General features: G+C 35.5%; 35 protein-coding genes and 4 pseudogenes. 28 read left to right on the top strand and 11 right to left on the bottom strand.

Annotated features, from left to right (window positions below):
- Nucleotides 1–1,295 (top strand): MBL fold metallo-hydrolase (locus AC3WVA_RS28555; protein ID WP_492322409.1); only part of this gene is annotated, 1,295 nt, incomplete at its 5' end.
- A 663-nt stretch (nt 1,296–1,958) separates the two neighbouring features.
- Nucleotides 1,959–2,384: a DUF4879 domain-containing protein gene (locus AC3WVA_RS28550; protein WP_048525317.1), complete on the top strand. Its 426-nt coding sequence runs from the start codon at nt 1,959–1,961 to the stop codon at nt 2,382–2,384.
- A 280-nt stretch (nt 2,385–2,664) separates the two neighbouring features.
- On the opposite strand, the gene AC3WVA_RS28545 is transcribed toward AC3WVA_RS28550, so the two are convergent.
- Nucleotides 2,665–3,696, bottom strand: coding sequence for a S66 family peptidase (locus tag AC3WVA_RS28545; protein WP_492322408.1), 1,032 nt, complete (start codon nt 3,694–3,696; stop codon nt 2,665–2,667).
- Nucleotides 3,697–4,334: 638 nt separating this feature from the next.
- Entirely contained in the window at nt 4,335–4,871 is a 537-nt protein-coding gene (locus AC3WVA_RS28540) for a hypothetical protein (RefSeq protein ID WP_098881461.1), read from the bottom strand.
- Nucleotides 4,872–5,321: 450 nt separating this feature from the next.
- Between AC3WVA_RS28540 and AC3WVA_RS28535 the strand changes: the two are divergent.
- Nucleotides 5,322–5,963 (top strand): annotated as a pseudogene (locus tag AC3WVA_RS28535) (hypothetical protein).
- A gap of 145 nt (nt 5,964–6,108) precedes the next feature.
- On the opposite strand, the gene AC3WVA_RS28530 reads toward AC3WVA_RS28535, so the two are convergent.
- Nucleotides 6,109–6,981 carry a LysR family transcriptional regulator gene (locus AC3WVA_RS28530; protein ID WP_098347154.1) on the bottom strand — a complete coding sequence of 291 codons (873 nt, stop codon included), beginning with the start codon at nt 6,979–6,981 and terminating at the stop codon, nt 6,109–6,111.
- A 181-nt stretch (nt 6,982–7,162) separates the two neighbouring features.
- On the opposite strand from AC3WVA_RS28530, the gene AC3WVA_RS28525 reads away from it, so the two are divergent.
- The 8 genes from AC3WVA_RS28525 (at nt 7,163) to AC3WVA_RS28490 (ending at nt 15,572) form a co-directional block, all read left to right on the top strand.
- A complete protein-coding gene (locus AC3WVA_RS28525; RefSeq protein WP_098347153.1) occupies nt 7,163–7,891 on the top strand; it encodes a (Fe-S)-binding protein in 729 nt (242 codons plus the stop codon).
- Nucleotides 7,888–9,300: a LutB/LldF family L-lactate oxidation iron-sulfur protein gene (locus tag AC3WVA_RS28520; protein ID WP_098347152.1), complete on the top strand. Its 1,413-nt coding sequence runs from the start codon at nt 7,888–7,890 to the stop codon at nt 9,298–9,300. Before AC3WVA_RS28525 ends, AC3WVA_RS28520 begins: the two co-directional genes overlap by 4 nt.
- Before the next feature lies 1 nt (nt 9,301).
- Nucleotides 9,302–9,994 carry a LutC/YkgG family protein gene (locus AC3WVA_RS28515; RefSeq protein ID WP_098881462.1) on the top strand — a complete coding sequence of 231 codons (693 nt, stop codon included), beginning with the start codon at nt 9,302–9,304 and terminating at the stop codon, nt 9,992–9,994.
- A 39-nt stretch (nt 9,995–10,033) separates the two neighbouring features.
- Nucleotides 10,034–11,386, top strand: coding sequence for an MFS transporter (locus AC3WVA_RS28510; RefSeq protein ID WP_098881463.1), 1,353 nt, complete (start codon nt 10,034–10,036; stop codon nt 11,384–11,386).
- Between the two features lie 460 nt (nt 11,387–11,846).
- Nucleotides 11,847–12,686 (top strand): YitT family protein, encoded by an 840-nt coding sequence (locus AC3WVA_RS28505; protein ID WP_000747488.1) that lies wholly within the window; start codon nt 11,847–11,849, stop codon nt 12,684–12,686.
- A gap of 158 nt (nt 12,687–12,844) precedes the next feature.
- The gene (locus AC3WVA_RS28500) at nt 12,845–13,522 is read left to right on the top strand and encodes a response regulator transcription factor (RefSeq protein ID WP_098521445.1); all 678 of its coding nucleotides are present in this window, start codon (nt 12,845–12,847) and stop codon (nt 13,520–13,522) included.
- 1 nt (nt 13,523) lies between these two features.
- Nucleotides 13,524–14,900 (top strand): sensor histidine kinase, encoded by a 1,377-nt coding sequence (locus AC3WVA_RS28495; RefSeq protein WP_098881464.1) that lies wholly within the window; start codon nt 13,524–13,526, stop codon nt 14,898–14,900.
- Nucleotides 14,901–15,101: 201 nt separating this feature from the next.
- A complete protein-coding gene (locus AC3WVA_RS28490; RefSeq protein WP_098347148.1) occupies nt 15,102–15,572 on the top strand; it encodes a DinB family protein in 471 nt (156 codons plus the stop codon).
- Between the two features lie 115 nt (nt 15,573–15,687).
- Here AC3WVA_RS28490 and AC3WVA_RS28485 read toward each other — a convergent pair whose 3' ends face one another.
- Nucleotides 15,688–16,947 (bottom strand): MFS transporter, encoded by a 1,260-nt coding sequence (locus AC3WVA_RS28485; protein WP_341013454.1) that lies wholly within the window; start codon nt 16,945–16,947, stop codon nt 15,688–15,690.
- 216 nt (nt 16,948–17,163) lie between these two features.
- Nucleotides 17,164–17,787: an ArsR/SmtB family transcription factor gene (locus AC3WVA_RS28480; protein WP_071759513.1), complete on the bottom strand. Its 624-nt coding sequence runs from the start codon at nt 17,785–17,787 to the stop codon at nt 17,164–17,166.
- Nucleotides 17,788–17,972: 185 nt separating this feature from the next.
- On the opposite strand from AC3WVA_RS28480, the gene AC3WVA_RS28475 reads away from it, so the two are divergent.
- A complete protein-coding gene (locus AC3WVA_RS28475) occupies nt 17,973–19,037 on the top strand; it encodes an ABC transporter permease (protein WP_048525328.1) in 1,065 nt (354 codons plus the stop codon).
- Nucleotides 19,037–19,708 carry an ABC transporter ATP-binding protein gene (locus AC3WVA_RS28470; protein ID WP_098881466.1) on the top strand — a complete coding sequence of 224 codons (672 nt, stop codon included), beginning with the start codon at nt 19,037–19,039 and terminating at the stop codon, nt 19,706–19,708. The genes AC3WVA_RS28475 and AC3WVA_RS28470 overlap by 1 nt, the downstream gene beginning before the upstream one ends.
- A gap of 64 nt (nt 19,709–19,772) precedes the next feature.
- On the opposite strand, the gene AC3WVA_RS28465 is transcribed toward AC3WVA_RS28470, so the two are convergent.
- Both AC3WVA_RS28465 and AC3WVA_RS28460 read right to left on the bottom strand, forming a co-directional pair.
- On the bottom strand, nt 19,773–20,891 hold the full coding sequence (locus tag AC3WVA_RS28465; RefSeq protein WP_098347145.1) for an LPXTG cell wall anchor domain-containing protein: 1,119 nt from the start codon (nt 20,889–20,891) through the stop codon (nt 19,773–19,775).
- 150 nt (nt 20,892–21,041) lie between these two features.
- Nucleotides 21,042–21,623: an ATP-binding protein gene (locus AC3WVA_RS28460; protein ID WP_195756772.1), complete on the bottom strand. Its 582-nt coding sequence runs from the start codon at nt 21,621–21,623 to the stop codon at nt 21,042–21,044.
- 356 nt (nt 21,624–21,979) lie between these two features.
- Here AC3WVA_RS28460 and AC3WVA_RS28455 point away from each other — a divergent pair, with 356 nt between their 5' ends.
- The 5 genes from AC3WVA_RS28455 (at nt 21,980) to cuyA (ending at nt 28,053) form a co-directional block, all read left to right on the top strand.
- A complete protein-coding gene (locus AC3WVA_RS28455; protein WP_098881468.1) occupies nt 21,980–22,453 on the top strand; it encodes a DUF4188 domain-containing protein in 474 nt (157 codons plus the stop codon).
- Nucleotides 22,454–22,647: 194 nt separating this feature from the next.
- Nucleotides 22,648–23,562: an SAM-dependent methyltransferase gene (locus AC3WVA_RS28450; protein WP_142342062.1), complete on the top strand. Its 915-nt coding sequence runs from the start codon at nt 22,648–22,650 to the stop codon at nt 23,560–23,562.
- Nucleotides 23,563–23,773: 211 nt separating this feature from the next.
- Nucleotides 23,774–25,315, top strand: coding sequence for a serine hydrolase domain-containing protein (locus AC3WVA_RS28445; protein ID WP_341013457.1), 1,542 nt, complete (start codon nt 23,774–23,776; stop codon nt 25,313–25,315).
- Nucleotides 25,316–25,511: 196 nt separating this feature from the next.
- Nucleotides 25,512–26,744: a DUF4073 domain-containing protein gene (locus tag AC3WVA_RS28440; protein WP_341013458.1), complete on the top strand. Its 1,233-nt coding sequence runs from the start codon at nt 25,512–25,514 to the stop codon at nt 26,742–26,744.
- Nucleotides 26,745–27,057: 313 nt separating this feature from the next.
- Complete coding sequence (cuyA, locus tag AC3WVA_RS28435; RefSeq protein ID WP_098347139.1) at nt 27,058–28,053, top strand: D-cysteate sulfo-lyase; 996 nt, start codon at nt 27,058–27,060, stop codon at nt 28,051–28,053.
- A 169-nt stretch (nt 28,054–28,222) separates the two neighbouring features.
- On the opposite strand, the gene AC3WVA_RS28430 is transcribed toward cuyA, so the two are convergent.
- Nucleotides 28,223–28,471: a hypothetical protein gene (locus AC3WVA_RS28430; protein WP_098347138.1), complete on the bottom strand. Its 249-nt coding sequence runs from the start codon at nt 28,469–28,471 to the stop codon at nt 28,223–28,225.
- A gap of 955 nt (nt 28,472–29,426) precedes the next feature.
- Between AC3WVA_RS28430 and AC3WVA_RS28425 the strand changes: the two genes are divergently transcribed.
- Both AC3WVA_RS28425 and AC3WVA_RS28420 read left to right on the top strand, forming a co-directional pair.
- Nucleotides 29,427–30,872 (top strand): L,D-transpeptidase family protein, encoded by a 1,446-nt coding sequence (locus tag AC3WVA_RS28425; protein ID WP_098881472.1) that lies wholly within the window; start codon nt 29,427–29,429, stop codon nt 30,870–30,872.
- Between the two features lie 267 nt (nt 30,873–31,139).
- Nucleotides 31,140–31,355 (top strand): hypothetical protein, encoded by a 216-nt coding sequence (locus AC3WVA_RS28420; RefSeq protein ID WP_048525353.1) that lies wholly within the window; start codon nt 31,140–31,142, stop codon nt 31,353–31,355.
- Nucleotides 31,356–31,498: 143 nt separating this feature from the next.
- Here AC3WVA_RS28420 and AC3WVA_RS28415 read toward each other — a convergent pair whose 3' ends face one another.
- Entirely contained in the window at nt 31,499–32,872 is a 1,374-nt protein-coding gene (locus AC3WVA_RS28415; protein ID WP_098881473.1) for a sensor histidine kinase, read from the bottom strand.
- Nucleotides 32,869–33,543 carry a response regulator transcription factor gene (locus tag AC3WVA_RS28410; protein WP_048525357.1) on the bottom strand — a complete coding sequence of 225 codons (675 nt, stop codon included), beginning with the start codon at nt 33,541–33,543 and terminating at the stop codon, nt 32,869–32,871. The genes AC3WVA_RS28415 and AC3WVA_RS28410 overlap by 4 nt, the downstream gene beginning before the upstream one ends.
- 271 nt (nt 33,544–33,814) lie before the next feature.
- Here AC3WVA_RS28410 and AC3WVA_RS28405 point away from each other — a divergent pair, with 271 nt between their 5' ends.
- Both AC3WVA_RS28405 and AC3WVA_RS28400 read left to right on the top strand, forming a co-directional pair.
- Nucleotides 33,815–34,285, top strand: a complete 471-nt coding sequence (locus AC3WVA_RS28405; RefSeq protein WP_492322407.1) for a hypothetical protein — start codon at nt 33,815–33,817, stop codon at nt 34,283–34,285.
- Between the two features lie 20 nt (nt 34,286–34,305).
- Nucleotides 34,306–34,629 (top strand): PepSY domain-containing protein, encoded by a 324-nt coding sequence (locus tag AC3WVA_RS28400; protein ID WP_048525361.1) that lies wholly within the window; start codon nt 34,306–34,308, stop codon nt 34,627–34,629.
- A 485-nt stretch (nt 34,630–35,114) separates the two neighbouring features.
- Here the strand turns inward: AC3WVA_RS28400 and AC3WVA_RS28395 are convergent.
- Nucleotides 35,115–35,267, bottom strand: a pseudogene (locus tag AC3WVA_RS28395) (IS4 family transposase); the annotation flags it as partial.
- A gap of 532 nt (nt 35,268–35,799) precedes the next feature.
- On the opposite strand from AC3WVA_RS28395, the pseudogene AC3WVA_RS28390 reads away from it, so the two are divergent.
- The 6 genes and pseudogenes from AC3WVA_RS28390 to AC3WVA_RS28365 form a co-directional block, all read left to right on the top strand.
- Nucleotides 35,800–36,070, top strand: a pseudogene (locus AC3WVA_RS28390) (serine hydrolase domain-containing protein); the annotation flags it as partial.
- Nucleotides 36,071–36,082: 12 nt separating this feature from the next.
- Nucleotides 36,083–36,376 (top strand): annotated as a pseudogene (locus AC3WVA_RS28385) (serine hydrolase domain-containing protein); the annotation flags it as partial.
- Nucleotides 36,377–36,466: 90 nt separating this feature from the next.
- Complete coding sequence (locus tag AC3WVA_RS28380; RefSeq protein ID WP_341013459.1) at nt 36,467–38,542, top strand: serine hydrolase domain-containing protein; 2,076 nt, start codon at nt 36,467–36,469, stop codon at nt 38,540–38,542.
- Between the two features lie 396 nt (nt 38,543–38,938).
- Nucleotides 38,939–40,225, top strand: coding sequence for an APC family permease (locus AC3WVA_RS28375; RefSeq protein WP_098880594.1), 1,287 nt, complete (start codon nt 38,939–38,941; stop codon nt 40,223–40,225).
- The gene (locus tag AC3WVA_RS28370) at nt 40,209–40,805 is read left to right on the top strand and encodes a bifunctional transcriptional activator/DNA repair enzyme AdaA (RefSeq protein ID WP_098880593.1); all 597 of its coding nucleotides are present in this window, start codon (nt 40,209–40,211) and stop codon (nt 40,803–40,805) included. The genes AC3WVA_RS28375 and AC3WVA_RS28370 overlap by 17 nt, the downstream gene beginning before the upstream one ends.
- A gap of 264 nt (nt 40,806–41,069) precedes the next feature.
- Entirely contained in the window at nt 41,070–41,543 is a 474-nt protein-coding gene (locus AC3WVA_RS28365) for a DUF1203 domain-containing protein (RefSeq protein WP_098880592.1), read from the top strand.
- The last annotated feature ends 697 nt before the right edge of the window (nt 41,544–42,240 follow it).

Below are 42,240 nucleotides of genomic sequence, written 5' to 3'. Positions count from 1 at the left end.
AAGTAATTGCTGCGGCTGAAACTCACATTCATGCAGATTTTCTTTCTGGGTCTAGAGAACTTTCTACTCTTTATCATACCAATTTATATGTATCTGATGAAGGTGATTGTGATTGGAAATATCAATATCTTAACGAAGGTCGATATAATTTGGTTAGAGAGGGGACAGAGTTTAAAGTAGGTCATATAAAATTTAATGTAATTCACACACCAGGGCATACACCTGAAAGCATTTCTTTTTTAGTAACTGATACAAGTCAAAATAACTATACGAATGATAAGCCAATAGGAATATTCACAGGTGATTTTATATTTGTAGGAGATATAGGAAGACCCGATTTACTAGAAACCGCTGTAGGTATGAAAGATACCGCAAAAATAGGAGCAAAACAATTATTTGATTCAATACAAAAAATAAAAACACTCCCTGATTATTTGCAAATATGGCCATCACATGGTGCAGGAAGCGCATGTGGAAAAGCATTAGGAGCAATTCCAACTTCTACTTTAGGTTATGAAAAGATGTTCAATTGGGCATTTCAGTGTAATGAAGAAAGTGATTTTGTATCGACTTTATTGACGGGGCAGCCAGAGCCTCCAAGGTATTTTTCTTTAATGAAGAATTTAAATAAGTATGGTCCTCCAATTCGTAAGAAAAGAGAAGTTACTACTATTAATACAATAGAAAAACTTCAAGAAGCTATGAGAAACGTTCAGCAAATAGTTGATATAAGGGATGTAGAGAGTTTTGCTTCTGGTCACATCGAGAAATCAATTAACATACCGTATAACAATTCCTTCACAACCTGGTGTGGATGGTTACTAGATTATAAAACAGAAACTTTAATCATTCTAGATGAGGAAAAGGTTAGAGTGGAGGAAGTTATTAGAGACTTTGAATCTATTGGGTTAGATAATAGTATTGCTTTTGCACCCTTACAAGTTATACAAAGACTTGATAGATTTGAAAGTTATAAAGAAAAAACATCAATTGAATTATATCCGCATATAAAAGATGGAAGTGTTAAGGTAATCGACGTGCGTAGTAAAAAAGAGTGGGAGGAAGGACATCTTTATGATGCAATACATATCCCTTTAGGAAATCTATTTAAGCAGCTAGATTGTATACCAAAAGATTACCCAATCATTTTACAATGTCGAACCGGATTGCGCTCTGCTATAGCAGCTAGTATTTTACAAAGAGCTGGTATAAAGGAAGTGGTGAATCTAAAGGGAGGATTTCTTGCATGGAAAAAAGAAGAGCTTCCTTATACAACTTGTAGTCTCAATGTGTAGGGAAATGATCCTTACTAATTTAAAATGGATCATGATACATTTTACAATCAAGGAGAAGAAATAGAATTGAAGTGAAATGAAATTCAAGCCACATTTTACAGTTGAAATAGAAGAATTTTAAAGAGCTGAAATATAAAAAACACCTTATAGCTATAAGGTGTTTTTTATACCTCTTACAATAATTTAAGATATATTTACTTGCGTTCATTAGGTAGTTAGAGTTAGAGGTTAATAGACTATCTTTAACGAAAAATGTTGAGTAGTTCCCCTTTATTATACATTAATATATATAAATAAAAAGGAATTTTTGCATCTGCAATCCTTTTCTTATTTAATACAACCTTGAATTTTATTTTTTCTCTCGTTGCTTTTTTTTCTTCATCTTGTAGTACGCCCCTAGTGATGATATTCATACTAAGGCATGGACAGATGAATCAAAATAAAAATCATATAGATTCATAGGTTAGAAGCGTATAGGAACAAACAATATGATCTGTTCCTATTTTTTATTAATAAATAATGGGATGTCATATAACTGCAGAAACATAAGATAGAATATTCTCATTAATATTTCTGCAGTTTTAAACTATATACATATAAAGGTAATAGGATTATATTGGCAATGAAAGAGAAAATAATAGATAGATGGAAGGGGATGTTATTATGTTTAAAAAAGCAGCACTTGGTATTTCATCGTTAGCAATAACTGCTTTTGTCGGATTAGGAATGGCAACAGAAGCTTCTGCTGGACCTGCAGCACCACTTACTTCACTAAATGTCGTACAAGTAGAATCTGAGCAGGGCGGAGTAGAAACTATTAATCCAAATAGTTTTAGCACAACACGTGACCATGGGGGAAAATACTTATATATTACTACGAAGGAAATGGGATATGGTCAAAATCCATTTGCGAAAATGAATGGTTTTAATGTGAAAAGTATTGGATCCACTATAATTGGCGGAAAACCAATTGTTGGCTGGTATTATAAGTGGGATGCTTCTGGGCATCAGCAAGGAACATTTGAATACCAGAAAACATCTATTAACGCTCCATTTAATACAATGCGAACTTCAATCTATATCAAATAAATATTGTGCACAGCTATAGAGTTATGACACGCAGCATGAAATTTATAAAATTGAATTCATTACAATAAAATAAGAGTCTTCCTTAATGGAAAGACTCTTATTTTATTGTAATGATTATGTGAAGGGGTGAAGACAGAAATTTTAAAGCGATATTTAACATAAAAAATAAACTGAATTTCCTTGAATACCTATGAAAAGAATAAATTTTCGTTCTGGGAGAACTTCAAAATGTTAGCTTGATAGCGATGTGAATGGAACCCTCACTGATTAAAGTTTCACTTTATTCCACGCCACTTTCCAAAATAGAGAAAGATCCATTTTCACAATCAATTTCTGCCAACGCGCCGTAAGGTAAAATAAACTTTGGCTCGGTATGACCAAAATTTAAATTATAAAGAATTGGCAAATCTTCTAAGTTATATTCTTTCATAACTTTTAGTATTTCATGTTTATATTCTTCATAATACATTTCGTCTTTTGGTTTACCGAAAATGATCCCTTTTGCTTTTTGGAGAATGCCTTGCGCTGCGTAATTTCGTAAACAATACTTTATATAACTTGGTTCTGGATGGTCTTCAGAAGTTTCAAAGAAAAGGATACTATTTTCCCAATGTTTTTTCTCTGGCCAAATCTCCGTTCCTTTTGCAAATTCCAGTACTTCTATACAACCACCAATTAAGCGTCCTTGTACAGTAGTAGAGCCTTGAAGTACCTCATATCCTTTATTTTGCTGCATCGTACGCCTTGTATCTTTATTTACCTCTATCCATTCTAAACGCTCACTCGTCCATTCAGGCGCTGGTTGAATTTCGCCAATAACTTCATTTGAAAAAAGAGTTCGCTTTACCATTTCAACTGTATATGGATCCATCTCTATATTTTCAGCAAAATCCGTTAAAATTGCTGGACCGTAAAAGGAGGAAATTCCTGCTTTATGACAAAACAAGTGTGAAACGGTAAAGTCAGAGTATCCCATAAAAATTTTCGGGTTTTCACGTATTACATTAAAATCTATATAGGGAAGTAAGCGAATGCTATCTTCTCCGCCAATATTCGCAATAATTGCTTTCACGCGCGTATCTTGAAATGCAGTCATTAAATCTTCCGCACGAGCTTGTGGATTGTTATAAATGAATTCGCTACCTTTTAAACTATTCGGCATTGGAACAACCGTAAGACCAAAAACTTCTTCTAATCTCTTTACTCCTTGTTCATATCGCCATCTTATTTCAGAATCACCTGCGCCTCCCCACGAAGGACTTACTGTTGCCACGATATCACCTGGCTGTAATCTGTTTGGTTTTATTAACATGTTAACTCCGCTCCTACATAATGTAATGGACTACAATTATACAAACTGTAGCATTGAAAATATGATGCATCACATTTATTTCTTCATCATCATTCCGTTTACCTGCTGCTATTCATGAATTCAGTCTTAGTGTTGAATTGCATTTGAGAATTACAGTATGCAACATTGCATGAGAAAGAGGGATGCTATTTTCTGCAATCTGTAACTGTAATGATTATAAGTTGGTCGTATTCAATCCGAAAAATAAATCATCATGAATGGAGAGGAGATAGCTTTTCCTGAACAAGAAAGCTATCGCCTTTAGGCACTTGGGATGAAAGTGAGATTGGATACGGAGTGTCACTAAAAATCGCAACGTTCGTGGTGCTAAAGTGTCTGAAGTATAGGTAGTTTATTCGATTTTTGTTGGGATTTTTAGGGGAGTATTCTTTAATTATTAGATAGAGAGGTAAAATAAAAAATACACCTAATTACTAGGTGTATTTTTTAGACTTGAAAACCACATATGTATTGAAAATTTCTCTTGGGTAGAGTGTATCACAATAGAACTCATGTATATACATAATATTCGTTACATCGAATGGTTTCCTTGTAAATATATGAAAATGGTAAACTAAATAGATTTCAATTTGGGCAACTTAAATACCTGTACCATGTTCAGAGTTAGCGGGAGCACCACCAGTGTCACCGATGTTTAATGCAGGAGCCCAAGTATCCGCATGTGAATCTAATTTTGAGCTTAAATCAGCATGTGTCTCTTGTTTAGGAGCAGGGAAATGTTCGTGCCCCTCAAGTTTCGGAGTCGGCGTATCACCAACATTTAAAGCAGGAGCGCCAGTATTACCATGCGCTTCTAACGTAGGAGCAAAGAAGTCAGCGTGACTCTCTTGTTTAGGAGCAGGGAAATGTGCATGCCCTTCTTGTTTAGGAGCGCCGCCGGTATCGCCAATATTGAAAGCAGGAGCCCAAGTATCCCCTTTATTATATGATGAAATAGGAGGTCTTCCATGATCATAAGCAGGAGCGCCACCGTAGTCACCATGATTTTCTAATTTCGGAGCAGGAACATCGCCATGCTCCGCTTTCACAACGCCGCCATCCCCAATATTTAAACCAAAAAGACCAAAGCTAAACACTGATAACCCTACAACAGCTGTACTAATTTTTCTTTTCAATCTATCTCTCTCCTTTTGCTATGGTTTTCCATTTTGTCTAAACGTGGTAGATAAAATGAAATGAATCGTAAAAAATTACCAATTATATTACGATATACGAATAATTCTGTGTAATATTTTGTAAAACCTCCTTGAAATTTGAAATTTATGAAAATAAAATTCGACATGGTTTATTATTCAACTAGTTGAATAAATTGTGATTGAGTTTTTATAAAGCTATTCGTTAACCTTAGGACCGAAAGTAGTTCTTAATTTCTTTACACCGTGGTCATAAGGTTATTTTAGCTTTGAATTAAATTAAAGCCCTCTTGCTGTATATTTAAAAATTACAGTATGTAACATTGCATAAGAAAGATGGTTGCTATTTTACATAACCTGTAACTATAATAGTTACAGGTTGGTCGTATCCAATCAAAAAAATAAAATCATCATGAATGGAGATGTTTCATAATGGGTATGAAAAAAATAATTTTAGCAGGTGCTTTAGGTATCGCAGCATTATCAGGAACGAATTTACCAGGATTAGAAGTAACAAAAGCGAGTGCAGCTTCTATTGAATCAAATTTCTCGACGTTAGAAGGGCGAGTAGTAGAAGTAGATAACGGTGTAATTGTCGTAAAATCTAAGCAATATGAGGAGCCTGTTAGTGTATACATGGATACTTTCTCAAATGTGAAAGTAGGAGATGAGGTTAAGGCTACTGGATCTATGATGCGTAATTTTACAGAATATATGGTTGCAACTGCAATTGAAAATACAACAAACAAGTAAGGCATGCACATGAAAGAAGATGGCTCACCTGATTATGTAATTGGGGAAGTAGCAAAAGTGGGGACGATGGAAGATGAGGGAGACGATGCTACTAAATATGTCGTAGTTGAGTATCCATCACTAAACGGTAAGAAAGTCATTATTGATGTTTTCTTAACGAAGGGACAAGTATTTCATACGGGTGAGAAAGTAAAAATTGATATGAAGTATGTAGGCTGGGGCGGAAGTTCTATTAACTGGAACACAACGGACAATATTGAAAAAGTTTATGAGGTAAAGAGCAACGTTGAAAATAATGATGATGTTTGGATTTGGTCTTAATTAGAATTCTGTAATTAACAAATGTAACATGCAGCACCCATCAAATGATTATTTGATGGGTGCTTTTTTCTGTTTAAAAGGATTAATGCACCATTCTCATATGCATATAAGCGAAGAGATGCATCGCTACACCTCCAAAATGAATTCATGTACATTCTATAAATCGTTGTGCTCTTTTAGAAAGTGTCCGATCTTTCAGCCATATAATCGATGATTCGGACTGATAAGGGAAATCCATTACATCTACTATTTTTATAAATTCTTGCGAGATATGAGATACAGCACTTTTAGGCAGGATAGACGCGCCGACTCCAGTCATGATAAGCATAAGAATAAATGCCGAGTCTGGACATTCACATGCTATGTTTAATTGAATACCGCGGTGCCTGCATTCATCAATGACGAGCTGATGATAGCTGTTTTCTTTATCTTTATGTAAAAGTAAAAGGGGAATATGACTTAATTCGGTTAGAGGAATTGGAAGCTGTGAGTGATATAGTTCCCATTTAGCAGGCATGACTAATACGTATGGTTCTTTTGATAAACAAATGCTAGAAAAAACATCTTTATTAAAGGGGGAGCGTAAAATAGCAAGTTCGATATATCGATTTTCTAATTGCTCTATTAAGTAAAAAGGGCCACCTTCCCATATCTTTAAGTTCATATTTGGGTAGTTTTCTTGAAAATAGCGGATTTTTTCAGAGAGAAAAGGAATGCAAGAATGAAATGCTCCAATAGATAGATTTCCCCTTAGCCCTTCACCGGTATCTTTAATTTCCGTAATGGTTTCTTCTAATTGCTGAATAATGTTTTTTGCTTTCGTATATAAAATTTTTCCTTCTTCAGTTAAATGCATATTTCGACCGTTTCTTTCAAATAAGTTTACTGATAATTCTTGTTCTAGTAGCGATAGCTGTCTACTTAGAGGTGGCTGTGCCATATGAAGCCGCTGGGCAGCACGCGTAAGCTGTTTTTCTTCAGCGATTACAGTAAAGTAACGAAGTTTTCTTATATCCATTTCAAAGTCCTTTCTATACCTTTTTTGTATACAAAAACAACCTTATAGATAGTTTTCATATAATACCCCACATGATATCATAAACAAAAAGTTTTAAAAATAGAAAATTCTAAAAATTTAAAATTTAATTCGGTAGAATCATAACTTGAAAATAGATCGTACCGTTTTAAGGGGGATTTTTATGAAAGTTTCGTTGTTTATTACTTGTTTATCAGATATGTTTTTTCCTGAAGTAGGTAAAAGTGTCGTAGAAATTATGAAGCAATGTGGAGTGGAACTAGATTTCCCAGAAGGACAGACTTGTTGCGGACAACCAGCTTACAATAGCGGATATCAGGAAGAAGCAAAACTAGCAGCAAAGCAAATGATAAAAGCATTTGAGCATAGTGAATATATTGTGACGCCTTCAGGTTCTTGTGCCAGCATGGTTCATCATTATTATAAAGAAATGTTTAAAGAAGATAGTGAATGGTATGAAAAAGCAGTTCATTTAGCGGATAGAACGTATGAGTTGACGGATTTTTTAATAAATGTACTTGGAAAAAGTGATTTGAAATCTAAGTTGGTTGAGAAAGCTGTTTTTCACCAATCTTGTCATATGAGCCGTGCACTTGGGATAAAAGAGGAACCACTTCAGTTATTATCGCAAGTAGAAGGTCTAGACGTAAAAGAATTACCATATTGCCAAGATTGCTGCGGGTTTGGTGGCACCTTTGCAGTGAAAATGAGCTCGATTTCTAAAACGATGGTTGATGAAAAAATAAAACATATTGAGGCGGCAGATGCAAACCTTTTAATTGGAGCAGATATGGGATGTCTTATGAATATTGGAGGAAGATTGCGCAGAAAAAATAAAAATATTCAAGTGTTACATGTAGCAGAAGTACTGGCGAAGGGGCTGAATAAATGAGTGCGGCGGGGGAACAAGTTTTTTTGAAAAGAGTAGATAAAGCGTTGCACGATCCGCAGATGAGAAGCGCGGTTCCGTTTACACAAGATAAGCTTCGGATGGGACGGGAACAAGCTACACATGAATTAGGGAATATGGAAGAATGGCGTGAGGCAGCATCTGAAATTCGGATGCATACAATTGAAAATTTAGATAGTTATTTGGAACAATTAGCTACTAATGTCCGAAAAAATGGGGGGCATGTTCATTTTGCTTTCAAAGCAGAAGATGCCGTATCGTATGTTTCTGAAATCGCAAGAAAAAAAGGGGCGAAATCAGTAATTAAGTCAAAGTCCATGGTTTCAGAAGAAATACACCTTAATAAAAAATTAGAAGAGATAGGGGTGAAAGTAGTAGAGTCTGATCTTGGAGAGTACATTATTCAATTAGCTGGAGAAGCTCCATCCCATTTAATTGCCCCAGCCATTCATAAGACAAAGGAACAAGTAGCAGAGCTTTTTTCTAAGGAAGCTGGAAGAAAGATACCGGTTGATACAAATCAACTACTACAATTTGCTAGGGAGCAATTGCGTAAAGAGTTTTTAGAAGCTGATATTGGTATTTCTGGTTGTAACTTTGCAGTAGCGGAATCTGGATCAGTTGTTCTTGTAAGTAATGAGGGAAATGCTCGTCTTACTACGACATTACCAAAAGTTCATATTGCTATTATGGGGATGGAACGTCTCGTTCCCACATGGAAAGATCTTGATATAGTCATTTCGATGTTAACAAGAAGTGCGACAGGCCAAAAAATTACATCTTATGTAACTGGAATTAATGGCGCACGTTTACCTGAAGATATGGATGGACCTGAAGAGTTTCATTTAATTATTCTAGATAATGGCCGTTCTGATATTTTAGGAACTGCTTATGAAGAAGTATTAAAGTGTATAAGATGCGGAGCTTGTGTAAATGTATGTCCTGTGTATCGTAATATTGGGGGCCATGCTTATGGAAGTGTGTATAGCGGACCAATTGGGGCAGTACTAGCACCTTTATTAGAAGGGTATGAAGAATTAAAAGAACTACCTTTTGCATCAAGTTTGTGCGGAGCGTGTACAGATGTTTGCCCTGTGAAAATTCCATTACATGACCTTCTCATTGAACATCGTAAAGATGTAGTGGAACAAGGGTTTATAACGAGATTTGAGAAACTGGCCTTTAAAGGTTTTACGTTTATGGCGAGCCATCCGTTCATTTATGAGAAAACTATTAAAATGGCACACACAGGTTTATCGATATTTGCAAAAGATGGATATATTGCGAACGGTCCCGGCCCATTAAAAGGGTGGACAGAAAGTAGAGATTTTCCAAAACCTGCGAAACAATCATTCCGTGATTGGTGGAAAAAAGAAATGAGGGATTCATAATATGAATACGGATGTACAACAATCTTTTTTAAACAATATCGCACGTAAACTAAACCGAGAACGTCGCTCGGGGGTCAATCCTCTTAAGTGGAAAAACAATCCACTCAGACAAATTCCTAAAGAGACAAATCACGAAAGTTTAGTAGAGCAGTTTATTGCAAACTTAAATACGTTACATACAGAAGTAAGTCATATATACCGTTCAGAAATAGAGAGTGCACTTCAGTACGTTGTACATAAATTTAATGTTCAATCTGCGTTGTATTGGGATGACGATAGATTACATCAGCTTGAAATAGGAAAGCATTTAACTGGAAATTTCGTTTCTCATCGAATTTGGCAAAGTAAAGAAGGTGAAAGAGAGCTACGGGATTATGCAGCTCAAGTGGATATGGGCATTACATATGCCGAAATGGGACTCGCTGAGACTGGAACCGTTGTTTTATGGAATGGTGGTGGACGCGGACGTTTAGTTAGTGTTTTGCCAGCAGTTTATGTAGCGATTCTCTCAGAACATACCATTTATAGACGTTTAACTGAAGGAGTAACTAGTATTCACGAACAAGTTTCGAATGGATTACCTGCCTGTATTAATTTTATCACTGGACCGAGCCGGACAGGTGATATTGAGATGGAATTAGCTTTCGGAGTTCACGGCCCCGGAAAGGTTCATGTCATTTTATTAAAGGATTAGAGAGAAAAACAAAAGAATACGAGGGGAGTGGGGATTTTGATGAAGAATAAATTTCGTTATTATGTCTTTACAATGCTCACGTTTATTACGATGGTAAATTATATTGATCGAGGGGCCATCGCTTATGCACAGTCTTTCATTATCAAAGAATATGGCTTTGACCCGAAGGAATGGGGAGCTATATTAGGATATTTTGGTTACGGTTACATGGTCGGTTCTTTATTAGGAGGCATTTTTTCAGATAAAAAAGGGCCGAAATTTGTATGGATCGTAGCAGCAACAGCTTGGTCTATTTTTGAAATTGCGACCGCTTTTGCTGGAGAAATAGGGATTGCTGTTTTTGGAGGGTCTGCTTTAGTAGGATTTGCAATCTTCCGGGTTTTATTTGGATTAACAGAAGGTCCATCTTTTGCGGTATCAAATAAGACAGCAGCAAACTGGGCAGCTCCGAAAGAAAGAGCGTTTCTAACATCTCTTGGTTTTGTTGGTGTTCCGTTAGGTGCAGTATTAACGGCACCTGTAGCGGTCTTCTTACTATCTTTCACTAGCTGGAAAGTAATGTTTTTTATCCTTGGTATAATTGGAATCGTATGGGCGATTATTTGGTATTTTACTTTTACGAATATGCCTGAGGATCATCCACGGGTGACAAAAGAAGAACTAGCTGAAATACGAAGTACGGAAGGTGTACTTCAATCCGTAAAAGCAGAGAAAGAAATTCCAAAAGAGCCATGGTACTCCTTTTTTAAAGTTCCGACATTCGTTATGGTTACGATAGCGTATTTTTGCTTCCAATACATCAATTTTTTAATATTAACTTGGACACCGAAATATTTGCAAGATGTATTCCATTTTCAATTATCTTCCCTTTGGTATCTTGGGATGATTCCATGGCTTGGCGCTTGTATCACATTGCCACTAGGGGCGAAGCTATCTGATCGTATTTTACGTAAAACAGGGAATCTTCGTTTAGCTCGAACAGGGTTACCAATTATCGCTTTATTACTTACAGCGATTTGTTTTAGCTTCATTCCCGTGATGGACAATTATATAGCTGTATTAGCGCTTATGTCGCTTGGAAATGCATTTGCTTTTTTACCGAGTTCATTATTTTGGGCAATTATTGTCGATACGGCTCCTGCTTACTCAGGAACATATAGTGGAATTATGCACTTCATCGCTAATATCGCCACAATCTTAGCCCCGACTTTAACTGGATATTTAGTTGTAAGTTATGGCTATCCTTCTATGTTTATCGTAGCTGCCATGTTGGCTGCTATTGCAATGGGGGCGATGTTGTTTGTGAAACCAGGGCAGCAAACGAAGACGGAAAGCTTATTTAACTGGAGAAATAAGAAGGGGTTAGAGGAACCTCGTGCAAATTTTGAATGAGTAATGAAGTAAAATCGAATAGTGGTGGTATATGAAAAAACTCCTGAACTCGCATACTAAGTGTGCAAATTTAATGGAGTTTTTTTCATTACGCGGAAGAAATAAAGTGAAATGATCAACAACATACAGAAGTATAAAATGACATATAAATCTCTGTGATCAAATATTTGATGCGAAGTTTATTCTATAGCTTCGCCTATTTGCTTTGTACTCGAAGTATGTGCGAATGAGTGTTCATTTTCATTTTTTAGCATCAATTGCATGTGAAATCAAAACTTTGCTTGTAGTACATAATAAATACAGTTGTTACCCTTTTTAAATTACATGTGGATATAGGACAAAGTTGATTTATTATCCTATATTAAAATAAAAATAAACCACTGTTCGATTTGAATATTCCACGATATAATGGTGAGAGTTTATGGCAGAATAAATATTTACATAAGAAGTGAGGTACTGTATGAAAAAAAGAACGACGGACATTATTTTTATTATTATTGGTGCATTTCTTTTTGCGTTAGGTGTCAATTTGTTTGTTATTCCGAACGAGTTTGGTGAGGGTGGAGTAACTGGTATCACGATTATTACGTATTATTTATTTGAATGGTCACCAGGCTTAGTTAACTTAATTTTAAATGCGATTTTGTTAATAGCTGGTTATAAATTTTTAAATAAGATTACAACAATTTATACGATTATCGCTGTAGTTACGAACTCTCTATTCCTTCATTTGACAGAAGGTTGGACGATTGCTTCGGATGAAATGCTCGTAAATGCCATTTTCGGAGGAATATTTATTGGGTGCGGGATTGGTCTTATTATTCGCGTTGGCGGAACAACAGCAGGTACTACCATCTTAGCAAGGATGACGCATAAATATTTAGGATGGAGCATTAGCTATGGTTTACTGTTCTTCGATTTAATTGTTGCGTTTTCATCTTATTTCATCATTGGTGCAGAAAAACTGATGATAACAATTATTATGCTGTATGTAGCAACGAAAGTGATGGAGTTTGTAATTGAAGGTTTAAATCCGAAGAAAGCCATTACGATTATTTCTGATAACCCGAATGAAATTGCCGGGAAGGTAACTACCTTAATGGGCAGAGGGGTTACGGTGTACTCAGGTCATGGCTATTACACGAAAACTCCGAAGGAAATTCTGTATGTTGTTATTAATAAGCAAGAAGTAGTGAAGCTAAAACGGATTGTTCAAACTACGGATCCGGCTGCGTTTATCGCAATACACGATGTTCGTGACGTGTTCGGAGAAGGATTCGTTGATATTTCTAAAGCTTAGAACTTATTTTTCATTAAAATAATCTTAATACTAAAACGTAAGAATCTATTTTGAATAATCTTTTTTCAAAATAGATTCTTTTTCTTTTTCTTTTTCTTGCAAAAAATCCAATTGTTTCTTAAGGTAAGGATGTAGAAGGATGAACAAGAGAGGGTTTAATGAAGATGATACATATTTTATTAGCTGATGATGATAAGCATATTAGAGAGTTGTTACATTACCATTTACAAAAAGAGGGGTTTAAAGTTTTTGAAGCAGAAGATGGAAAGGTAGCGCAAGACGTACTAGAGAAAGAAAATATTCATCTTGCGATAGTAGACATTATGATGCCGTTTGTTGATGGCTATACGTTATGTGAAGAAATCCGGAAGTATCATGATATACCGGTTATTTTATTAACTGCGAAAGATCAGTTAGTTGATAAAGAAAAAGGATTCATTTCTGGGACGGACGATTATATTGTAAAACCATTTGAGCCAGCTGAAGTCATTTTCCGTATGAGAGCATTACTGCGTCGTTATCAAATGCTGAGTGCTGATATGATTACACTGCACGGTACAACAATTGATCGAAAAGGGTTTGAAGTGAAGTGTAACGGTCAAACGATTTTACTTCCGCTGAAGGAATTTGAATTGTTATCACAACTGGCTAGTTATCCTGGAAGAACATTTTCAAGAGAAGAACTAATTGAATTAGTATGGGGAATAGATTTTGAAGGAGATGAACGAACAGTTGACGTTCATGTGAAGAGACTACGAGATCGCTTCTCAAAACGAACGGATGATTTTCAAATTACGACAGTACGCGGACTCGGTTATAAGTTGGGGTTGAAATAAAGTGAAATCATTATATTCTAGATTTGTTTTTATGACGGTTGGGATCATGTTACTTAGCAGTATTATCGGTTTTTTATTAACAAATGTGTACTATCAAGTGAAGTTAAAACCGTATAACAGTGAAAAGATTTTAATGTATGCGGAAGAAGTAAAATCGTTATATGAAAAGCAAAGTGAAGAAAATCAAGAGGCATACTTACAGTCTATTGCGAAGCTAGGATATGAAATTTATATTGTCGATGATCAAAAGAATGGAAAGCGTATTGGAAATGCATTTCGTAAGACGACAATAAGTGATGATACCGTTCATAAAGTATTGCAAGGAGAAACGTTTAATGGTGTTTCTACTTATCCGACGCGCCTCTTTATTACAGGGTTTTTCGATAATGAATTAATTAATAGTGTCGGTGTACCGGTAAAACACGGTGATAAACAGTACGCTTTATTTATTCGTCCTGACATTCAGAACCAATTTGGCGAGATGCGAATTTTCTTAGCGGTATTGCTTGGGTTTATCGTACTATTAAGTATTATCTTTATAGCGATTGCAGCAGGTTATATCGTTCGTCCGATTCGTAAATTTACGAAGGCCACGCAAAAAATTGCAAGTGGTGAATATGAAATTGAATTAGACGTAAAGCGAAAAGATGAAATTGGTATATTGGCAACTAATTTTCAAAAGATGACGAAAAGTATTAAAGAATTAGATGAGATGAGACAAGAATTCGTTTCAAATGTTTCACATGAATTCCAGTCGCCGCTTTCTTCTATACAAGGGTTTTCAAAAACATTGCAAACAGAAAAGATGAGCGTGGAAGAAAGAAATCACTATTTACAAATTATTGAGGGCGAAAGTAAGCGAATGTCTAGTTTATGTAAACAGTTACTTACGCTAGCGTCATTAGATAAAGAAGAGAAAGTGTTGCAAATAAAAGAATTCCATCTACAAAAGCAAATTAAAGACGTCATTTTTATGCTCGAATGGAAATGGCGTGAGAAGGATATCGCTGTTGAATTTGATGTACCGGACATTACAATACAAGGTGATGAAAACTTACTTCATCAAGTATGGAGTAACATTTTTACGAATAGCATTAAGTTTTCAAACGACGGCGGAACGATTGAATTTGTTGTAGAAGAATTAGAATTAAGTGTGATGATCTCTATATCAGACAACGGAATCGGTATGGAAAGAGAAGAAATGGATCGCATATTTGATCGTTTTTACAAAGTAGATACAGCTAGGGCAAGAAACGTAGAAGGTAGCGGTTTAGGATTATCAATTGTACAGAAAATTGTTGAACTGCATAACGGAAACGTTTCAGTGTATAGTACGAAAGGGGAAGGGACTACTGTTCAGGTGGAGCTTCCGAAATAGATGAAAGAGGCTGTTTGGAAACGGCCTCTTCTTTTTTGTCTCTAGTATACGTGTAAAGTGAAAAAATGTGAGTCATTTCCATTACATAATCGGACGAGTTTGTGGAGTGAGGTCAGGAGGAAGTTCATTTGAACATGTAGAATCTCTACAGAGTTATAAGGATTTTATTGAGACTTTAACTATTCAGGGGGGGAAATTACTTTGAAACGAACTGACTTGTTATTAAACGTACTAGATTCAACATTCAATAAAGAAAGTTGGTATGCACCGTTTAAACATGCTATAGAAGGACTTACAGCCGAACAGGCTACGTGGAAACCATCTGGTGAGGCAACGAATACCATTTGGGAGAACGTTAATCATCTTATTTATTACAAAGAGAGGCTTGCTGCAAACTTAGAAGGCCGTGAATGGACACATAATCTTGACGGTAATGATACCTTTTATCTTACTGAACAATCTAATGATGACATGGAATGGAAGAAAGTTGTTGAACGTTCTGAAAATGCTCAGCGTAATTTAAGACAGGTATTGAGCGCAATTTCTGAAAAAGAGCTTGAAAAAAATTCACTTGAGGGAAAATTACTAGATATCATGCTTCATGATGCTTATCATACAGGCCAAATTATTCAATTAAGGAAAATGCAGGGGTCTTGGCCATCAAATCGATAATTGAACGTTTTAGTTGGTGCTATTGTTATATTCTTAGTGAAGTATTGTACATTCAAAATTAAATAACTACATTTTAACCCCGTCCCAAATTTAGAACGGGGTTATGTTTAGTTTGCTATAAAGCCGCACCTTTCCCGCGCTCTACTTTAAACTGCACCCCAAAAGTATCCGCTGTAATCTCATCCGCTTTCGGCAAAGCCCGTAATTTCGGGTGAAGTAGCCATACGAGAGAAATAAATAAAATACCGATGCTAGCGAGCGCGAAAATGAGTTGGCTACTAAATACATTTGCGGTGTATCCGCCAATTAAAGAACCGAACGGCATAGCAATTGTGCCCATACTTCGCATGACTGAGTTAATGCGTCCAATATATTGGTTTGGAATTACAACTTGACTAATTGTCGCAAATAATATGTTCGTGGCACCAATTGGAATCCAAGCTAGGCTGAATAAGAAAATAGACAGCCATTGAAATGGTACGATCGTAGAGAGAAACCATAAGATAGCACCAGTCGCAAAGCCAATAATAGAGACACGGCCAACATTACATTTGCCAACCCATGAACTGAATAATGCACCGATGAGACTACCTGCTGATATAGCAGCTAAGAAGAATCCATATGATTTCACGCCTCCTAAAGAATCAGCGAAAGAAGGGAGTATGGCCATCGTCATACCAATTGAAAAATTAGCGACAACGGTACCAATTAAGAATACGCCCATTAATGAACGGAAGACGATTGAAAAGCCTTCTTTTAAATCAGTGAAATATTGTTTCGTTGAAAGTGATGTATTGGTTTCTGCTTGCTTTGGCATTTTTAATGAAAAGAACAAAAGAGCAGTAATCGCGAATGTAAAAGAGTCGATTACATATAAAGTGATTGCGCCAAGTAGTGCTACTAATATGCCAGAAAGAGTCGTACAAATTAAATCGATGCCTTGATATGCAAATGAAAAGAGTGAATTTCCTTTTAATAATTGTGTTTTATGCAGTAGAAGTGGTAAAGCTTTTGATTGTGCGGGATAGGCAAATTGTTCGATAAAGGCTACGATGGGCATGATGATGAGTAGTAGTTGAACTGTTAATAGATCGAAGTAGTGTGTAATAGGAATGATTAATATAAGAATGCATTGCAAAACTTGTGTGATGACGAGGGTGTTTTTTATTGACCATCTATCAACGAATGGCCCGGTAAGAAATTGAAGTGCAGAAGGTAATAATGTAAGAAAACCAGCCAATCCAGAATAAAAAGGATTACCACTTAACTTATATACGAGCCACATCGCGGCTACATAATACAAGCTATCTCCTATGTTTGTAAAAATTCTCCCTAAAAACAGTAAGAGGAAATTCCGGTTTTTTAATATGTCCATTTAATCTACTCCTTTATAATAAAGTGAAACTTTAATCAGTGGGAGGTTCATCCCCACTGATTATTAGTTGAACCAATCGGACGTTTACGGGCAGTTAATCTCCCACCTAACTTCTTTGCTTCAGTTGAATTTTCAGGGAGGATTCTTACTGCCCGTTACTGCCGGGTAAATTTATTCGGTAAAATAAATTTGACCGTCTATGTAAAAAAAATCGTATTACGATTTTTCTTCTTTTTTCACAAATCGCTGCATTGCTCGTTCGTCGATTTGTAGTGCAGTAGTAGAAATGTAATAAGATTTACTATTTGGATCTTTATCCGCATCTTTTGCGATATCATTTAATTCAGCCATCAATTCATGAAACTTTTTTACCCACACTTGAAATTGTTCTGGCGTAGCATCAAATTCCCAGCAAGATGAAACGTAATTCCACTCAGCTGGATCTTCGCTTACTTTTCGTAATGTAAAAGCTTCTTCTGGTGCAGTGAGAATATGGTTTTTCGTTCTTTCTGTCATTTGTAAAAAGATTTGGCGACCTGATTCGCTTAACATTTCTAAATGAGGTAATAGATCTGCGGCAGGGGTGAAGCCTCTAGCGACAGATTGATAAAACTTTTGAATGATGCCATTCTTTTCTTCTGTATAAACAATCTCTATAAAACCATTCTTTTCTAATTCTTTTAAATGATAATGAATTTTCGCCCTTGGAATGCCGAATTTCTCAGATAGTAATTGTCCTGTATAAGGACGTTCGCATAGACGCATCATCATTTCGACACGTAGTGGATCGCTTATTGCTTTTAGTTGGCTATAAGTAGTGAGTGTTAACATAGGCTTCAAAATGATCAACTCCTTAAATGAAATTACTCGGTCAAGATTATTTGACTGAATTGTACCAAGGATTCCAACTGTTTTCAATACTTTCTGAAAATTTAATCTTACTCTCTGTAATCTTCTGTTCATATTCCGTTCATATTTCTTTTTTATGATAAGTGCATAGAAAGTAAGAGGAGGGAGCGAGCGAAATGTTTTTAGCTCTGCGTGAATTAAAACAATCAAAATTACGATACGGATTAATCGGACTGATTATGGTGTTATTATCATTTTTAGTCCTTGTGATTTCAGGATTAGCAAATGGACTATCTTATGATAATGCTTCATCGATTCAAAATATGGAGGCAAATAAATTTGTACTAGCGGATGATGCGGAAAATAAATTACTTCGTTCACAAATTAAGAAAGAAGATGTTGATAACGTAGTAAATCAAGTAGGCGAGAAAGAGGCTGTTCCGTTTCATGTAAAAGTTTCAACGTATGAAAAGAAAGATAGTTCGAAAAAGGTTGATGTTGCTATTTTCTCAAGTGAGCGCGATTCATTTTTAGAGCCGAACATTGTAAAAGGTGAGAAATTAGGCACAGCAAATAACGAAATGGTTGCTGACGAATCAATTAAAGAAAAAGGAATTGATATTGGAGATACAATTATTGATCCTGTTTCAAAGAAAGAATTTACAATCGTTGGATTTACGAAAGATCAAATGTTTAGCCATACACCAGTCGTTTATGTAAATGAAGACGTATGGAGCGCTATTTCACAACCAAACCAAAAAGATTATAGTGCAATTGCACTTAACACAGATAAAGAGATTAAAAATGCACACGTAATTGACAAAAAAGAAGTACTGCAAAGTATTCCAGGATTTAAAGAAGAGCAAGGGACATTAACGATGATCATTGCATTCTTATTAGTTATCGCTGCGTTATTAATTGGTGTATTCTTCTACGTCATTACATTGCAAAAAACACAGCAATTAGGCGTATTAAAAGCAATTGGTACGAAGAACTCTTATTTAGCAAATAGTTTAGTCATACAGGCGTTATTCTTATCAGTCGTTGCGATGGTAATCAGTATTGTTCTTGTACAAGGATTAGAACAAATTTTACCAGTAGGTATGCCGTTCTTATTAACAACACCGATGATTGCACAATATGCAGCAATCTTTATCGTTATTAGTATTTTAGGAACACTTATTTCGTTATATCAAGTATTAAAAGTTGATGCGCTAGAAGCAATTGGAGGCGGGATGTAATGACTTCATTATTAAAATTAGACAAAGTAAGTAAAGTGTACGGAGAAGGGAATACGGAAGTAATAGCCCTTCATCCGATGTCGCTTGATGTGAAAGCTGGAGAGTTTATCGGCATCGTTGGTCCTTCTGGATCAGGGAAAAGTACATTATTATCAATCGCGGGTGCTTTATTATCACCGTCAAAAGGGGATATTTACATTCGTGAGCAAAATATTACGAAGCTATCAGAAAAGGAAATGACAGACATTCGTTTGAAAAAAATCGGCTTCATTTTCCAGTTCGCAAATCTCGTTCCATATTTAAATGTAAAAGAACAATTGCTTTACATTGCAAAGCTTAAAAAAGAAAACAAACAAGAATCAGAAAAGCGTGCGGATCATTTATTAGCAGCATTTGGATTAGGAGAAAGAAAAAATCATTATCCAAATCAACTATCTGGTGGAGAAAAGCAAAGGGTAGCAATCGCGCGTGCGTTCATGAACAACCCTGATTTAATATTAGCGGATGAACCAACGGCAAGCTTAGACTCAAAACGCGCACGTGAAGTTGTGGAAATGATGAAACGTGAAGTGAAAGAAAGTCAAAAAGCAGCCATTATGATTACACATGATGAAAGAATGCTTGATGTATGTGATCGTATATTGACGCTTCGAGATGGACAGTTAATATAAAGAAAAAGGCCAACCGTACATGCGGTTGGCCTTTGTATAATTGTTTTTAATAAGTATAATTGCTTTATTTTGAGAATAACGTTTTAATTTTATTTCGAGTTACTAATAAAACCCCGCCTAAGACAGATAACATACCTAAAGCCATATTGTTTGATTGCTCACTACCAGCGTTAGGAAGTTCTCTAGCGTTATTGTTTGCGTTTGTAGTACCAGTGTTTGTTTCAGTTTGTTTCGATTGAGATACTTCATTGATTTTGTTATCTACATTTTGCTTCGTAGTATGTACCTCAGCTAATTTGTCCTCAATTTTTTTCTCAGTATGTTTAAAGTCGTTAATTTTAATATCTAAATCTTGTTTTTTCTTTGTTAAATCATCAGAAACAGTTTGTTTCGCTTGTTTCATTTCGTTAATTTTATTCAGTAAATCTTCTCTAGCTTTTTGTAATTCAGCTAGTTTGTTTTTTACATCTTGTTTCGCTAGTTCTAAGTTAGCGGAAAGACTATCTAAATTACCTTTAATTTTCTTAAGTTCCTCTAGCGTGTTCCCAGTATGCGGCTTATTTTCTTTTAACTCAGCAAGTTTGTCCTCAGCAGTTTGTTTCGCTTTCTTTAACTCAGCTAATTTGTCATCTACTTGTTTTTTAACTTCCTTAAGTTCATTAACCTTTTGATCGATGTTCTCTTTATGTTGCTTCATTTCATTCACTTTTTCATCGACAGTTTGTTTATGTTCTTTAATCTCATTCACTTTGTTATCGATATTTTGCTTATGTTCTTTCACTTCAGCAACTTTATCTTCTACTTGCTTTTTATGCTCTTTAATTTCAGCGATTTTATCTTCGGCGATTTGTTTGTCTTGCTGAAGTTTTGCATCTAACTCTTCTTTACGTTGTTTTATTTCGTTAATTTTTTCATCAGCAACTTGTTTACGCTCATGTAGTTCATTAACTTTCGTATCAACATTTTCCTTAACTTGGTTAAGTTCATTCAACTTTTGATCCGCGTTTTCTTTGTGCTGCTGTAATTTCGCATCTAACTCTTGTCTATGTTGCTTAATTTCAGCTAATCGATCTCCTGTACTTTGCTGAGGAGTAGCATCAGTTACTTCCGCATGAGCAGAATTTGCGCCAGCAATCATTGCTAAAGCTAATGTAGACGCAGCGATTGTTTGTTTTGTTTTCATATTTTTGTACCTCTTTTCTTTCATATGCATGAGCTGCCTTGTGTAAAAATGAGCATATAGAAGTAGATTATTTTATCATTATATACCATGTAGGATGTCTAGAGGAAGTATTTGCATAATAATCTATCATTATGTAAGTATAAAATTCTCTTATTTTGGAGTAGGGGACAAAAATTTAGCTAGATGAACAATTTCTGTTATAGTAGAGTTTACATCTTTACTATTACGAATGACAAACAAATAATCAGCCTCGTTTTCTATAGGGTCTACTACATCTTCGTGAAGTGATTCAGACTGTTGTCGATCGAGTACTTCTTTGAAATTAGAATAACCACCTCTAAAAATATTGGTACTTCGCGTGCTTCGAGCTACTCTTTCATAAAGGACATCATCTGGAATGTCAAAATGAACGAGTATACGTACATATTCCTCTTTCTGAAACAATTCATTTAGCAAATACATCCGGCCGTTTCGGCTTCTATTTGAGTTGCAAATAATAAGGTGTAAATTCGTATGTTCTTTTGCATAATCAACAATGAATTTCGAAAGACCGTGTTTAAATGTATTAGCGCCTTCAGCCGGTTGTAACTTTTCATAATGCGTATTAATAAATTTAGCTTGGTTATCTTGATCCATAACGAAAGAGTGGGGTAACTCATTTTCTAGTTCTTTAGCAAATGTAGTTTTTCCGCTGTGTGTTTTTCCTACGGTAATGATCACTAATCGTTTCATATTGTCCTCCATATGTATTGTTATCATTTGGGGTATTCGGTGTGAATCGACAATTTTCCTGCTGGGGGATATGCAAAGTGACTGAGTAGCAATAGGTTGAAAGTTTTACGAAAAAATATTCTTTTTAGAAAGAAGGCAGTAATGCTATCGTTACTGAAATATATTATGAAAACGTTCCTGGTGAAAAGGAGATTTAAAACAAATATTAATAATAAAAAGGTAAAAACATATACCTTTTATTATTAAATACAGCCTTTCATAATCTATGTTGAATTGATTGGAAAATTAATGGAAAAGTGTTATGGTTTATTTGGAAGCAGCGCATGATTTATGTTCAGTAAAAAAGGGGGATTAAAGTGGGAACTAAAATTTTTAACGGCAGGCATATAGCTAATAGTAAGGATCAAGAATTTGTTGTTTTTATTATTGGTATGCGTATTAATAATCTATTAAAATTTTGGAAGTGGATACCAGTTTTTAATGCTATGGGGCCTATGATTAAAGAATTGTATCAAAACCCACAATGGGGTTTCTTACATACAGAATTCTTCTTTAGTTGGAGAAAGGTGGTCTTAATTCAATACTGGAAGGGATTCGATGAATTAGTAAACTATGCTCACGGAAAAAATCATTCAAATGCTTGGAGATCATACAATAATAAGATTAAAGATAATGGGAGTGTCGGTGTTTTTCACGAAACGTATCAAATCGGAAAAGGTGCTTCTGAAGCAATTTATGTTAATATGCCAAAAACAGGTTTATCTAGAGCTACCGAACATATACCAGTATCTCAAGATACTAATACTGCTCAAAAAAGAATGAGTAAATAATTTGAAAACTTGTGTATATAATTACGGTTTTCCTGCTAGAGAATATACAAAGTGTCGGAGTAGTAGTAGGCTGAAAACTTGACAAAAAAACTTATTTATGCTATAATTTACCAATATAAAAATAAAGTGTATAATAGGGTTCTCCTGGCCAGGGGAACCCTATTTTTGTTGTGAAAATGAAGGAGTGTATGTGCGTGAAAAAAGGTGAATCAAGTGTAACGTCTCTAGTATCAGCTTTCGGCAGGGCGTATCATAGTGAATTTGATCGTCCTAAAATCTTTGATGATTATGTAGCTAAAGATTTCATTTCAAAAAAAGAACGTAACGAAATTGAAATGAACATGGTTCAAGGAATACATTTTTTTAATACAGACATTGCAGAGAAGTTTCAAGACAATCCACAAGAAATATTAAAATGGATTACACAAGTTCAATTATCACCAACACCTTTGGCACGCGCGGCATATTGTGAAAGAGTATTACTACATGAGATTACATTAGGAGCAAAACAATACGTCATACTCGGTGCAGGCTTAGATACGTTCAGTTTCAGACATCGAGAATTAGAGAATGAAATAGAAATATTTGAAGTGGATCATCCTTCTACACAAAAGTTTAAGAGGGAGAGAATAAAAGACGCAGAACTTGAAACTCCAAACAACCTTCATTTTATTTCGATGGATTTCACGAAAGGATTTTCCAGTGAACAGTTACGGAATGAAGGATTTGAAAATAAAAAGACTTTCTTTAGTCTATTAGGTGTTACGTACTATTTAACGAAAGAAGAACTTTCTAGTTTAATAGAATGTCTATTTGCGATGGTTCCAGAGGGAAGCTCTATCGTATTCGATTATCCGGATGAAAACTTATTTACGGAAAAAGGATTGTCCAATCGAGTGGAAAATATGGTGAAAATGGCTACAGTAGGTGGAGAACCGATGAAATCATGTTTTTCTTACACTGAAATGGAAGCACTGTTAGAGAAGGCAGGCTTACTCATTTATGAGCACTTATCACCAGAGGATATTCATACATTATATTTTGAAGGACGAAACGATTATTTAAAAGCTTTTGAGACAGTGCATTATGTGCATGCGGTGAAGAAGTAGAGGATTAGTAGGCATGGGGAGAAATCTCTGTGTCTTTTTTGTATTAAATTTCTTGCCCTCGAATAAAGAGCAGTAAAACCCCCTAAGTATGTAGAACTTTGATTTTTATTACAAATTTGTAAGGTTAAGTAATAAAAATAGATAGAACTAGATATGTGAATAGGATACTCTGATTATCGGATAGAATATTCTGAAAAAAGGGGTAGAGCAAATGAAGAATAGACAAAAAGCATCGATAATATGCAAAAGTATGTTATGTTTCATCATTTGTATATTCATTACAAATGAAGCATTGTTTACAAATGTGGTGAGGGCAGAATCGGGTACGTTGACTGATAGGAGTATAGAGGATTTCAAAAAAAAGCTGGATGAACAGGTACCAAAATGGCAGGGGAATTATGAGGTGCCAGGGGTTGCAATAGGGATTGTACATGAGGGGCGTATTGCTTATACACTAAACTACGGTTATGTAGATAAAAAGACAAAAAAAGCGGTGAATGATGATACATTATTTCAAGCTGGTTCCATATCTAAAAGCCTTACAGCGTGGGGAATCTTGCATCTTGTAGATGAAGGACGTTTATCACTAGATGATCCCGTTGAAAAATATCTGACCAAATGGAAATTATCTAATTCAGAGTTTCATAATAATGAAGTCACAATAAGAAGATTGTTAAGCCATACAGCAGGGCTGTCTGCACATAAAGGATACCTCGGGGTTGCACCAGGGAAACATCTTGACTCTATTGAGGAATCTCTGTCTGGAAAAGGATGGCTTAATGAACCAGTGGAGGTTACCAATAAACCAGGTTCAGAAACAATTTACTCTGGTGGCGGATATACAATTTTACAACTTGTAATGGAAGAGGTTACCGGAATACCGTTTGATCGTTATATGGAAGAACAAATTATGAAACCTTTAGGAATGAAATCTAGTTCATTCTTACAACGTCCTGAAAACCATAACCTTTCGAAAGCTTATGGATATTTTGGAGAGGAGCTCCCTAGTTACCAATTTACCGAACAGGCTGCTGCAGGTCTTAAGACAAATGTTACGGATATGATGACATTGATACTTGCAAGCATGGATGCAAATATTAAAGGGAATGGTGTCATCAAAAGTGAACGTGTTACGGAAATGCAAAAGCCAGTATTAGGGGAGAATGGTTTAGGTATATTTGAAAAAAAACTATCTAATCAATGGAAATTACTTTATCATTCTGGTGACAATCGAGGCTGGCATTCTTTTTACGGTTTCATTCCTAATACAAAGGATGGATTGGTAATCCTTACAAATGGTGAAGGTGGTATAGACTTACGACAGGATATTTACCACGCATGGATTGAATATGAAACGGGAAAATTACCTGAAAGTTACTTCTCTCTAGCTGAGCAGAGAAAAAGTAATTTCATTACATCAATTGTTATTGGAGCCATACTCAGTGTATATTTGCTGCTATTTATGATTAGATTGTACAAAGGTAGAAGAACCTTCATTTTTAAGCAAGAGAAGAGATCCTACATCGGATTAGTAGTTAGGACATTTTTACTTATTAGTACCGCTATCCTCGTTTTTTGTGCTGCCTATTTGTGGAGAGTTTTCAGCTTGAATTCCGGTAATACAATAAATTTTATTTTAATAATGGTATGGATTATAACATTATTAATTAGTGGATTTTTCCCGAAAATTAGAAGTAATAAAAAACAACGTATGAAACGAAAAGATTTAACATCAAAATTTACATGTATGTAATGTTAAAGGCTAGAAAGCTAGATTGGCGTGAATCGCTAATTGTGGTTTGCAAAAAACGACAAAATCTCTTAAAAAACAATTAACTTTTAACGTCATCTATCTTTACAATCCCTCCCTATAATGTGAAGTGGACAAGCACCTAAGAGAAAGCAGAACATGTCAGTTTGTACAATTATTTATTAGGGGGAGAATTTGTATGAAAAAGACAGTTGCTTCGTTAGCAGTTATGACAGCATTATTGCCGACGTTTTCAGCACATGCGGAAGGGAAAGAGCAAGTTCGAAAATCAGCTACAACTTTTAACGTAATTAGTGATATTCAAGGGGATTTAGGGGATTTTGATCACGTATTAAAAGATATGAACAAAGTGACACCACTTTCTAGAGCGCTTATTATGAATGGAGATATAACGCCAACTGGACAGCAGTCACAATATGATGATGTAAAGCGTGTGCTAAACAAAAATAAGCATCCGGAAAATGTATGGTCAACTGTGGGGAATCATGAGTTTTATGCTGGTAAATGGACAGCTGATGGGAAGCTCTCTCAAAGTACATGGCCAAATGGTGTAACGGAGGAAACGCTATTTAACCGCTACTTACAATTTAGTGGACAAGAAAAGGTATACCATAAAAAAGAATTAGACGGTTATCCGCTTTTATTTTTAGGAACTGAAAAATATATGAAATACCACGATTCAAAAATGTGGGATGAAGTATTTATGAGTGATGAGCAACTAGGTTGGTTACAACAAAATTTAGAAGAATATAGTCAAAAAGATAAAAATAAGCCGATCTTCATTTTCTCTCATCACGTTTTACCTGATACAGTATCTGGATCGAGACAATCACCGTACTTACAAGATTATTTAAACGTCGATAAGTTGTACGATATATTAAAAGACTATCCGCAAGTTGTTTTCTTCACGAGTCACACGCATTGGGATTTAAACTTACCAGACTGGGCTGGTAAAAAGAAAATTGCAGGCGGAGATAAAAAAGGATTTACTGTTGTAAATACGGGTGGGATTGAAACGGGCTGGATGTCGGCTGGACCAAATGGCGGAGAGAAGACTGCTCCTGATGGTTATTCATTTAAACAAGGGCTACAAGTGAAAGCATACGGTAGCGATGTAATGGTGACAGCTTATGATTACAAGCGTGATAAGGAAATCAAAAAATTATTAATTAGTGATGCGAAAGTCGCACAAATGGCACCAAATGTAACGGCAGATGATAGTAAAAATGTAATCGTCGGTGCAACGGAGTATATGGAGTACTCTGTAGAAGGAACGAGTGAGTGGAATACGTATAATCCAGGAAATCCTCCAAAATTTGATGGAAACAAAATTGTATACGTACGCCATAAAGGCGAAATGAATTTAGAACCAGGATTAACACAGCTTCTTCGATTTTCGGAAAATAAGTGATTGGAGAGGACCCACTTTTTAATGAGTGGGTCTTTTTATGATGTCGTTTTTTGTCGGTAAGTCGATATGTTATGTCGAATCATCGATATATTGAAAAAATCGTTGATATATTTCAAGTTATGAACGATATATTTGAAAAATCGTCGATATAAATTTCATGTACCGTATTGAAGCTAAAATCTTTAATACAATTCCATTCACCAAAACCGAATTCCAATACATTTTTCCACCAGAAAGATGACTTCATCATTTTTACATGTAATAATAGTATCGTTACATACATTGTGAAAGAAGTACAAAAGGAGCGTTATTCATGAATTTAGCTAAATTTCCGAGAAAAAAATATACAGAGTCATATACACCAATTGAAAAATTAAACAATTTTTCTGAGGCACTTGGTGGGCCAACTATTTATTTTAAACGAGATGATTTACTTGGTTTAACAGCTGGCGGTAATAAGACGAGAAAGTTAGAGTTTCTAGTTGCGGATGCACAGGCAAAAGGTGCGGATACGTTAATTACAGCTGGTGGTATTCAGTCCAATCATTGCCGCTTAACACTGGCAGCTGCGGTAAAAGAAAAAATGAAATGTATTCTTGTATTAGAAGAAGGGCTCGAGCCAGAAGAGAAGCGAGACTTTAACGGAAATTATTTCTTATATCATTTACTAGGTGCTGAAAATGTAATTGTTGTACCAAACGGAGCAGATCTTATGGAAGAGATGCATAAAGTCGCGAAAGAAGTTAGTGAAAAAGGTAATACACCATATGTAATACCAGTTGGTGGATCAAATCCTACTGGTGCAATGGGATACGTTGCTTGTGCGCAAGAAATTATGGCGCAATCATTCGATCAAGGAATTGATTTCAGTTCAGTTGTTTGCGTAAGTGGTAGCGCTGGTATGCACGCTGGTTTAATTACTGGTTTTGCTGGAACACAAAGTAACATTCCTGTAATCGGAATCAACGTAAGTAGAGGAAAAGCAGAACAAGAAGAGAAAGTAGCAAAACTTGTAGAGGAAACTTCAGCTCACGTTGGTATTCCGAACTTTATCCCGCGTGAAGCTGTTACATGCTTTGATGAATATGTAGGACCAGGTTACGCGTTACCAACGCCGGAAATGGTGGAAGCAGTTCAATTACTTGCGAAAACAGAAGGTATTTTACTGGATCCAGTGTATACAGGTAAAGCGGTAGCGGGACTAATCGACTTAATTAAAAAAGGTACATTTAATAAAGAAGACAACATTTTATTCGTACATTCAGGTGGTTCACCAGCTTTATATGCGAATACGTCTTTATTTGCGTAAGTGTGAAAAGCATTGGGTATCCAATGCTTTTTTGTTATATAATGGAATTGTTAGAAGGTGAGAGGAGGGCGTATATGAGTTCAAACTTACAATGGATTATATACACGGTACTCGGCATTTCTATTTTACTAGTTTCATTTGTGGCTTATGGAGTTTATTTGTATTTCACTTAAGTGAAATGGTAACCAAACCAAAGGAAAAATAAAATGATCGCTGTGTTAAATAGAGTAAAACATAAACCGATAATGGCTAACATTTTCTTCTCAGCTCGGCTACAAAAAGAGATGACTGCTAAAAGGATCGCTATAACAGCGGAAGCTAATATGAAGTAGGCGAAAGGCACAACATATTCTACTCCAGCTCTGTCTAAAATAGGTGAGAAGAGAAAGAGATTAATAGTAACGAATATACTTACAATGAGAAACGTATAACTTTTCCAAGTGTATGTTTAGTTATAGGAATTCAGTTCTTATTTTTCATTTTGGGAGATATTTAGTTTTCAACAAAAATAGCTATTTCTTTATATTGGAATAAACATTGAAAATCGGATAAAATGGAAATTGGACATTGATTTGATGAGCATGAAGTTCTACGCGGATTCATGTACCTTAAGGTATCCATTAATCCGCCAATGAATAATAATACTAGGAAATATATTGTTTTTACAAAGATTCAATGTTATATTTGATTTTCTCAATATAATATTTCCCTTATATAGGAGTGGCTATTTGAAGAAATTAATAGTAGTAGTTTTATTGGCTACATGCTGTCTCACTATTGCAGGATGTTCTAATAATAGGATTACACAAAAGAATGAGTATAACAATTCAACACCTATAAAGATTAAGCGCATCAACAAAGCGTGGTATAAACATATATAATAGTTTTAAAGAAACATGGAATTGTTGATGATAAAGATCATAAGGTGAAATTAGTTAGGCCGATAGTAGTGGTTGTGAAAATTGGTGAAAAGCAGGAAGCATAGTTCGCATTTAAATTAATAAAATATGCAACATTAAAATATTCACAAAAAAGAGTCTACATGTAGAACCTTTTTTGTGGATATTTTTCATAAATAGGAGGCATTCTATGTTGCTTGTCTTTCACTTAAACCTTTTGGAAATTATTTTACTAAGTTAAATATGACCCTTCAAGATTTGGGAAATGCGGAGGCACGTAATAACTCGATTGATGAGGTCCTTTTTCGCTTTATTTAACATCTTTATATATCTTTCTATTAAAAAATCTAACTTTAATAGATTAAATGTGATGAAATCTGGAAAAAACAATGAAATTTCAGGGAAAATAAGGTACACTAATCAATGGTTTTGGTTTAAAATCAATTGACGTTTATGTATACGGGGGAAAGATTGATGAACAATAATTCAGTAAATGGATCTGTTGAAGAAGTTGAGAAAAAACGGGTAAGATCAAAAAAACGTTTTACAAATTGGAAGCTAATCGCTGCGGGTGGCGGTGTAATTGCACTTCTTATTGGGGGATTGAGTTATTATCAAGCAACTCACTTCAATTCAAATGTTACAATTAACGATACGAATGTTGGTGGTTTGAGCGCTGATCAGGCAATACAGAAATTAAAGACGTCTGGGCTAGCGAATAAAGTCTATATTGATCAACAAGAAATTTTAGATGAACAAGATACAAAAACGGAACTGACGGAAAAAGATATGCCACAAGTTAAGAAATTATTAAAAAGCCAGTGGACATTTTTCCCTTCCGCAAAGGAAAAAGATTATTCATTGCTACCGAAAGAAGTAGATCAGTATCGTAGTGAAACGATGAAAAAGCTTGTAGAAGAAAAGCTCGTTTCAATGAATGAAAAATTAAAAGCGCCTCAAGATGCTATGGCGAAGCTTGAACAAGGAAAAGTTGTTATTTCGAAGAGCGTTGATGGGAAACAATATGACGTTACGAATCTACTAAAAGATTACGATAAGCAGAAGCATAAAAGCGAAATTCATTTAAAGTCTGCATACATACAACCTATTAAAGAAGATGATCCAATCATCAAAAAAGAAGAGAAAGCATTACAAAATCTTCTTACGCAGTCTGTTGATTATAAAGTGCAGGATGAAGTGTATGCATTAAAAGCAAAAGATTTAATTCAAAATGCTACTATGTCAAAGGATATGAAAGTAACAATCGATGCGAGCGACATTAAGAATAAGGTTGCTGAAATTAATAAGGCTAAATCTACATTACATAAAGACTTCGCTTTTAAAACACATTCTGGCTCGGTTATTTCAGTAAAGGGACAAGGATACGGCTGGGCACTAGATGTGGAAAAAGAAACAAAACAAGTTCAACAAGCCTTTGAGAAAGGCGAAAAATCACTTTCTGCTTCTAATATTCACGGGAATGGTTGGGAGAAGGAAGGGATTGGTTATAAAACAACATCGAATAATGGTATCGGAGACACATATGCAGAAGTTTCCATTGCAGATCAGCAAATTTGGATTTATAAAGATGGGAAATTAGTTGTCACAACAAATGTAGTTACGGGTAAACATAGCACGGGTGAAGATACATCTCCAGGTGTGTGGTATGTTCTATATAAACGAACGCCATACACACTAAGAGGAAGTGCAGTAGGGAAAGCTGATTATGCAGTGAAAGTAGATTATTGGGTTCCATTCACAAATAGTGGTCAAGGATTCCATGATGCCGGTTGGCGAAAAGACTGGGGAAATAATGCTTACTTAACAGGAGGATCAGGCGGGTGTGTAAACCTTCTGCCTAATGTTGCAAAAACTGTGTATGATAGTTTGAACACGTATGATCCAGTTATTGTGTACTAGAAAATAGCTGCAGTATTAAGAAAAAACACCTCTTGAAGTCACATACAAAGTATGTAAATTCAATGGAGGTGTTTTTTAGTTTGACAACAAAAGTTCATTGCTTATAAGAAACAGGTATTCAAATAGTCAATAAAATTGACATTGAATATCATTTTCATTTATTATGGAAACGTCGCATTTAATTTAGACATGACTTTTTTATTCATATAATAGATTGCTAATAAGTGTCCCATTTAAGAATTAAAACGTAGGAAAGGGAATATAAAAATGAACTGGAAAAAAGGCGGATTATGGATTATTATTTTTTTTATTGTAAAAGGTACGATTTCTACACTTTTACTTGTCACAGGTGCTAAATATTTTAATTTATCATACATGCAACTTTTCGCACTAGTACTGATCTTATTACTGATTTCTCTCATAAGCCGAAAATTGCTGCATCGACATAAACAAAACAAAAAGCAAAAAGAGCTAAATATATAATGAAGCCCCAGAGACCTTTGGATTTCTGGGGTTTTATTTCGATATTTTTCCATATGCATATGAACTTAACAGAACAAAATGCAACGGTTACTTTTATATAAGGATGGAAGAATCTTTACCTTGGAGCTACAAACATTCATATATTATGCTCGTTTTTCAATTGGTAGTTTAAAAGTAAATGTACTGCCTTCTCCTAATTTACTTTCAACCGTAATTTCTCCTCCGTGTAGTTCGATAATCCATTTTACCATCGACAATCCTAACCCTGTGTTTCCGGCGCTTGAAGATGTTCGTGCTGCGTCAACTCGATAGAATCGGTCCCATATTTTCGTAATATGTTGCTCGCTGATGCCAATGCCATTATCGGAGACTTTACCTATTATGTTATTTCCATCACGGGACAGTTGCATATGCACAGTGCCGTTCGCTTTGCTATAAGCAATCGCATTCGTTAGTAAATTCATTAATAAACGCATCATCAATGTTTGATCTGCTTTTATAAACAGGTTTTCCTCTATATGAGTTGTGATATCAATCGATGCTTCTTGATCCATTAATGAAAGCTCTTCTACAACGATTTCCGTTAATTCACTCATATTGATGCATTCAAATTGGAAAGTATTATGGTTTCCTTGGTCAACTCTTGCTAACAATAAGAGTTGGGATAGTAGCGCGGACATTTTACGTGATTGCTTTAAAATGACTTCTAACGATTCTTCCATTTCTTTCGGGTTATTCCTCTGTGATAAAGCGTATTCACATTGTGAAATAATAACAGATGTTGGTGTTCTTAATTCATGAGATGCGTCAGATGTAAATTGTTTTTCACTTTCGAACGATGTCTCCAATCGCTCAAACATTTTGTCAAAGGTTTGTGCTAAATGATACATTTCGTCCTTCGGTGAACCTTGTAAATGAATTCTCTTTGAAAGGTCTTTACCATCACTAATTTTACTGGCTGAATCACTCATTTGTTGCACAGGTCGAAACGCTCTTTGCGTAATAAAATATCCTCCCACTGCCGCAATGAGAATAAGTAATGGGAATGAGATGAGTGTTATGACGATAAGCGTATTCATCGTTGACGATAATTGGCTCATAGTCATTATTCCACGAATCCAGACTGGCTCATCGCCGCCTGTATTATGGAGAAAATCATATACAATCCATTCTTTATTACCGTCTTTAATGGTTTGTATTTCATCGGATTTCAGCGATATATTTTTATTAAAGCTTGTTGGACTATTACCTGCCAGCAGCTCACCTTGTTTATTATAAATGATGATATTTACTCCATCTTCTAAAGGTTCAAAATCATCGTCCATCTTTAATTGTCCATGCTTATATTCAATATCTTCTATGCTTTCTTTTACTGTGCTCTTCAATTGATCTTTCATATTAAAAAGCAAAACTTTATCTGAAGAAGTTAAAATAAAAGCTAACACGAGTGCCATAATAATTACAATTAGCCCTGTATACCACAGGGTTACTCTCATTTTTATTGATAGTCTTTTCATGATTCTACTCGCAATACGTAACCAGTTCCTCGTACTGTATGAATTAACTTCGTTTCAAACTGGCTATCAATTTTTTTACGAAGATAGCGGACGTAAACATCAATAATATTCGAGCCACCTTCATAGTCGTAATTCCACACATGTTGCTCAATTTTATCTCGTGTCAGCACAACTTCTTTATTACGAATCATATATTCTAAAATAGCAAATTCTTTACTGGAAAGAGTGATAACCTGGTCTCCTCTTGTTACTTTATGCATATTACAATCTACCACTAGGTCAGCGATTTCAAACACATTAGATGTGTTTCCTGTATTTCTTCGCATTAACACGCGAATTCTTGCTAACAGTTCGTCAAAAGCAAATGGTTTTACTAAATAATCGTCCGCACCTAAGTCGAGTCCTGTTACGCGATCGTCAATTGTATCTTTAGCTGTAAGAAGCAAGACAGGAGTTGTGTTATTGTCTGCGCGTAATTTTTGTAATACTTGCAAACCATTTATTCCGGGAATCATAATGTCAAGCACAATCAAATCGTAGGTAGCCATGTTTATATAATCCAAGGCATCTTCTCCATCCCCACATGCGTCGACACTATAATGTTCTGCATTTAATCGTTTTACTAATATATTTTGTAAGTCTTGTTCATCTTCGACAATAAGAACTCGCATTAACATTCTCCTTTTTTTCTTATTTATATGTATCACTATAATTCCAAAACATTAAAGAAAGATTAGAAACGATTTAATTATATCATTTTATCCAGTATTAACGGGCAGTAAGACTCCTCCTTCAAAATTCGGCGAATGCGAGGGAGTTAGGGGGAGTCGGGCTACCCGTAAAAGTCTTCACTTTATTTTTTTGTACATTAATCTTCCTTTAATGTTTGTTCAGTAATATAAAGGCAAGGATAAGGTGCACTTGTAAAGGGAGGAAAACAGAATGAAAAAGTGGATGTTAATTGGAGTAATGTCTTGTTTATTCTTAACAGCTTGTTCTACTCAAGCTGATAACAATACAGAAGTACAACAACAGAAAGTGAAAAATGATACATTGCAAAAAGAAAGTTCTCAATTACAACAAGAACCAATCAAAACACAAGCTGCTGCCAATGATACGAAGCAAATACAAGATTTCAAAAACGAAGTCGCAGCTATCGTTGAAAAGGCAAATAACACGAAACCAGTTGGAGCAAAAGAAGAAAACTTAAATACGTACTTAGCAACGAAAAAAGAAATTGATCAATTGGATGACAAGATAGATTTATCCGATAATCAGCTAGAAGCAGATTATCACGCTGGAACGATAACGATTGAACAATATAAAGCGCAAGAAAAAGAATACGATATACTGGAAGATCAATTAGAGCAAGCAGAAAATGCGCTTGAAGCAAGATTTGGAATAGATGATTAATCATGAAGGAGTGGATGAAAATGTTAAAACATAAAAAGAAAATAATAATAAGTGTAATTGCTATTTTAGTAAGTGGTATTGCGATTGTTGGTGGATATTATGGTATGGGTTACAATTATGCCAAAAAGAACGAAAACTACACAGAGAAACAAGTTCGTGAAATTGCTTTAGCTCATACAAATGGAGAAATTATGAATGTGAAAAAAGAATTCGAATTAGAAGATGACAAATTAGCACAATCTACATTTGAATATGAAGTGGAAATCAAAACACCTGATAATCTGTTAAATAGTTTAAAAGTTAGTGCTAGAACAGGTACAATAGAAATTAATAATGAAGATTGAAAAAATATCGACAAATAAAATATCGTATATTTGAAGAAATCCAATAAGCTGTCCATATGGGCAGCTTATTTACATAATTCTTGTTTTCGGTAGCGAAGAAAAAGACGATTCCCTAATTTCACAAGGGAATCGTCTTTTTTGTTCTATGGATCTATGCATTTTTTATCCCGCATTTAACGGGCAGTAAGACCCCCACCTCAAAATTCAGCGAAAGCAAAGAAGTTAGGTGGGAGATCAACTGCCCGTAAAAGCCCGATTGCTTCAACTAATAATCAGTGGGGGATGAACAAAACCTCCACTGATTAAAGGTTCACTTTATACTTTCCTATCCTGCTATGATTTTAGGTTTCTTGTCTGTTATTGGATTAACCGAAAAACTGTATAAAATCTTATATACTCTTAGCGTGTTTTTTTCCGAAATACTGACGGTACTCCATCGCTATCAAGGTAAGCTCATACAACGTCAATTATATTAGGGGATGTTTCAGTTCTCGTTTCTTTTTCATAAGCAGTAATTGCCGCATTTGAAACATAGTAGAAGAACAAAGTAGAATGGCAATCAATTGCCCATACAAATGGCATTCCAATCGTTCTCGTTTTATCTTTTTACAATGGTGAATATGAAATAATGACTTCCACTTATAAGAATGTGAAGAAGTGCTGATGCCGGTTGGAACTGTGGCAAAGGTTGAGGGTGGAATCTAAGGGAATATCAGAGATGTGCATGAAAGGTTATTAATCCATCTTCTATGAAATCGTGGGATTATATATGCACTTATTATCCTGGAGATTTAAAATAAAACCTACCTAATCATAGAAGTGATTTGAACGTAAGGAAATTGTAAGAAATGGATAAGGAAAAAGAAATTTTTATTGTATAGGATACAAATATAGAGAAGCGTAAAACAGGGGGGGGAAATAGGAGATATTTATACGAAAAACAAACTAGTAATAAGATCATTCTAAATGAAAAAGTAATTTATGGTACTAACATACGTGTGAAAAAGAGAGGAGTTATCCTTGGTTATGACAGAATGGTGCTTGTAAACACAAACAATATGAAGATGATCTCTGTGTAGTTAGTAAGAAAGAATATACAGCCGCTCATACTATATCAATAGAGGGGAAGAGCGTCTTATGAAAATATATAGTTAACTTCCATTTGCAGATTTGGGATTTTTCATTGCCGAAACTTCTTTATTATACCTAATACTAACCAAAATTATAAAAACAGGTTCCACTCAAAATATACTTAGTTCATTACAAATAAGTACTCAATGAGATCGTACTTCCATGAGATACATTGCAACTTGGATACCCCGGGATAATTGCTAAAACTTCCCGGAGTACAGAAACGTGGGGATATGCAGCTGGTGTAGCGGATATAAGAACTAAGAAATCGATAAAAACAGATTTTTACTTTCGTATTGGAAGTGTAACGACTTAAACAATTTTTTCTTATTTGCTTAGTGGCAAATTACTGAAAGAACAGCAAATAAAACAAATACTCGCTACAGTTCCTGCAGGAAAGGGAAGAATCAATGGATATGGTCTAGGAATCTATGAAATTTAACTTCCTAACGGTGTCCCGATATGGGGACATACAGGTGGTATTTCAGGATTTGATACTTTTGCTGGAGGGATACATGGAGGTAGGCATATGTTGATCGTCAATTTGAACAGTATGAGTAGAGCCGAGAATCCTGGTCTTTTTAAAAGTATTTTACTTGTTGAATTTAGACGGTAGGGATAAAGGCGGGATAGTAGTTTATGTGATGTTTGTAATTGAACAAATAAAAGATGAAATCGATCATTTATCTAAGGAGGAATTTTTCTTATGGAAAATAAATTATATGGGGTGTTAGCCGCTACCTTAGCTCTAACGATGAGCCTACCAACAGGAGCGATAGCGTCTTCTAGCAGTAAGACGGCGGTTGTAGCTAACCAAGAAGTTGCTAGCAAGGATTTGGAGAAGATTGCTGCAGAGAACGCTGCACTGCTCACGAAGTCCTATGAGACGACTAGCGTACAGTATGCGCTAATTGATAATGGTAAACTTATTTTGTCGGGGCAGACAGGTAAGAACGACATAGAAGGGAAAGAGCCACTAACCAAAGATACTCTATACGGAATTGGCTCAACCAGTAAAGTATATACGGCTGCGGCTGTTATGAAACTAGTAGACGAAGGAAAAGTTGATTTGGATGCTCCTGTTGCCCGCTATATTCCTGATTTCAAAATGAAAGATAAACGATATAAGCGTATTACACCGCGTATGCTGTTGAATCACTCCTCGGGTTTGCAAGGTTCGACGTTCAATAATGCATTTTTATTTAAAGATAATGATGCTTATGCTCATGATATCTTGTTGCAACAATTGTCCAACCAAAACTTGAAGGCAGACCCTGGTGCGTTCTCAGTATACTGTAATGACGGTTTTACAATGGCTGAGATCTTGGTAGAAAGAGTCAGTGGTATGAGTTTTACTGAATTTCTACATCAAAAGTTTACAGAGCCATTAAAACTGAATCATACGATAACATCGCAAGACAAATGGGAAGACGAAAAGCGGGCTGGACTGTATTCTCCGACATACCAGGGACAGCTTCCAAGTGAAATGGTGAATGTGATTGGTACGGGAGGAATCTCTTCTACTGCAGAAGATGTGGTGCGATTCTCACAAATATTTATGGGACAGGGAAAAGAAATTCTCTCTAATAAAGCAGTCAAGGCGATGGAACAAGAAGAATATAAAAAAGGAATGTGGCCGGGAGATAGCGGAAATGTGTTCAACTATGGTCTTGGCTGGGATAGTGTGAAACTATACCCATTCAGTGAATATGGGATAAAAGCGTTGACTAAGGGTGGGGATACGATACTGCAACATGCTACATTGGTCGTGCTTCCAGAACAGAAGATGGCAGCAGCTGTATTGTCCTCCGGCGGTTCCAGCATGACAAATCAACTGTTGGCAAACAAATTACTGCTAGCTAGGCTTAAAGAAAAAGGGACAATTAAGGAGATAAAACCAGATAAATCCTTCGGCAAGCCAGTCAAGGCTAAAGTGCCCCAAGACGTGGTAAAAAAAGCAGGATTTTATGGAAATAGCTACAGCCATTTCAAAATAGAAATTACGAAGAAGGGAGAACTGTTTTTACCAACTAAACCGGAAGAAAAATATGTATATACGGCGGATGGAAGCTTTATAAATGAGAAGGGTACTTCCAGGCTTAACTTTGTCACTGAGAAGAATGGAAAAGTTTATTTGAGAGAGAGCACATATGAATTATCACCGGGATTGGGGCAAAATGTGATGACTCACTATTTAGCCCAGAAATTAGAAAACAATGTGTTACCGAAGAAAACAGCTACTGCATGGGCGAAGCGTGAGGGTGGCAAGTTCTACCTCGTTAACGAAAAATTTAATTCTATGAACTATCTAGGACAACTAATGCCTCTTAACACACAAATTACGATCAAGGATGGGTATTGGGACGGCAAAAAAATTACAGGTCCGAATACGGCGACGCATCAAATTCAGATTCCTGTGATGAATGGGCGGGATACAAAGGAAGCCCATTTCTATACAGAGGATGGTACTGAATATATGGAGATGTCCAGCTTTTTATACGTCAGTGAATCTAACGTAAAATCCCTTGATACAGGTCAATTATCGAAAGTTACACTGCAAAAAAATGGGCATGCCAAATGGTTTACGATTCCGCAAGAGGCAGCAGGGAAAACGATGACTGTGGAGTTGCCATCAGGAAGTTCATTCGCGGTGTATGATGAGAATGGAGTATGCGTCAATTTTACCGTTGTGAGCGGCAATAACAAAGTGAAACTACCAGAGAACGGAACGGTTGTATTTGCTGGTGCACCGAACTCAGAATTTACAGTCGCATTGAACTAGCTACAACTCGGGGTAGACTTTAATAAAACAGTACGACATGGAAAAGATATTTTATTTGTATCTTAAGTATTCCCTTAAATGATAGTACACTTAAATTCTTAGCTTAATAGCAATGGAATCCCGCCCACATTTTAACGAAAATATATGCTAAGCAAATCCCAACATAAAGCGAGCCGAATTTTCTACTCTTAAGAAAAATTTCGGTTCGTTTTATGGTTTCATGACAAGTTGTTAACTGCCCATTAAAGTCCGATTGGTGAGGGCTAATAATCAGTGGGGGATGAAAAAACCCCCACTGATTAAAGTTTCACTTTATTAAACGAATTAAACCGCAAAAAACAAGAAGAATTCCTCCCTTTTTACTAGTACACTAAATCCTATAAAAGGGGGGAGATCATGAACAATAAAGCCATTGGATTATTTCAAGGAATTGCGTTATACATTTCAGCTATTCTAGGATCAGGTGTCCTTTTTTTATCGGGGGTAACGGCCTCAATAGCGGGCCCTGCATCTATTGTATCCTGGTTTATCGTTATTATAATTAGTTTTCCGCTTGCTTATTCCTTTGCTAGTTTAGCACGGATATATCCTGATTCCGGTGGAGCAGCAACCTTTGTTAGAAATTCTTTTGGATATCATCTTGGCAATATCGTTGGGTGGTTTTATTTTGTAACAGCAGCAGTTGGTCAAACGATTGTATCTTTAACTGGTGCTTTTTACGTCAGTCAGGCATTTGGATTTTCGCGTTTTGAAACAATTTTAATTGCCGTCTTTATTTTGGTAATTGCAGGTGTTTCCAATTATTACGGCGTAAATGTTAGTGGTAAAGTTGCATTGATTTTAAGTTCTTTATTACTGATTCTTTTAGCGTCAGCTGTATTTGTGGCGTTTCCAAGAATACAATGGGGAAATTTTACTCCCTTTGTTCCAAATGGATGGTTTTCTGTCGGGAACGCTATAACGGTTATCTTTTGGTCATTTTTCGGTTGGGAGGCGATTTGTAATTTGGCTGAGCACTTTAAAAGACCAGAAAAAGATATTGTCAAAGGAGCAGTTATTAGTGCAGTTGTCATTGGATTATTATTTTTAGCGCTAAGCCTTGTTACTATTGGAACGGCTACGTATGGCAATCAAGAAAGTAACCTGTCTCCTATTGGTGTTATAATGGGAGATACAGTAGGCGGAGGTGCCAAAGTCGTTACAGCTGTTTTAGCTTTAATTATTTGTACAGGGACAGCGAATGCTTTTGTAGCCAGCCTAACGCAATTAGGATATTCATTAAGCAGAGATGGTGCTTTCCCAAAATTTTTCTCAAGGCTGCATGCAACTACTCAAATTCCAAGACAGATGGTATTGTTTGTTATCTGTTTTTCGGTAGCAGGTGTGTTAGTGACAAAAGCTTTGTCACTAACGTTTGATGATATTTTGTTTATACCGACTTCTCTTGGGATTCTAGTTTATGTTCTTTCAATGGCAGCAGGCGTTAAATTATTTAGGAAGAACACACCGGCATGGTGGGCATCGTTAATCTCTTTCATTTTATGTTTGCTGGTGATTCCATTTTTTCAATTGTATATATTTGTTCCGTTAATTGTCGTGGCTATATATGCGAGTTACATGATTTTGAGTAATAAGATTTTCGCCTACAAGGGAGGTTTAAAATCTAATGAAGGATCAAAATAACCTTTCCAGAGATACCATGTGGAAAGCAACAGTATCATGTGATTCAGCGTATGACGGGATATTCTTTTACGCAGTCAAGACAACTGGAATTTTCTGTCGGCCTTCTTGCAAGTCTAAGGTTCCTAATTATGAAAATGTATCCTTTTTTTCAAATGCGCAAGAAGCTCAAAGGTCAGGATATCGCCCATGCAAAAGATGCCGATCAGATCTAAATATAAAAATATACGACCCGTTCGAATGTGTTTTGGAAGATACTATGCGATTAATAAAAAATAATTATGTTCAAAACATGTCTTTAAATGAAATTGCATCAAGGGTAGGAGTTAGTCGTTTTCATTTAAATCGGATTTTCAAAGAAAGAACAGGGTATACTCCTCGAATATATTTAGAAAGGATCAGAGTTAAGAAAGCAAAGGAACTCCTCTTGACAACGGTCTTTAATAGTACAGAGATTGGTTATCAAACAGGCTATCAAAGTGTATCTAGCTTTTATAATGCATTTAAAAGAAATACAGGATTTTCACCGAGTCAATTCCGTACTTTCCATAGTGGAAATACCGTAAACCAAGAACTTGACTGAATTCACGTTCTTTAACAAAAGATAGCATGAATTAATAAGAGTGCTTTGTACTCATCGTATTTTTCAATAAATCATTACTGATTGATTAAAAGTAAACAACTTTGTATTGAACAATAATAAGCCATTTTTTCTCTGTTTTAGAATTGTAAGCTTTTTAATTCAATCCTCAACAAACGGGCAAGATTATTGAACAAGTTTTATGAACTTTAGTGGTAGCATCATTAGTGAAATGCTTTATAACAACTAATTAAGGGGGGATAGAATATGAGAAATAACTTTCAAATCGTTGCGTTACAAGAGAAGGAGTTTAATAACCTATTTCTAATGAATGAAGAAGTATTAAAAAGTATCGGGGCAGTCAAAATAATAGCAAATAAAAATCCTGGATATCCTTGTAGGATAAGTTTGAAGGATGCTGAGGTAGGAGAAGAGGTAATCTTACTGAATTACCAATATCATAGTGTTAATTCGCCTTATAAAGCAAGTGGTCCTATATTTATACGAAAGGGAGCAACTACTGCTAAGCTAGATATAAATGAAATTCCGCGTATGTTACATCATAGGTATCTATCTGTACGCGGCTACAATACTGACTCAATGATTGTAGAAGCAAGGGTTACAGAAGGTGTAAATTTAAGAGAAAATATAGATGAAATTTTTGATAATAAAGAAGTAGAATATATTCACATTCTTAACGCTAAACCAGGATGCTATAACTGCCTTGTTAATAGAGTGTGAAAAAATTAAAAATGCAAACTTCTATTATCCTATAAGGGGTACCACCAATCGCTATTAGGCTACTTCAACAAACTCTCCCCTAAAATGAAAAAATGCGCTATTCTTTTTGTAGAATCATAAGAAAGGATGGCGTTTTTGTATGTCTATTTCTGTATCTGATGAATTACAACTATTTGCTCAAGAGGTTCAAAGTTTTTTATCGTTTTGAGGAAACTTTTTCTGTTAAGTCTATAGATTATAAAATAGAGTACTAAGCATCCGATTTGAAAGCAGATATCCTTCTTTTGGTCACCCAGATACAGGAGAATCATTCTGTTTTGCCGATCCAGATGAAAAGTTAGGTTATGCTTATGGGAAAAAATGGATTTTTATAGCCGATGGACGAAGAGAAATTACACTAAGAAAAGCCCTTATACAGTTGCCTCTGAAAAAATGAAACTACATAAATAGTTGGAAATATTTTTATGTTGTACGGTTTGGGGCTATGAATAGTGGAATACATATTAAGTATTCAACAGTTCAAATAAAACGAGACATCTTTTTATTTGAAGAAAAAAGATGTCTCGTTTTATGATAAAATTCACTTAGTGTATATTTTCGTTAAAATGTGGGTGGGACCCCATGCCCATCAAGCTAACCAAGTAAATTACTAGATAAGAAACGATCCTTGTTTCAAAACTAGCAATTGATAGAAAAG

The sequence above is a fragment of the Bacillus sp. EB106-04-02-XG92 genome (genome assembly GCF_058791995.1).
This window is presented reverse-complemented; position numbering and strand designations above follow the sequence as displayed.

Bases quoted from the DNA above. Each gene is read 5' to 3' on its own strand.
- AC3WVA_RS28545 (WP_492322408.1), bottom strand. From the start codon at position 3,696: ATGTTAATAAAACCAAACAGATTACAGCCAGGTGATATCGTGGCAACA.
- AC3WVA_RS28445 (WP_341013457.1), top strand. From the start codon at position 23,774: ATGAAGAATAGACAAAAAGCATCGATAATATGCAAAAGTATGTTATGT.
- AC3WVA_RS28465 (WP_098347145.1), bottom strand. From the start codon at position 20,891: ATGAAAACAAAACAAACAATCGCTGCGTCTACATTAGCTTTAGCAATG.
- AC3WVA_RS28405 (WP_492322407.1), top strand. From the start codon at position 33,815: ATGAAAAAGTGGATGTTAATTGGAGTAATGTCTTGTTTATTCTTAACA.
- AC3WVA_RS28500 (WP_098521445.1), top strand. From the start codon at position 12,845: ATGAAGATGATACATATTTTATTAGCTGATGATGATAAGCATATTAGA.
- AC3WVA_RS28485 (WP_341013454.1), bottom strand. From the start codon at position 16,947: ATGGACATATTAAAAAACCGGAATTTCCTCTTACTGTTTTTAGGGAGA.
- AC3WVA_RS28510 (WP_098881463.1), top strand. From the start codon at position 10,034: ATGAAGAATAAATTTCGTTATTATGTCTTTACAATGCTCACGTTTATT.
- AC3WVA_RS28365 (WP_098880592.1), top strand. From the start codon at position 41,070: ATGAGAAATAACTTTCAAATCGTTGCGTTACAAGAGAAGGAGTTTAAT.
- AC3WVA_RS28460 (WP_195756772.1), bottom strand. From the start codon at position 21,623: ATGAAACGATTAGTGATCATTACCGTAGGAAAAACACACAGCGGAAAA.
- AC3WVA_RS28530 (WP_098347154.1), bottom strand. From the start codon at position 6,981: ATGGATATAAGAAAACTTCGTTACTTTACTGTAATCGCTGAAGAAAAA.
- AC3WVA_RS28425 (WP_098881472.1), top strand. From the start codon at position 29,427: ATGAACAATAATTCAGTAAATGGATCTGTTGAAGAAGTTGAGAAAAAA.
- AC3WVA_RS28440 (WP_341013458.1), top strand. From the start codon at position 25,512: ATGAAAAAGACAGTTGCTTCGTTAGCAGTTATGACAGCATTATTGCCG.
- AC3WVA_RS28525 (WP_098347153.1), top strand. From the start codon at position 7,163: ATGAAAGTTTCGTTGTTTATTACTTGTTTATCAGATATGTTTTTTCCT.
- AC3WVA_RS28550 (WP_048525317.1), top strand. From the start codon at position 1,959: ATGTTTAAAAAAGCAGCACTTGGTATTTCATCGTTAGCAATAACTGCT.
- AC3WVA_RS28505 (WP_000747488.1), top strand. From the start codon at position 11,847: ATGAAAAAAAGAACGACGGACATTATTTTTATTATTATTGGTGCATTT.
- AC3WVA_RS28515 (WP_098881462.1), top strand. From the start codon at position 9,302: ATGAATACGGATGTACAACAATCTTTTTTAAACAATATCGCACGTAAA.
- AC3WVA_RS28370 (WP_098880593.1), top strand. From the start codon at position 40,209: ATGAAGGATCAAAATAACCTTTCCAGAGATACCATGTGGAAAGCAACA.
- AC3WVA_RS28400 (WP_048525361.1), top strand. From the start codon at position 34,306: ATGTTAAAACATAAAAAGAAAATAATAATAAGTGTAATTGCTATTTTA.
- AC3WVA_RS28410 (WP_048525357.1), bottom strand. From the start codon at position 33,543: ATGCGAGTTCTTATTGTCGAAGATGAACAAGACTTACAAAATATATTA.
- cuyA (WP_098347139.1), top strand. From the start codon at position 27,058: ATGAATTTAGCTAAATTTCCGAGAAAAAAATATACAGAGTCATATACA.
- AC3WVA_RS28475 (WP_048525328.1), top strand. From the start codon at position 17,973: ATGTTTTTAGCTCTGCGTGAATTAAAACAATCAAAATTACGATACGGA.
- AC3WVA_RS28470 (WP_098881466.1), top strand. From the start codon at position 19,037: ATGACTTCATTATTAAAATTAGACAAAGTAAGTAAAGTGTACGGAGAA.
- AC3WVA_RS28380 (WP_341013459.1), top strand. From the start codon at position 36,467: ATGGAAAATAAATTATATGGGGTGTTAGCCGCTACCTTAGCTCTAACG.
- AC3WVA_RS28415 (WP_098881473.1), bottom strand. From the start codon at position 32,872: ATGAAAAGACTATCAATAAAAATGAGAGTAACCCTGTGGTATACAGGG.
- AC3WVA_RS28420 (WP_048525353.1), top strand. From the start codon at position 31,140: ATGAACTGGAAAAAAGGCGGATTATGGATTATTATTTTTTTTATTGTA.
- AC3WVA_RS28375 (WP_098880594.1), top strand. From the start codon at position 38,939: ATGAACAATAAAGCCATTGGATTATTTCAAGGAATTGCGTTATACATT.
- AC3WVA_RS28520 (WP_098347152.1), top strand. From the start codon at position 7,888: ATGAGTGCGGCGGGGGAACAAGTTTTTTTGAAAAGAGTAGATAAAGCG.